The sequence below is a fragment of the Mycolicibacterium brisbanense genome, assembly GCF_001570425.1.
GTDB lineage: Bacteria > Actinomycetota > Actinomycetes > Mycobacteriales > Mycobacteriaceae > Mycobacterium > Mycobacterium brisbanense.
In genome coordinates this window covers 171,625-229,295 of sequence record NZ_BCSX01000021.1, presented here as the reverse complement: position 1 = coordinate 229,295, position 57,671 = coordinate 171,625, and the positions used below count along the sequence as shown (strand labels likewise).

The following is a 57,671-nucleotide window of genomic DNA, read 5'->3' as shown; positions in this document are numbered from 1 at the left end:
CCCTGCCGCAACCTCTTCTCTGAACCGGGATATCAACAGCAGGTTGTAGTCCGAGCCCACGGCCAGCAGCAGGATCACCGCCAACGCCAGCACAACCCAGTACAGGGGGATACCGAGGATGTCCTGCCACACCAGTACCGACAGCCCGAAGGACGCGCCCAGTGACAGCGCCACGGTACCGACGATGACCAGCGCGGCGACCAGGCTGCGGGTGATCAGCATCATGATGAGCAGGATCAGGCTCAGTGCCGAGATACCGGCGATCATCAGGTCGTACTTCGCCATGTCCTGAATGTCTTTGTAGGTTGCGGCGGTTCCGCCGATGTAGATGTGCGACCCCGCCAGCGGCGTGCCCTTCACGGCTTCTGCCGCGGCGTGCCGGATCGCGGCGATATGCGAGATCCCTTGCGGGGTCGCGGGGTCGACGTCGTGAGTGATGATCATGCGGGCGGCCTTGCCGTCCGGTGAGAGGAACAGCTTCAGGCCACGCTGGAATTCGGGGTTGGTGAACGCCTCCGGCGGCAGGTAGAAGGAATCGTCGGTCTTCGCGGCGTCGAAGGCCTGGCCCAGCGCGGTGGCGTTCTGCAGCGCCGCCGCGGTCTGGTCATAGATCCCCGACTGCGTGGCGTAGTTCGTCATCGTCAGGTCGCGGTTGGTCTGTTGGCTGGCGATCTGCGGCGGGATCAACGCCAGCAGCTTCGGCTGCAGCTGGTCCAATTTGTCGAGGCTTGCGGTGACATTCCCCAATTCGTCGGTGAGCGCGTCTATCCCGTCGAGCGCGTCGAAGATCGACCGCAGGGCGGCGCACATGGGGATGTCGAAACAGTGTGGCTCCCAATAGAAGTAGTTGCGCAGCGGTCTGAAGAAGTCGTCGAAGTTGGCGATCTTGTCGCGCAGATCCTGTGTCACGGCAACGGTTCGGTGGAACGCTTCGACCTGGTCGTGGGTGGCGGCCGCGCTCTGCTGCTGCAGGGCGTACTGCTGGCGCAGGATGCCGATGGTCTTGTCGATCTCACCGACCTGCTTGAGCAGATCGCGCGCGCGGTCCTGCTGATACTTGAGATTCTGGATCTGCCCGGCGCTCTGGGCACTGATCTGGAACGGTATCGAGCTGTGGTCCAGCGGCGTGCCCAAGGGGCGGGTGATGGACTGGACCTGCGCGACGCCGGGGGTGTGGAACACGGCCTTGGCGACGCGTTCCAGCAGGATCATGTCGGCCGGATCCCGCAGGTCGTGGTCGGACTCGATCATCAGCAGTTCGGGATTGAGCCGGGCTTTCGAGAAGTGACGTTCGGCCGCCGTGTAGCCGACGTTGGAGGGGGCGCTCGCAGGCATGTAGGAGCCGACGTCGTAGCTGGTCTTGTAACCCGGCAGGGCCAGGAGACCGATCAGGGCGACCCCGATCGTCACCACCAGAATGGGCCCGGGCCAGCGCACGATGGCCGTACCGACCCGTCGCCATCCGCGCGTGCGCGTGCTGCGCTTGGGTTCGAGCAGCCCGACCTGGCTGCTCAGGGTCAGCACCGCCGGTGCCAGGGTGAGCGCCGCGACGAGAGCGACGAGGACGCCGATCGCAGCCGGAATACCGAGGCTTTGAAAATAGGGCAGGCGCGTGAAACTCAGGCAGAAGACTGCGCCGGCGACCGTCAGGCCCGAGCCGAGGATGACGTGGGCCGTGCCGCTGTACATGTTGAAATAGGCGGTCTCGCGGTCCTCCCCGGCGCTGCGCCCCTCGTGATAGCGACCGAGGAGGAATATGGCGTAGTCCGTGCCTGCGGCGATCACCAGCAGCGTCAGCAGATTGGTGGAATACGTTGAGAGCCCGATGATTCCGGTATCCGCAAGGAAGGCCACGATGCCGCGGGCGGCGGCCATCTCGATGAGCACGGTGATCAGCACCAGGATCATGGTGACCACCGAGCGGTAGACCAGCAGCAGCATGATGGCGATCACCAGGATGGTCAGCAGGGTGACCTTGGTGGTGCCCTCGTTGCCCACTTCGAATTGGTCGGCGACCTGGGGCGCGGCACCGGTGACATACGCCTTGACGCCAGGTGGTGCCGGTGTGTGATCGACGATGTCGCGGACAGCGTTGACCGATTCCAGGGACAACGCCTCGCCTTGGTTGCCTGCCAGGAATACCTGAACGTAAGCAGCCTTGCCGTCGGGGCTCTGTGAGCCCGCCGCTGTCAGCGGATCGCCCCAGAAATCCTGGATGTGCTGGACGTGCTTGTGGTCCTGCGATATTCGCTGAACCAGGTCGTCGTAGTAGGCGTGGGCGTCGGCACCGAGAGGCTGGTCGCCTTCCAGCACGATCATCGCCGCGCTGTCGGAATCGAACTCGCCGAAGACCTGGCCGATGCGTTTGAACGCTTGCAGCGACGGCGCGTCGGGCGAACTCAGCGCGACGTTGTGGGCCTCGCCGACCACTTCCAATTGCGGCACCAGCACATTGGTGATCGCCGCGACGGCCAGCCAGAACAACACGATCGGCACCGAGAGCCGGCGGATCGTTTTGGCCACGGTCTGCCCGCTCATCCGGATTTGTCCAGGCAGTAGGTGTAGGCGTTCACGGTGTTGACCGCTCTCTCGTCCTTGACCACATCGTCGATGGTGATGCGGCAGCCGATCGAATCGCTGTCGCCCTGGGCCTGGACGTTGACGAACACCGCGGGATCGGTAGTGGTGGTGTCGTAGGTCCACGGCAGTGGGGCATCGTCGACACGCTGCGGCTGAGCATGGACATCCAGGTAGTTGATCGACGCCACGGTTCCCGGCGGGCCGAAGACCTCAAGCACCACATGCTTGGGGTTGAACGGAACGATCTCGCTCGAAAGGTCGCTCGGGGTTCCCGTGTGCAAACCGCCGAAGGCGCCGTGCAATCGATACACGCAGAATGCGGCCACGGCGACGACTGCGAGTGCTACCACCAGCATCCAACCCCGCTTGAGCGAGCTGCCAATCGAAAGTGTCCGCACCCGTTCGCCTTTCGATAACCGGGACGCGATGGCTGGGGGTGGAGGGTCCTTTCCGCGCGGTGGGAAACGACCGCTCTGAACGGTACGGTACGGTACAGGACTGCCGTGGGCAAGGGGTTTGAGCGGCGAATCCGGGCGAGCGCGGTCCTACTCGACGGGGCGGGTGAGGCTCGGGATCATGACGTTGTCGACGAGCGCCTGCACGGTCTCCGGCGTCGGCGGCCGGTTCGGGATGATCGACCGGAAGATGAGGTAGCCCGGCATCAGATCCCACAGTTCGTCGCTGATCACCGATTCGCTGATCTCACCGCGCGCGACCGCCTCGCGCAGGATCAGCTCGAGCATGGCTTTGCGCTGATCGAGGAACTGGTGCTGCATCGCGTCGCTCAGCGCGGGATCGCGGGACACCTCGGCGAGCACCGCCCGGATGGTGGTGCCGTGCTGGTGGGCTTGCTCGCAGATCACCTGACCCACGCGCAGCAGGTCGCCGCGCAACGAGCCGGTCTCGGGCGGGACGGCCACCTGGCGGATGCCCTCGATGAAGGCGGCCAGTACCAATTCGCCTTTCGAGGGCCACCGCCGGTACACCGTCGCCTTGCTCGCGCGGGCGGTTGCGGCCACCGCATCCACGGTGAGTCGGTCGTAGCCGTGCTCCTGCAGCAGCCGCAACGTGATGGCGAGCAGCTCTGCTTCGCGCGGCGACCATGGCGAGGATTCCGCGGTGAGGTCGACGGTCCGGGGCACAGCGCCCACCATAGATCGACCGGCACAGTACGGTCCAGGACCGTACTGTTCGGGAACGGGTCAATGGCCGAGATGGATCTGGACGCCTTGCGCGCGCAGCTGGCCGAAGCTGTAGCTGAACTCGCCACGATGACCGACCGAGACGACGTAACGGTCCTGACCCTCGGTGACGGGAAAACTGAACGAGAAGGTGCAGTTTGCGCTGTCCCCCTTACCCGGTCCCAGCGCCGTGGTGGCCAGGATCTCGCCCTTGCCGTTCTTGACGATGACCTGTGTGTCGCGACCGACGTCGGAGTACCCGTTGGCCCCCTGGCACGACGCGCCGTCAGACGCGATCGCATCCACACCCGCGCTGTCGGTGACGACGAAAATGCCTGACACCGTTGCGGTATCGAGCATGTGAAAGCCCTGGGTGAACTGTGGGCAGAACGAGTCGACGGCAATCTTGTCGGCGGGAACCCCTTGTTGCGGTCCGCCGTCTTCGAGCTGGCGACACACCTGATGGCCGTGCGCGACGGCATTGGCATCGGAATTGAACTGGTTGAACAAACCCGCTTCCTTGAGCGCCGAGAGGTACCCGGTTTCCGGCGGGGGAGGCGGACGCCGAGCAGCCATCAACAGCACCCAGGCGACCACCGCCACCATGACGAGGATGACGGTCGCTGCGCCTGTCCCCAGCCACGTCGAGCGGATGCTCGAGCGGGAGGCGGGCAACTCGACGTAATCCGGCAGCATCCGGCCGCCGTCGGGGTCCGACGACTGGGCGCGGCCGTCGCGGACACGGTTCGTGGGATGCCCCGCGGCGTAGTACCGGCCTTCGTGGCGCGCTGTCGGATCGGGCCGCCACCCCGTCGGCGACGTGGACTCCTGTACTCGACCGCAGCGGTCGCACGTGCCGCTGCGGTCGACTTCAGCACCGCAGAACGGGCAGTTCATCGGATCCGCAATTCATCATCACTACTGTTATATGTCGGTTGGATCCGATTCGAATCCGGGCGCGGCAGATTCGCGCGGGAACTGTGACCCACATCGGCAAATCCCGACCAGCCGGCGAAGAACTCGCGGATCATTGTTGGGATCGGTAGCTGCGGCGACGCTCTGTACTGGATGCACAGGCAAAGCCGCTGTCGCGGCGCCCGACGAAAGGATCTGACGATGAATCGAGTTGCACGGCTCGCGGCGACAGTAGCCGTGGCGGGTGCGATGACGGCCGCCGGCCTGGCGCTCGATGCAGGCACCGCCGAGGCCGACCCGTTTCCCGCCGAGCCGCACAGCTGGTGCCCGGGGCAGGCGTTGCCGTTCAACAACATTCAGTGGGACATGGGTACCTGCCACACGTGGTACATCGTCCCGTTCGGCCAGGGCAACGTGCGGATGGTCGACCTGAAGGGCAACCCGCTCGACAGCTTCATATCCGCCGACGGACCGGCCCCGATGCTCACACCTCCGCCACCGCCGCCTCCGCAGCCGCCGCACCCGTTCTGCACCCCGCGTGGCTCGTTGATCATCATCCCGCCGATCTGCGACGAGATCGGCTACTGAGTCGTCGCGCGCCTGTCGAAGACCAACTCCTGTGCGGTGGCGAGGCCGGTGGCGATAGCCCCGGTCAACACCGCATCTTCGCCGAGCTGGCCGGCGATGATCTCGGGTATCACCGGACTGGTTGCGGCCAGTGCCGTGCGGATGGGTGTCGCGAGCAGGTCCGCGTTGCTGCCGATCCCGCCGGCGAGGATGATCAGCGACGGATCCAGGATCGCGATGATCGCCGACACCACGAACGCGAGCCGGAGCGTCTCTTGCGCAACGACTTCGAGGGCTGCCGGGTCACCTGAGCGGGCCAGCTCGAAAACAGCCTTGGCACTTCGGAGGTCGGTCAGGCCGGCGGCGTGGGCGGCGGCGACCACGGCCTGCCCCGCCACGGCGGCCTCTGCCGACGCCGGTCCGGGCGCGCCGTTCACCATGAACGCCAGATCTGAAATCTCCCCGGCCGCGCCGCGGGTGCCGCGGTAGATCTGACCGTCGAGTACGAACCCCATGCCCAGGCCGGTTCCGATGGTCAGGCACGCGAACGTGTCCACACCGACGGCAGCGCCCGCCGCATGCTCGCCTGCCGCGCACAGATTGGCGTCGTTCTCGACCATCACGATCGAACCGCTCTGATTCAGGCCTGCGATGAGTTCATGCAGCAGGCCGCGCCGCTCCCAGCCCGGGAGGTTCGGAGCGCGACGCACCGTCCCGTCTTCCAGGTCAGGTACGCCCGGAGTGCCGACGACGGTGACGACGACGTCGTCGTCGGCGAGTCCGGCGGCCCCCACACATCGCTTCGCGGTGGCAAGCACCGTGCGCAGCAGCGCCGAGCCCGAACGGCACCTGTTGGGTTCGTCGACGCGGGCGACGATGCGTCCCGCCAGGTCTGCGACCGCGACGCGGATCTGCTGTCTGCCGATGTCGATACCGACGACATGCCCTGCATCCGAGACGATTTCGTACACCACTGCTGCGCGTCCGGGTTTCGACGGGCTCATCCCGGCTGGCCGCACGAGGCCCTGTGTCTCGAGGTCCGCCAATGCCTGTCCAACGGTCGGCTTCGACAGTCCGGTGGCGGCGGCCAACTGCGGCCGGCTCGCCTCGCCGTGCTCGCTGAGGCGGTGGAGAACCAGGCGTTGATTCAGTGCCCGCATATGTGCGGGTGTGCCGATCTCACGTCCGCTGTTGCTCGTCACGTGCAGATTCTCCATCCCGTGTGGCGACGGTCCAATTTGGGATCTTCCCTCGACCGATTCCGTGTGTTAAGAAACTTTACTAACACTTAGCGCGGAGGTTGGCAGTGACTTCGAATCCCGGTTATCACGTGAATGCTCCGGCCTCCCCGGCGCCCGGACTGGAGCGCAGGATCGGCCCGCTTCAGGCGACGGCGATCAACATGACGCAGATGTGCGGCATCGGGCCGTTCGTCACCATCCCGGCCATGGTGGCGACAATGGGTGGCCCACAGGCGATGTTCGGTTGGCTGATCGGCGCCGTGCTGGCCGTGGCAGACGGTTTGATCTGGGCCGAGTTGGGCGCGGCGATGCCCGGAGCCGGTGGAACGTACATCTATCTGCGTGAGGCGTTTCAATACCGGACCGGCCGACTCATGCCGTTCCTGTTCGTCTGGAGCGCCGTGCTGTTCATCCCGCTGATCATGTCGACCGGGGTGATCGGGCTCGTCCAATACCTCGGTTATCTGGTTCCGGGTGTCGTCGCCGACGGCGGCCTCACCGTACTCGGTCACGTCATCGGTGCGGTCATCACGCTCATCGTGGGTGCCGCGCTGTTTCGCCGTATCGGAGAGATCGGGAAGCTCACCACCGGACTGTTCGTGGTCATGCTCTTGGCGGTGCTCGCCACGATCGTCGCAGCGTTCAGTCATTTCGACCACACACAGGCATTTGCGTTCACCCCGGGGGCATTTCAGGCCGGTGGAGCGTTCTGGGCAGGACTCGGGGCGGGGCTCATCATCGCGATCTACGACTACCTCGGATACAACACGAGTGCGTATCTCGGCGGGGAGGTCATCAACCCCGGCCGGACGATTCCGCAATCGATCATCGTCTCGATCCTGGGTATCGCGGGTCTTTACCTGCTGATGCAGATCGGTGTGCTGGGCTCGGTCCCGCTCGAGGAATTGAAAAGCGCGACGTCCGTGGCATCGACTGTGCTGGAGAACGCTTGGGGTAGTACCGCGGCGCAGGTGGTGACGGGACTGATCGTCATCGCGGCCATCGGTTCGGTGTACGCCGGGCTGCTCGGCGGATCCCGGGTGCCGTTCGAGGCCGCTCGTGACCACGTGTTCCTGCCGGTGTTCGGGCGGGTGCATCCGAAACTGCGGCTGCCGACCGCCGGCGTCGTGACCATGACGGCCATAACCCTTGTGGGAACGCTGTTCTCGCTCACCGTGGTCATCAATGCCGCTGTCGCCACGCTGGTCATCATTCAGTCCCTGGCCCAGGTCGCCGCCATCGTGGTACTGCGCCGCAGGCAGCCCGACCTGAAACGCCCTTACCGGCAATGGCTTTACCCGGTGCCGACCCTGATCGCCCTCGTCGGGTGGGTGTACATCTACGTCTCGTCGACGTGGCAGTCGATCGGATTGTCCATCGGCTGGATGATCCTCGGGGCCATCGGCTTCCTGATCTATGCCCGCACCGAGAAGACGTGGCCGTTCGGCCCCAAGCTCATTCACGAGGGGTTCGCGTCGACATCCGACTGAGCGTGCGCGATCACCGAGATTCACATAGGGGACAAACCAGCCGCGGTTTCTGTCCCTGATGTGAATCTGGGTGCGGTTGCGTGTGGATTCTGTCTAGATGGTGGTGTCTCTTAAGCCCGGTAGACGGTCTTTCCGCCGACCACGGTCTCGACTGCTCGCAGCGTCCCGATGTCCTCGGCGGTGAAGATGTCGCGGTCGAGGACCACCAGGTCGGCCAGCATGCCCGCGGCGATCCGGCCGGTCCGATCCTGCCCGTTGGCATAGGCCGATCCCGAGGTGTAGGCGTCGATCGCCGACCGCAGCGAGATCCCTTCCTGCGCTTGCAGCGGGGTGTCGAACACACCGTCGCCGATGGCATGTGGATCGGCATGCGTGCCGGTGCGGTGCACCGCGGTATGGATGGCCCACAACGGATTCGGATCGGTCACCGGCCAGTCGCTACCCATGGCGAGAGTGGCGCCGTGACGCTGAATGGATGCGAAGGGGAAGTGCCACGGTTCACGTTCTGCGCCGAGCAGCGGTAGCTTGCGCTCAACGATCTCCTTGTCGCGGCGCGCCCACAGGGCCTGGATGTTGGCGATGACGCCGAGCCGGCCGAACCGTGGAATATCTTGTGGATCGACCACATCCAGGTGGGCGATCTGATGCCGGGCATCGAACTGCGGGTGGCGGGCGATGGCGTGCTCTAGGGCGTCGAGGCATTCACGCACTGCCCGGTCGCCGACGGCGTGCATATGGATGCCGAACCGCTCGCCGGCCAGCATGGCCGTCACCTTCTGCAGGTCTTCGGGGTCGATGAAGGACTGGCCACTGGGGATGTCGTGACCGGCCACGGCACGGTACGGGGCCAGCATGGCGGCCGTGCAGTTCTCGCAGATGCCGTCCTGCATGACCTTGACCATGGTCGCGGTGAACCGGGAATGGCCGGTGAGACCGCGTCGCGCGCACAGGCCGTCAAGCTGCTCGGCACCCTGCTCGGCTTCCCACCACAGGGCGCCGACCACTCGCGCGGTCAACTCACCGGCCGCGTCGGCGTCGACATACGTCGCGAAATTATCCTTGAGTCCGAAGAATTCGGCCCCCACGGCGGCGTCCTGCCAACCTGTGACACCTACCGAGTGCAAGCGGCGTTGCGCCTCGAGCAGTGCCTGACGCATGAACTCCGGTGTCACTTCGGGGATCAGGGCGTTGACGGCGTCACCGCCGCGATCCAGCAGCACCCCGGTCGGTGAGCCATTGTGGTCTCGGACGATTCGTCCACCGGCGGGTTCGGCTGTGGCCGCGGTGATCCCGGCCAGCTCCAGCGCGCGGGTATTGACCCAGGCGCCGTGATAGTCATGGCTGGTCAGAATGACGGGCCGATCGGACACGACGGTATCGAGATCGTGCCGGGTCGGAAACCCGTCGGGAAAGGCGTCGCCGTACCACCCGGCCCCGGCGATGACGGGCTCGGATGGATGGCGTGCGGCGTACTCGGCGATGGCGGCCAGATAGGTCTGGCGGTCGTGCGCCAGGCCGGAAAGGTCGCAGCGCAGCGCCGCCATGCCGGCCGCGACCGGATGTGCATGCGCGTCCACGAAGCCCGGTAGCAGGCTCGCACCTCCGAGATCGGTTACCTCCGTGTGCTTTCCGATCATGTCGCGGTCGACGCCGCGGCCCACGCCGACAATGGTGTCGCCCTGGACCGCCACGGTGTCGGCGGGATCGGCCCCGCCGGGCTGGAACACGGCGGCGTTGGTGAAGATGCGATCGGCGAACATGGTCAGGCTCTCACTGGTTGACGGTCGGCGAGCATCATGGCGCTGGCGTGCTCGGCCACCGCCATGATGGTGCCCACCGGGTTGACCGACGGGATCGTGGGGAATATCGACGCATCGACCACGCGCAGACCGTCGATGCCGCGGACCCGCAGCCGGGAGTCGCACACCGCCATGGGATCGTCGTCGGCGCCCATCCGGCACGTGCCGGATACGTGGTACACCGTCTGGTGCGTCGCCCGCAGTGCTTCGGACAGTTCGTCGTCGGACTGCTTATCCGGGCCCGGGAACACCTCGCGGACAAGCCAATCCGACATCGGCGCGGTGGCGGCGATACGGCGCGCCAGCCGGATCCCGGCGACCAGGACAGCCTCATCGTGACCCTCGGGATCGGTGAAGTACCGGTAGTCGATCGAGGGAAGGTCGGCCGGGTCAGGCGATGTGATCCAGACCCGTCCCCGGCTGCTCGGTTTCGCGACGTTGGGTGCGATCGAGACGATGCGCTCGGGCATCTCGACGCCGTACGTGACGGCATGGTCGGCGACCGCCTCGACGGGGAAGTGCATCAGCACCTCGGGCCGCGCGGGGCTGTCCTCCGACAACCGCACCGCGGCCCCGGCATCCCAGCCGGTGGCGCAGGTGTCAGGCACCTCGGCAGCGGCCTCCCAGACGATGAGGCCCTCGGCATGGTCCATCAGGTTTTCGCCGACTCCGGCAGATTCGACGACGGTGCTGACGCCGGCAGCGGCGAGCACCTCCGTGGGGCCGATTCCTGAGAGCTGCAGCAGCTTTGGTGAATCGATGGCGCCGCAACACAGGATGACCTCGCGCTCGGCCCGGAATTCGCGCTGGTTGCCGTCCGCGTCACGGGTGAGCACCCCGACGGCCCTGCCGTCTTCGATGATCACGCGTTCGGCGTGCTGGCCGTGCTCGACCACGAGGTTGTCGCGCGCGGCGATGGCGTCGTGCAGGTAGTGCACCGAGGTCGAGGAGCGCAGGTGGCCGGCCGGGGTATAGCCGATCTCGAAGAACCCAGCCCCGACGCCGGTGGCGGCGAAGTCGGGATCGGAGTTCCAGGCCCGGCGGGCGGGCAGGTCCAGCGCCCGCCGGGCGGAGTCCACCACATCGCTGACGTACGGGTTGCGGTCCTTCTCGGCGACCGGTTGCACCGGTGCCAGGATGCGATCGAACGCGGCGTGCACGGACGCGGTGTCCCACCCGGTGACGCCCATCGCGGCCCATTCGTCGAGATCGGCAGGCAGTGGGCGCCAGGTGATCATCGTGTTCGCCGTCGAGCAGCCACCGAGGATCTGCATCCTGGCCTGCCGGATACCGGAGTTGCCGCGCTCCTGCGCAACACTGCGGTAGTCGAGGTCGTATTCGCTTTCCAGCATCTGGGCCCACCGCCGGATGTCGCGGGCCCGTGGCTCGTCTTTGTCGGAGGGACCGGCCTCTAGGACGGTCACGGTGATCGAGGGATCTTCCGAGAGCCGCGATGCCACAATGCATCCCGCGGTGCCGCCGCCGACGATCAGGTAGTCGCTCATGCTCACGCCGCCGCCGGCTGCGCGGCCAGTGCGGACACCTTCGGCCGCATCAGCACGTAGTACAGCGGGCAGATGACGGCCAGCCCGACGATCCACGAGATATCCACGCTACCGAGAGCTTTGGCCGCGAATCCGGTGAACAACGTCGTCGACAGAAACGGGATCTGCACGGCGATGCCGATGAAGTAGCACGCGATCGCGATCCAATTGAACTTGCCGTACCGCCCGCCATCGCGCTCGAACAGCGAGTCGATGTCGTAGACGCCGTGGCGCAGCAGGTAGTAGTCGACGAGATTGACTGCGGTCCACGGGATCAGCACGCACAGCAGCAGCGCCAGGAAGTTGGCGTAGTTGGCCAGGAAGTCGTCGGCGCTGACCAGGGCCGGGATGATCGCGATGACGAACAACACGATCGCGGTCACGGCGCGGCTACCGGCACCGGGACGCCACCGCGGGAACAGGTTCTGCCCCACGGTGATCGTCGACAGTGCACCGCAGTAGAGATTCATGGCGTTGGTGGCGGTGATGCCGATCGCGAAGATCGCGAACACGCCCGTGCTCACGCCGCGGGTCAGCGTCGAGAGTCCTTCGAGGGTCTCGTCGCCCGGCAGTGCGGCACCGACGAGCACGCCGAGGAGCATGGGCAGGACCGAGCCCAGCACGCAACCGGCGTAGGTGCCCCAGAACGCGGCACGCTGGCCGGTGTCCTTGGGCATGTACCGGGTGTAGTCGGAAACATAGGGCGCATAAGCGATTTGCCACAGCGCGGCAACCGACAAGGTCGCCATGAAGCCGGCCCAGCTGAATCCGCTGGTGTGCCAGGTGTCCCCGGGCACGCCGTTGACCCCGACCATCCAGATGAACGCCACGACCAGCGCCCCGCCGGCGACCACCGACAGGAACGCGGTCACGCGGTGGATGAGCCGGTAGCCGACGATCGTGGCCACCACGCTGATCAGCCCGATGATCGTGATGGACCAGTTGGTGGGCAGCCCGGTCACCTTGGCCAACGCCTGCCCGCCGAGCACCGCGTTGGACGCGAAGAAGCCCAGGTACATGAAGACCACCAGGACCACGACGAGAAGGCTTCCGTACGAGCCGAACTGGGCCCGGGTCTGCAACATCTGGGGCACGCCCATCTGTGGCCCCTGAGCGGCGTGCAGCGCCATCACCACACCGCCGATGACGTTGCCCAGGATGATCGCCACGGCGCCGGCCCACAGCGGCAGGCCGAACACCGTGGTCGCGAGAGCGCCGGTGATGATGGTCAGCAACATGATGTTGGAGCCGAACCAGACGGTGAACAGGTCACGGGCGCGGCCGTGGCGTTCGTCGACCGGGACGTGTTCGATGGTCCGCTGCTCCACGGGTGCGGACACCGGCGCTTTGTCGTTCATGGGGCTCCCTATCTACAGCGCGATCCAGGTGGTTTTCAGGCCGGTGTACTTGTCGAGCGCGTGGAGGGACAGATCGCGACCGAAACCGGACTGCTTGAATCCCCCGAAGGGGGTCTGGGGGCTCAGCGCGTCGACCGTGTTCACCGAGACGGTGCCGGCGCGCAGGGCCGCGGCTACGCGGTGAGCGCGGGACAGGTCACGGGTCCACACCGAGGCTGCCAAGCCGTAGATGGTGTCGTTGGCCGTCGCGATGGCCTGCGCCTCGTCGGAGAACGTCTGCACGGCCAGCACCGGGCCGAAGACCTCCTCGGTGACCAGCTCGGCCGTCGGCGTGAGGTTCGCGACGATGGTCGGCGCGACGAAACAACCACGCCCGTCGACAGTTTCGCGGGTCCCGCCGGTGACGATCTCGCCGTCTGCGCGGGCGCGGTCGATGAATCCCATGACGCGCTGGGTGTGCTGCTCGTCGACGAGGGCACCCAGGGTCGACGCCGGATCCAGTGGATTGCCCGGCCGTATCTCGGCCGTGCGCTTCACGAGTTCGGCGAGGAACTCGTCGGCGATCGATTCCTGCAGCAGCAGACGGGAATTCGACGAGCACACCGCGCCCTGGTTGTAGAACGCGCCGAAGATCGCCTTGTCCACGGCGGCGTCCAGGTCGGCATCGGCGAACACCACGTTGGGGCTCTTGCCGCCGCACTCCAGCCAGACCTGCTTGGCATTGGAATCCGCGGCGTAGCGCAGGAACCGCTTGCCGGTTTCGGTCGACCCGGTGAACGCGATGACATCGACATCCGGATGCCGGCCCAGCGCTTCCCCAGCGGTGGGGCCGAGGCCCGGAACGACGTTGAACACGCCTTCGGGCACACCGGCTTCCACAGCGAGTTCGGCAAGCCGCACCGACGAGAGCGGAGCTTGCTCGGCGGGCTTGAGCACCACGGAGTTCCCGGCCGCCAGAGCGGGGGCCACCTTCCACACCGCGAGGTCCAATGGGAAGTTCCACGGGGTGACGGCGCCGACGACGCCGAGCGGCTCTCGGGTGACCAGCGCAAGGTTGCCCGGTTCGGTGGGCGCGATCTCGCCGGCCTGCTTGTCGAGCGCCTCGCCGTAGAACGCGAAAAGCTCTGCAGCCGAGGGCACGTCGACAGTGTGAGCTTCGGCTACCAGCTTGCCCATGTCCATCGAATCCAGCAGCGCCAGCTCTTGGCTGTGTGCAGCGATCAACTCGGAGAGCTGCCGCAGCACACGCTTGCGGTGCGACGCCGACGTCCGTGACCAGACACCCGAGTCGAACGCGGCGCGCCCCGAGGCGACGGCCGCGTCGACGTCCTCGGTGTCACCCGACGCCACCGCCGCGATCAGGTCCCCGGTCGCGGGGTTGATCGAGTCGAACGTCTCCCCGGATACCGCGGGCCGGTACTTGCCGTCGATGAAAACCTCTGTACGCGGCGCGATCTCACCCGCGAGGCGGGTCCAGTCGTCGAGTGTGGTCATGTGCAAACCTCTCAGGGGACGTAGATGGCGAACTGCTTGACCAGCGGCTCGGTGACGCGGTATTCGCCCCGCCAGCCTTTGGTGAGGGTGAAGGAGTCGCCGGGGCCGAAGGTGTGGGCGACACCGTCGTCACCGGTCAGCGTGATCGAACCTTCCAGGACGCGCGTGTACTCGTCGCCCGGGTAGCTCTCGATGAACTCGGCGTAGGGCTCGGCACGCCACGACCCGACGGTGAACTTCTCGTCGGAGCTGGCGAGATGCACTGCCTCGGTTTCGGCCGGGTTGCCCTCGCGCAGGGTTTCGGCGGTGACGTAGCTGCTGGGCGTCATGACTGCGACGGCGTCGGGGCCGGCGGGGATCAGGGCGGGCATGGTGCTCCTTATGCGTTGACCGGTTGGACCGGCGTGATGGGTAGATACATGACAGGTTCGACAGCGAGTTCGGCGGTTTCGCGCAGATACGGCACTGGGCTCAGCGACTGCGGTTCGTCGAGTTCCTCGGCGTAACGGTGGCCCGACCAGACGGCGGCGGCGATGGTGGCGGGTGCCCACACGTCACCGATGGCGCGCACACTCCGCAGATCGGCGTCGGCCCACTGGCTTTCGCGGCTCAACAGCTCCTGGTAGAGACCGTCGTGGGGGAGCCGCGCGGTCACCATGACCACCGAGTCGGCAGCAACCGCGCCCTCGTCGCCCGTGTACACGCACGCCGTCTGGACACCGTCGGCGGTGACGGCGGTGACCGCGGTGTTGGTGCGCACGTCGATGCCGGCCCGGATCACCCGCTTGCGGATCCGCGCGACCTCCAGGGTGTTGGTGGTCCACTGCGACACGTGGGCGGCAGGGGTGATCAGCGTGACGGCGAGGCCCTCCTTGGCGAGCAGCTCGGCGATCACGCCGCCCATGTAGTAGTGGTCGTCGTCGAACACCACGACCCGCTGACCGCGCGGACGGGTGCCTGCCATGATGTCGTCGGGGCTCAAAACGTCGGCGCCTTCGGCGATGTCGAGTGGCTTGGTGTGCCAGCGGCCGACGCCGTCGCTGCGCCAGCCCGCGCCGGTGGCGATCACGACGTGGTTGAAGTCGTTGTCGATGATGTCGTCGGCGGTCATCTCGCTCTGCATGAAGACCTCGACGTTGTCGAGCTTGGCGATCTGGTTCTCGCGGTAGTCGACGACGCGGATCCATGCGGAAAGGCTCGGCAGCTTGGATTCTCGGGCCACGCGTCCGCCGAGGGTGCGGGTGGCCTCGGCCAGGCTTACGGTGTAACCGCGATTGCCCAGAGAGCGGGCAGCTTCCAAGCCGGCGGGCCCGGCGCCGACCACGAGAACGGTGGCGTCGCTGGCCTTCGGGCGGATCTTCTCGGGGTGCCAGCCGCGGCGGAATTCCTCACCCATGGTGGGGTTCTGGGTGCAGCGGATGGGCGCCATGGTGAAGTCGCCCGACACGCAGATGTTGCAGCCGATGCACTCACGGATGTCTTCGAGGTTGCCGGACTCGATCTTGCTGGGCAGGAACGGATCGGCGATGGACGGCCGCGCCGCGCCGATCAGGTCGAGCACACCGCTCTTCACCTGGTGCACCATCATGTCCGGTGAGGTGAAACGACCAACGCCCACAACGGGTTTGGTGGTGAGTGCCTTGAGCCCGCGGACATAGGGCTCCTGCTCGGCCTCGGGGCCGAAGCGCGACGTGACCGAGTCGTCCTCCCAGCTGCCCAGCACGAAGTCCCACAGGTCGGGGTGCTCGCCGAGCATGCCGATGACGTCTTCGATCTCGGCGCGCGTGATGCCCTCGTCGCCGAGCAGCTCGTCGACCGAGATGCGGCACGCCACGGCGGCCTTGCCGTCGCACATCTCGCGGGTGTCCTCGAGGATTTCGCGCAGCAGGCGGGCCCGGTTCTCGATGCTGCCGCCGTATTCGTCGGTGCGGTTGTTGTAGCGCCGGGACAGGAAGTGGTGCAGGCCGCCGATGGCGTGGCCTGCGTAGACGTAGATGATGTCGTATTCGGCCTGCAGAGAGCGGCGCACCGCCTCGCGATGCCAGAACCGCATGTCCGCGATGTCGGATTTGGTCATCTCGCGGGCCTGCACCGGGTCGTAGTTCCACGACACCACGGGCAGGTTCTGCGGGCCCAGCGGGGCTTCCCGGCTGATGAGGTTCGGCGAGTTCAGTCCGTTGTGCGCCAGCTCGATGCCGGCCAGGGCGCCGCCCTCGTGGATCTTCTCCGCGATGCGGGCCACGGCGGGCAGATCCTGGTCGTCCCACAGCCGCAGTTCGATGAACGGGCCGATGTCGGAGGTCGGGTGGATCTCGACCTGCTCGGTGCACACCACGGCCCAGCCGCCCTCGGCCTTGATGCGCCGCATGTACGCCTCACCCGACGGGTCGCGGTAGCCCATGCCGTTGCAATGAGGTACCTGGTAGAAGCGGTTGCGCGCGGTGACCGGGCCGATCTGAACGGGTTCGAACAGGATGTCGTACCGGGGGTCTCGCATGGAGCTACTCCTAGAGTTCGTGTAGGCGGCGCGATGCGACGGGAGCTGTGCCGTGAGCTGGGTCACGCCGGTATTAGCCATCGTTGTGCCGCGCATAACCGAGGTCAACTAGTGGTTTCAGCGGTTTTGCATCTGTTTTATTGATGAAGTTCGCTGCGCGCTCGGCTGTCGGGTGCTGGGTGACCGCCTGGCAATGACCGCGACCCGCGGGCGTAACGCAGCGGCGGGAAATCCGACCGAACATCACCGCAGCGTTACGTGCGTGGAGCGCGGTCACGCGGCCGCGGTACGGCTGTGCCCTTGCCCACACCTGCATCGGAATTTCCGATCCGGATTCACTGAAAACGATGTTTTACAGCTGTGTCGGCGAGGAGTCAGTGTGGGGGCCATCACATCGAGAAAAGGATGATCGTGGAAACCGAACCAAGACTTGCATCAGGGGGCGATCGGGAGACCGCCCAGGCTGATCGGGAGGTCAAGCACCTCAAGAAGACGCTGGGCCGGCTCGACATCGTGTTCCTGATCGTCGCCGCGGTGGTGTCGATCGAAACGCTGGGCCAGGTATCCGGATTCGGTGCGGAGACCTTCACCTGGGCGCTCATGCTGGCGGTGTTCTTCCTGGTGCCATACGGGCTGGTGTTCGCCGAGACCGGCGGTGCGTTCACCGGGGAGGGCGGCGTGTACATCTGGTGCCGCAAGGCTTTCGGGCGCCCGGTGGCGGCCATCGCGTCGCTGCTGACGTGGGTCACCCAGCCCGTATGGGTCGGTGGCTCGATGGCCTTCATCGCCTCGGAGACCTGGAGCACGTACGTCACGCCGTTCGAACACGGCACGCCCACCGACTACGCGTTCAAGCTGGTGTTCATCTGGCTCACCGTGCTCGCCGCGATCATCAGCCTCAAGCACGGCAAGTGGATTCCGAACATCGGCGCCATCCTCAAGATCGCTTTCCTGGTCATCTTCCTGGCGACCACCGCGATCTACGCCGCGCAGCACGGCGTGGCGGGCCTGTCTGTCGGTGATTTCAGCCCGACTGTGGCGGGCATGCTTGGCGTGACGCCGTTGCTGCTGTTCTCCTACCTGGGTTTCGAGTCGGGCAACAGCGCGGCAGGGGAGATGAAGAACCCCGCGCGGGACGTACCGATCTCGATCGCCCGGTCCGCGGGTATCGCCGCGGCCGCCTATCTGCTGCCGATCTTCGCCATCCTGGTGGTGCTGCCGAAAGACGACATCACCGGCATCGGCGGGTTGATGGAAGCCGTCGCGAAGGTGTTCAGCGTGTACGGCGCGGCCGCGCCGGCGATGCTCACGGTCACCGGTGTCATCTTCGCCGCCATCCTGATGACCCAGGGCTCGGCCTGGATGATCATCAGCGATCGCATGCAGGCCATGGCCGCCGCCGACGGCGCGTTCTTCGGCGGGTTTTTCGGCCGGTTCCATCCTCAATTGGGCACGCCGGTGCGGGTGAACCTGCTCTCCGGCGTCGTGGCCACGGTGTTCTGTTTGGTCGCGATGCAGGTGACCGGGTCGTCGGCCTCGATTTTCGGTGTGGTGCTGAGTATTTCGATCTCCACCTTCCTGCTCAGCTATGTCATCTCGATCCCGGCGGCCGTGCGGTTGCGCACGCGGTTTCCTGAGGTGGCCCGGCCGTTCCGGGTGCCGACCGGCGATATGGGGTTCCGCGTGCTGGGCGGACTGTGCTTCGTGTGGGTCGCCCTCGGATCGTGGGTGGCCGTGTTCCCCGGCACGCTGGAGAGCTTGTTCGGGATCGACTACGACTTCGAGAAGACGTGGGGAGTCAGCCAGCTGACCTTCGAGGTGTTCACGCTGGGCACCCTGGCGGTCCTGGGCATTCTCGGCGCGGTCGGTTACCTGCGGGCCCGGGGCGTGCGCGCCGAGCGACCCAACGGCGCGTCGCTCGAAGAGCCGGACGAGGTACTGACGTAACCCCTCACCGCGGCCTGCCGCTTATTTACTAGACAGATCTACCTAGTAAATGAGAGCATGGCCGCCATGACGAAACGTGGTCGCCCCGGTGGGCAAGCGCGACGGCGGCTGCTCGACGCGGCGGCGCGCCGGTTCTACGCCGACGGCATCGCGGCAACCGGCATCGACGTCGTCACCGCCGACGCGGGCGTGGCAAAAATGAGCCTGTACAACAACTTTGCATCCAAGGCGGAGTTGGTGGCGAGCTATCTCGAAGAGCGGCACGCAGAATGGCTCGCGCTGTACGCGCAACGCCGCGCCCACGCCGTGACCGCCGAAGACCGGGTGCTGGCGGTGTTCGATGCCTACACCGACCACGCCGAAATGGCGTATGAACACGGCTTCCGGGGGTGTGGGCTGCTCAACGCGGCCGCCGAATTGCCGGTCGGCGACCCGGGCCGAGAGGCCGTGCGGCGCCACAAGGAAGAAGTGGAACAGATCCTGCGCACGGAGCTCGCCGCCATCTGCGGCGAACATGCCGCCGATGGCGTCGCCGAGCACATGTCGTTCCTCCTGGAGGGATCGATCGCACGTGCCGGATTGGAGGGCCGATCCGACCGGATCGGGCACGCCCGCACCCTGGCCGCCGCATTGATGGCGGCACTGTGACACCGCGGACCACGGGCATGGTGGCCATCGTCGTCGCATCGTTGCTCTGGGGAACCACCGGTACGGCATCGGCGCTCGCGCCGGCTGTCAGCGCCATCACGGTCGGGGCCGGGGCGATGGGCATCGGCGGTCTGCTGCAGATCGCTTTCAGCCGGCGCGCGTTGTTTCGGGACCGGACAACGCTTTTGGCGCGGTACCGGCTGGTGATGTTCGGGGGCGTGTGTGTCGCCTTGTATCCGTTGGCGTTCTACAGCTCGATGCGCATCGGCGGCGTCGCGTTGGGCTGCGTGGTATCGCTGGCGTCGGCGCCATTGGCGTCGGCGGTGATCGAGCGCCTCTGTGACGGGCGGGCGCTCACGCGGCAGTGGGCAGTCGCCTGCGGGTTCGGCATCGCCGGTAGCGCGTTGCTGAGCCTGTCGCGCCATTCCGGCGCGGGAAGCGGCGCGCACTCGGCCGTCCTGGGCGTTGTGCTCGGGTTGGCGGCGGGCGGCTCGTACGCCGGCTACGCCTGGGCCATGCGTCGGCTCATGGACGACGGGACGAGCCGCGGGGCCTCGGCCGCAGCGGTTCTGGGGCTCGGCGGAATTCTGCTGATGCCGGTGTTCGCGGCGACCGCGGGCCGCGCCGTCGTGACGTACCCGGGCATCGTTGTGATCGCCTACCTGGCGGTGTTGCCGATGTTCTTGGGATACGTCCTCTTCAGTTACGGGCTGGCCCGGGTCGGCGCAACCTCGGCGACCACCATCACCCTCGTCGAACCCGCCGCGGCGACCGTGCTTTCCATGGTGATCCTGCATGAAACGGTCGGCACCGTCGGCTGGCTCGGTGTCGCGCTCATCGCGGCGGCCCTCGTCGTGCTGGCCTTGCCCGGCGTCTCGGCGCTGCCCGGGCGCGCCGCGAATAGACTCGGCGGACAACCCCACGACGCTGTAGGGAGTCCCCGATGCGCCGACGTCCCGACGTCACGCTGACCCAGCTGCGGTACTTCGTCAAGGCCGCCACGTATTCATCGATGACCAAGGCCGCCGACGAATTGCACATCGCGCAGTCGGCGGTGTCGGCCGCGATCAGCCAGCTTGAGCAGCAGATCGGCACACAGTTGTTCATCCGGCACCGGGCTCGGGGCCTGGCGTTGACCGCCGCGGGGGAGGAGATGCTGCGTGACACCCGCGCGCTGCTGGCGCATCTCGACGAGGTGCTCGACAACGCCAGCGGTCGGGTCGACCAGGTGCATGGGACAGTGCGGCTGGCCTGCTTCGTGACACTGACGCCGTTCGTGCTGCCCCGGCTGCTGTCCGACCTCGGTGCCCGCCATCCAGAGCTGGAGGTCGAGGTCGTCGAAACGTCGGCCGATGCGATCCGCACGGTGCTCCGCAACGGCACCGCAGAGCTCGCGCTGACCTATGACCTTGCGCTCGGAACCGGCGTGGACATCGAATCTCTCGGTGTCGCAGCACCGTACGTGGCGCTGCCTGCCGATCACCGGCTGGCCAAACGGAAATCGATCCGCTTGACAGAATTGGCCGACGAGCCGATGGTCTTGCTCGATCTCCCCGACAGCCGTGACTATTTCGAGTCGATACTTGCCAAAGCCGGTGTGACGCCGAGGATTCGATATCGGTCGGCCAGCTACGAAGCGGTGCGCGGTTTGGTGGCACGCGGACACGGGTTTTCGATCCTCAACCAGATCCCCGCGCACCGCGGAACCTATGACGGCGGCGCGGTGAGTACCGTCGCCATCCGCGACGACCTGCCCGGGCTGCCCATCGTGCTCGCCAGGCTGCAGTCGGTTCGCAGCACTGCGCGCGCACGTGCCGTTGCCGAGGCCGCGCGTGCCATCTTCGCCGATCGCCGCGCCGCGGACGACGCGGAGAGCAGTCAGACGCCGGTCACACCGATTTGAGATTGCGGGCCATCCGCCGGCCGGGTGGCCACGAACCACAGACAGAACCGTCTCTGGGGAGGTGTCGTGGGAATCGTGCACAGCAGCGTGGTGGACTCGCCTCGCGAAGAGGTGTTCGCCTGGCATGAGCGTCCCGGCGCGATACACAGACTGATGCCGCCGTGGCAGCCGTTGCACGTCATCTCGGAGGCCACATCGCTGGCCGATGGCCGCGCGGTGCTGGGCTTGCCCGGCGGGCTGCGGTGGGCTGCGCAGCATCAACCCGGGTCGTACGACCCGCCGGCCCGGTTCGTCGACGCACGTGTCGGCGACGGTTGGCGGTCGCTGCCCGCGGCTCTGGTCGGATCGTGGCGGCACGAGCACCGCTTCGAGGCCGTCGACGCTGGGCGCACACGCGTCACCGATCATGTCACCACCGCGGTTCCGGGGACTCTGCTGCGACCGACGTTCCTCTACCGGCACAGCCAGCTCGCAGAGGACCTGGCCGCCCATCGGTGGTCCCGTGAGCACGGCCGACGGCCGGGCACTGTCGCGGTGACCGGGTCGAGTGGCTTGGTGGGGACCGCGCTGACGGCGTTTCTCTCGACCGGTGGCTACCGCGTGATCCGCCTGGTCCGCGGCCAACCGCGTGGTGACGCCGAACGCCGTTGGCAGCCCGACTCGCCCCACCCCCGCCTGCTCGACGATGTCGATGCCGTCGTGCACCTGGCGGGCAGCTCCATCGCCGGCCGGTTCACCGACGCACACAAGCGCTCGGTGCGGGAGAGCCGAATCGACCCGACGCGCCGGCTGGCGCAGTGCGCCGCGTCCGCGACCAACGGACCGTCGACGTTCGTGTGCGCATCGGCGATCGGCTTCTACGGATACGACCGCGGTGATGTCGAGCTGGACGAAGCCGCGACACAGGGCGGTGGGTTCCTCTCCGATGTGGTCGCCGACTGGGAAGCCGCCACGGCACCGGCAACCGCGGCAGGGTTGCGGGTGGTCACCGTGCGTACCGGCATCGTGCAGACCCCTCGTGGCGGAACGCTGCGGTTGATGCGGCCGTTGTTCGCAGCGGGCCTGGGTGGCCGGTTGGGGAGTGGCAGGCAGTGGTTGTCGTGGATCGACATCGATGATCTCGTCGACGTCTATCACCGTGCGCTGGTCGATCCCGCGCTGACGGGCCCGGTGAATGCGGTTGCCCCACAGCCGGTTCGCAATGCCGAGTACACCGCCACCCTGGCGCACGCTCTGCATCGGCCGGCCGTGTTGCCGGTGCCCGATCTGGGGCCGGCCCTGCTGCTCGGCGAGCAGGGCGCACGTGAGCTGGCCGCGGCAAGCCAACGGGTGGTGCCGCGCCGGTTACTCGAGGCCGGTCACCGCTTTCGCAGACCGGCCCTCGAGCAGTGCCTGCGCTATCAACTCGGGAGCATCACCGCCGCCTGATGGGCGATGCCACCGCACTACCCGGACCAGCCGCACAACGTGAGGAGTGCACGTGATCAGGATGCAGCGACAAGTGGCCGCCGACTGCCCACCGGACGTCGCCTTCGCCTACCTTGCGGATTTCACCACGACCGAGCAGTGGGACCCCGGCACCGTCCGTACCGAACGCATCGACGGTGACGGCGGCGTAGGAACCCGCTACGCCAACACTTCCCGCTTCGCAGGGCGCACCAGCGATCTCGTCTATCTGGTGACTGCTCTCACTCCGGGCGAGCGCATCGAGCTGCGGGGCGAAAACACCTCGGTCGTCGCCCATGACACCGTCATCGTCGCTCCGCGGCCGAACGGGTGCCTGGTGACGTACCAGGTGGCGTTCGCCTTCAAGGGGTGGCTGCGCTGGACCGAACCACTGCTGCGCATCGCGGTCGCCGGCCTGCTCGACAAGGGTGCGCAAGGTCTCGAGCGCGAGCTGGCGCGGCTGCACGCGACCGACGGCAGCTGATTACCGAAAATGCTTGGGTCTCTACGTTTCCACGCTCATGCTTCAACAGCAATCGCGATTTCGTTGCGGCGCAGACACGCCAGCGTCCACGGCGGATCATAGAACCAGGCGCTGGGCTCGCCGACTGGCGCGAAACCATAGTCGCGCAGGGTTTCTCGAAGTTGGCGGGTCTTCTCGGCAATTCTCGACGGCCCGCGGTCGCCGCTGAAGCGCAGCACCGCAACGGTTTCCGGTGCCAGCTCGACCAGCGCGACGTGCTCATCGTCAGGGGTCGGCAACGATTGCAGTGTGGATCCGGTCGGCAGGTAGAACCGGATGACCCAGCTTCGCTGCTCACTGCCCTGCTGCCCGACGGGCATGGTCATGGCGATCGCTTCGCGCTGCTGGTTGGCGCCGAAGATGTAGCGCGCCAGGCGCCGGAAACCGGCGCTGCGGGCCGCTTCCTCGTTCGCGTGTATGCGTGTCTCGGCTGCGATACGGGGGCCGTAGTGACGGATCTGCACGCCGGGAACCAACGAGCGCGCGGTATGCGGCGGCTCCTCGACACCGAGCCGGATGCCGACCGTCGACCCGGCGATCTCCAATACGCGGGTCGCAGCCGTCTGCAACTGAGTCAACATGGTCAGTCCTTCCTTTCCGTGGTTTCACGAGAGCCCGATCGCCTCGGCGCAGTACCGCCACACCCGCTCGAGTTCGGTCTCGGTGTAGTGGGTCGTGGGCAGATAGTGGGTAGGCCGGATGCGGCGGTCATGCCAGAACTGTCCCGAGGGCGGCGTCGGCATCGTCGCGGTGAGCCATACCGCGGTGTCCGCGGCCTGCTCAGGGGTGCGCAGGATGGGACGGAACAGGCGGCGAAACCCTGGCAACGCCTCCGCGATACCCGGTGTGTCGGCCCAGCCCGGATGCATGGCGGCCACCGTCACCGACTGGCGAGTCCAGCGCTTGGCCAGCAGCGGCAACAGGGCGACCTGGATGCGCTTGCTGCGGGCGTAGGCGGTGGCGCCGTGGTAGCCCTGGGTTCGGTATTCGATGTCGTCGGCATCCAGCGACTGGGTGTACATCCCGCCCGACGAGACGAACACAACCCTGGGGTCTGGCGCGGCCGCCAGCAGCGGCAGCAGAAGTTCGGTCAGCAGAACAGGGCCGAGCACGTGGGTGGCGAGGCACAATTCGTGTCCGTCGGCACTGTCGGTCCGCTGCGCGGGCAGCACGCCGGCGTTGTGGATCACCGCGTCGATCCGATGGTGGCGCCGGCCCAAGTCAGCGGCGAACGCCCGGATGTCATCGAATGCGGACACATCGCACCGTTCGACGACGAGGTCAGCTGAGGGATCGACTGCCAAGAGTTCGTGCCGGGCGGCCTCGCCCCGGGAGCGGTCACGAACAGTCATGAGGACGGTGGCGCCGTGCGCGGCGAGTTCGGCGGCAATTGCCCGTCCGATGCCCGAGTTCGCACCGGTGACCAGAACAGTGGCGCCGGCCAGCGTCTCGCGTGGGCGATCGGGCACCCGCCAGAACCGTTGTCGAACCGCGATGCCCACCCGTGAATATCCAAGGGCGATCGTCCGGTCGAGCACGTCATCAATCAGGGCAGCGGTGGTCATCGCCAGTGATTCGCTGCGTGCACCGGTCCGGATGGGTCATCCGGCGCGAAATCAGGTCAGCGGAATGGTGACGACCGGGCTGCTTGTCGGCTGGGTCGAACCGGTGCCGGGTTCGACCGTGACCGCGACCGCGGTGGCCGAGTTCAACGCCGGGATGACCTCGCCGCCAGGGGGCGGCATGGTTTCGGCACTCATGGTGCCTGCCGATCTCGTCGGGCCCGAGGCCGGGATGAACCACATCTGATAGACGTGGCCCTGCGGGGGTGGCGGCACGTTCGACATCGCCACGACGACGGCGTTGGCCTGGGCCGACGCGCTCAGCGTGATGGTGCCGCCCGCCACCTCGGCCGTGGTGGTTCGGGTGTCGGGATAGGCGAGGACCTGAGCGACCGACGGTACGGTGGGCGCCTGGTGGATGGACCGTAGTGCGACGGTGCCGCCGACAGCGATCACGACGACGGCGGCCGCAGCCACGAGCACGCGGGTGATCAACCGGCGCCTGCGGGCCCGGTGCCGAGCGAGATCGTCGTGCGCGCTGCGTCCCGGTTGTTGCCCGATCGCGTGCAGCAAGGACTCGCGAACGTGAGCCGGCGGGGCGAGCGCATCGCCGGCGGTGACCAGGGCCATCGTCTCCTGAGTGTCGGCGACGATCCGGGCAAACGCGTCGGCGGTAGGTGCGCCCGCGGCGGCCAGCCGGTGCTCGATCTCGGCGCGTTCGTCCTCGGACACGGCACCCAGCGCGTACGGGTAGGCGAGGTCGAGGAGCTCGTCGTCGGTGTGGTTGTCAGCCATCGAAACTCACCCCCAGACAGTTCTTCAGCCGGATCAGTCCGTCACGGATGCGGGTCTTGATGGCCGGGAGTCCGGAGCCGAGCAGGTCGGCGACCTCACGGTAGGTGTGGCCGCCGTAGTACGCCAGCGCGATGGCTTCCCGTTGGGTGTCGGTCAAGGTCTCGAGGCACTCGACGACGTGCTGCTCGTCCAGCCGTTGGCCGACCTCGTCGGCGACGACGTCGTGTTCCCGACCGAGATTGCTGGCACCGTATGCGTGGTTGCGGTCGCTGGCCGATTGTTCGGAGCGCACCCGGTCGACGCTGCGGCGCTGGGTCAAGGTCAGCAGCCAGCCGATCGGGCTGGCCAGATCCGGGTTGTAGTCACGAGCCGCCGAGGTCCACACCTGCAGGTAGACCTCTTGGGTGACCTCCTCGGCCAGCGCCGGGTTGCGGACGATCCGGGAGGACAGGCCGAACACCCGTGCGCAGGTCATGTCGTAGAACTCGGCGAAGGCATCGCGATCTCCAGCCGCAATCGCACCGAGGCGGCGAGTGAGCTCGGTTGCGTCGGCGGCCCGCGCGGCGGAAGCGGATTCGGCCGCGCGGTCACCCGTGCCGCGGTCACGACCGCGGGGTAGGTCCATGTCGGGATCTTTGCACAGACCGCGCCGCGGAGGTGCACCGTGTCACCGTCGAGTGCCACGATGACCGTCACTGCCGGAGCGATCGAGCACAAATTGGTGGACGTCGAGGTATCCGGATGCGAAGCCGGCCTGCGAGTACGCCAGGTAGAACCGCCACATGCGCCGGAACGTCTCGTCGAAACCCAGGGCCTCGGCGCCGGGCGCGTGGGAGGTGAACCGTTGCAGCCACAGTCGCAACGTGTGTGCGTAATGCGATCCGAACGAATATCGATCGACCACGCGAAGGCTGGTGCGGCTTGCGACGGTCTGCTCGAGCAGGTCCACCGATGGCAGGAACCCGCCGGGAAAAATGTACTTGTGCACCCACGTGTAGGTGTTGCGGGTCGCGCGCATCCGATGATCCGGCATCGTGATGGCTTGCAACGCGATTCGGCCGCCCTCGGCGAGTAGCTTGTCGAGGGTGCGTAGGTAGGTGGTCAGGTAGCGGTGCCCGACGGCCTCGATCATTTCCACCGAGACGATCGCGTCGTACCGGCCCTGCACGTCGCGGTAGTCGCACAACTCGACGGTCGCCCGGCTCGACAACCCGGCGGCGGCGATGCGGCGGCGAGCCAGGAGTTGTTGTTCACGTGACAGCGTGATCGTGTGTACCCTGGCGCCTCGTTGTGCCGCCCGGATCGCCAATTCTCCCCAGCCCGTTCCGATTTCGAGGATCCGAGAGCCCTCCGTCACGCCGGCGACGTCGAGAAGGCGGTCGATCTTGCGGTGCTGTGCCTCGGCGAGGTCCTGCCATGTGGGTGCGGTGTCGAGGCCGGCGAACAAGGCTGACGAGTACGTCATGGATTCGTCGAGAAACAAGCTGAAGAACTCGTTCGACAGATCGTAGTGGTGGGCGATGTTCGCCCGGGCGTCGGCACGCGTGCCGTACTGGCTGCGGGGCACTCGCGGCAGGCACACCCGGCGCAACCCGTGCAGTGGCGCAGGCACGAGGGTGTCGATGCGGGCGGCCAGTGCCGTCAGCACCGCCGCGAGATCCGGGGAGGACCAGTCGCCGGCCATGTAGGCCTCCCCGAACCCGATCAGGCCGTCTGCGGCCAGACGGGCGAAGAAGCGTTCGGGGCGGTGCACCACCATGCGCGGCGTCGAGTCCGCCGAGGCAGGCGCGGCGAGTGTCGTGTCCGAATAGTCCACGCGGAAAGGCAGATCGCGGGTCGCGCGTCGAAACAGTGCTTCCGCGATGGGCGCACCGAGCCGCGCGCGCAGGCCACGGGGTACTCGGTCGATATCGCGCCAGCGCGTCGGCCCCTGCAGGGCGGGGGTGATGTCGGTCTCGAGGGTCATCCAATCCTCTCCTGAGGTCGATCGACGAGGGGCAGACCGCGCGCCCAGAGGCGCATGCCCTGCCACCGGATACGCAGTGCCACCAACAGCGGAGCCAGGGGAACGGCCACGAGGGCCCGCGCCACGGTGGCGGTGTCGGCCGCGTGGACCCGACCGGTCATCGTGGCGGTGAAAACGGTGGAACCGGCCGGGTCGCTCAAGTGGACCGCGACTCGCAGCTGCCGGTCCGGCTCGGGAACATGCAGGCGGTATTCGCCGGTCACGGCGTTGAACGGGGAAACGTAGAAATCCTTGGCCACGACGGCGTTTCCGTGCGGATCCGGGCGGACCAGGTACCGGTAGCGACCGCCGTAGGTGTTGTGCACCTCGGCCACGACGCAGACCAGTGAACCGTCGCGGTCGTGGCACCAGTACACCGTCAGCGGATTGAACACATAGCCGAGAACGCGGGCGTTGGTGAGCATCAGCACCCGGCCCCCTCGCAGGGATATGCCATGCTCTGCCAGGTACGTATCGATGTTGGCCCGCAGCCCGTCCTGTGGCGGCCCGGCGTGGTCGGCGGATTTGAACTGGGCGAACGGCCGCAGGGGGAGCGGCAGCCGGGGCAACTCGTCGAGGTCTACGAGCCAGCTGTAACTGCGGTAGCTGAATTCGTGATGGATGGGCCACCGGCGGACGTGCCGGATGCGAGTTCGGACGATCCGCGACGACCTCACACCGCGCTCCCGAGCGGCCGGCGCAGCTGTGGCAGCGGACCGGACCAGCTGCCGTTGAGTCGTTGTGCGGCAACAACACCCGAGTGAGCGCCGTCCTCGTGGAAGCCCCATCCGTGATATGCGCCCGCGAAGGCTATCCGGTGGTCGCCCAACTCGGGCAGATGTCGTTGTGCTGCCACGAAATTCGGCGTGTACTGCGGGTGTTCGTACACCATGGCCGCGTGCACCGCCGCGGGATCGACCCTGCCGTCATCGCCGAGGGTCACCAGGAACCGTCGATCACCCGCCGCATCGAGGCGCTGCAGGCGGGTGAGGTCGTAGCTGACCAGGACCCGGTCCGGTGCGGAGTCGCAGGACGGTAGCCGGTAGTTCCACGATGCGCGCGCTCTGTGACGCGTCGGCAACACCGACGTATCGGTATGCAGCACAGTGTGATTCACGGAGTAGGTCAACGCACCGAGAATCTGCGCCTCGGCACGGGTGGGCTGGTCGAGCATCGCCAGGGCCTGGTCGGGATGCGTGGCGATGACGGCGGCATCGAAGTGGTCGACCCGGTCCGCGTCGTCGCGCACCGTCACTCCCGATGCGGTGCGATAGACCGCCCGCACCGGGACGCCACAGCGCACAGCGTGCAGCCGGGCGGTGACCGCGTTGACATACTGCGCCGAGCCGCCGGTCACGGTCCGCCATGTCGGTGATCCGAACACCGTGAGCATTCCGTGGTGATCGAGAAAACGCAAAAGGTATCCGAGCGGATAGTCGAGTGCGACGTTCGGCGGACACGACCACACCGCCGCAACGAGCGGAACCATGAAATGCGCAGTGAAATAACGAGAAAACCGAGCAGAGGACAGGAAAGCGCCGAGGGTGCGGCCGCCGCCGTCCTCCAGTGCGAGTTCGGCGCGGGCTAGTCGGTGGAAGCGCGTCACCTCCGCGAGCATCCGCAGATAGCGAAGCCGAACCAGCGAGGAAGGTTGCGCGAACAGTCCGAGCGGTCCCCGGGCACCGGCGTACTGCAGACCGCATCCGTCACACCGGACGGACATCGACATGTCCGATTCCTGGGATTGCACGCCGAGTTCGTCGAACAGCTTGAGCAGGGTCGGATAGGTGCGGTCGTTGAAGACGATGAATCCGGAGTCGACGGCGACCGTGGGTAGATCGTCGCGGCCGGTGGGCACTCGGTGCGTGTGGGCGTGCCCGCCGCAGCGCGGTTCCGCCTCGAACAGCGTGACCTCGGCGTCTCGGGCGAGCACCCACGCTGCGGTCAACCCGGACACGCCACTGCCGATGACAGCGATCCGCCTGACGAGCGATGTCTCCTCTTGTCGATTCACACCAGAGGTTCGTCGCTGTCACGCACCTGGATGGGTGCGCTGACGAGCGGAGCGGTCAGAGCGCTTCGGCTGCCTTGGGATCGTTTGGCCGGCAGAGGTTCTCGGGGCTCAGGATGCGGGCCAGGGTCTCCTCGTCCAGCAGCGCTGAGCGCCGTACCAGCTCCGGGATGGACGCGCCGGTGGCGATGGCCTCGGTGACGAGCGCGGTGGCGGCCTCGTAGCCGAGCACAGGATTGAGCGCCGTGGCGATGCTGGCCGACCGCAGCACGGTGTCACGCATGTGCTCGACATTGGCGGTGATGCCCTGGATGCATCGCGCACCGAGGACGTCGACGGCGGCGGTGAGGTGGTTCAGCGACGACAGCAGGGCCCGCGCGATGATGGGCTCGAAGGCGTTGAGTTGCAGCTGCCCGGCCTCGGCGGCCATGGTGACCGTGAGGTCGTTGCCGATGACCTCGAACGCCACCTGGTTGACGACTTCCGGGATCACCGGGTTGACCTTGCCCGGCATGATGCTCGAACCGGCTTGCACGGCAGGCAGGTTGATCTCGCCCAGCCCGGCCCGTGGCCCTGAGGACAGCAGCCGCAGATCGTTGCAGATCTTCGACAGCTTCACCGCGGCCCGCTTGGTGACTCCGGAGAGCTGCACGAAGGCCCCGACATCCGAGGTCGCTTCGACCAGGTTCCCGGCGGTGCTCAGCGGCAGACCGGTCAGCGCCCGCAGCCGTTCACACACCAGCGCCGCGTACTGGGGGTGCGTGTTGAGGCCCGTACCGATGGCCGTGCCGCCCAGGTTGATCTCGGCGATCAGTGCCAACGCCTCTTCGAGCCGGTCGGCATCCTCGCCGATGGTGATGGCGTACGCACCGAACTCCTGGCCGAGCGTCATCGGTACGGCGTCCTGCAACTGCGTGCGACCGAGCTTGAGCATGTCGGCGAATTCGATGGATTTGGCGGTGCAGTGCTCGGCGAGCCCGCGTAGCGCCCGCTCCAGGGAGCGGGCGGCCATCCCGAGTGCGACCTTGACGGCGGTGGGGTAGACGTCGTTGGTGCTCTGCCCCAGGTTGACGTGCTCGAGCGGATGCAGGTAGCGGTACTCGCCGCGTTGGTGACCGAGAATCTCCAGGGCGCGGTTGGCGATCACCTCGTTGGCGTTCATGTTGGTCGACGTCCCGGCGCCGCCCTGGATCTGGTCGACGACGAACTGGTCGTGCAGGGCCCCGCCGCGGATTTCGGCGCACGCCGCGATGATAGCTTCGGCGATTTCGTCGTCGAGCTGCCCGAGCTGCTGATTGGCCTGTGCCGCAGCCTGTTTCACCGCAGCCAGCGCCACCACCAGATCGGGGTTGCGGGAGATGGGCACGCCGCTGATGGGAAAGTTCTCCAGCGCGCGGGCGGTGTGCACGCCGTAGTAGACGTCGGCGGGGACGTCCTTGTCGCCGAGTAGGTCGTGCTCAGTGCGGGTCGGGGTGTGCATGGTTCATCTTCCAACGAGCAGCCGGTGCCGGATGGCGGTTTGGACCGCGGCGTCGACGACGGTGCCCGCCAGGGCGAGCGCGCCCTGCGCGATGGCGGTTTCGGCTGCGGGGGTGATGGTGGCGGCGGCGAACTCGGGTTGATGGTTGACCGCGGGCAGTGAGTCGATGCCGATGTAGGGGTGGATGGCCGGCAGGGTCTGCGAGACGTTACCCATGTCGGTCGACGCCCGCGCCATCATCGTGTCCGGGCCCGTTGCGAAGTGCCTGCCCGCCGCGGTCGCGCGGCGCTCGTAGCAGGCGAGCAGATCGTCGTCGGTCCGGAACTCCGCGTACGGCTTGGATTCCGGTGTCACCGTGAGTTCGGCACCCGAGGCCAGGGCGCCGGCTTCGAAGCAGCGCATCACCCTGGGTTCGACTTCGGCCAGCTGGGCGAGTGTCTCGGCCCGCACATACCAGCGGCCCTCGGTGTGTTCGGCGATCGCGTTCGGGGCCTCCCCGCCCCGGGTCATCATGCCGTGCACCCGTACCGATGACGGCAACTGCTGGCGCAGCAGGCCGATCGCCACCTGGGCGATGGTGAACGCGTCGGCCGCGTTGATGCCACGTTCGGGGTACGCCGCCGCATGCGACGACTTGCCGTGGTAGGAGATGTGGCTGTGCGACACGGCAAATGGCTGGGCCCGCGCCACGTCGACCGGGCCCGGGTGCACCATCGCCGCGGCGTGCAGTCCGTCGAAGCCGTTGCGTTCCAGCAGTTCGATCTTGCCGCCGCCGCCTTCTTCGGCCGGGGTGCCGATCACCGACAGGGTCAGGCCCAGATCGTCGACGGCCGGCGCCAGGGCCAGTGCCGCCCCGACGGTGATCGCGGAGATCAGGTTGTGCCCGCACGCATGACCGAGCCCGGGCAGTGCGTCGTATTCGGCGCACAGGGCGATGTGCAGGTCGCCGCTGCCGATCCGCGCCGCGAACGCGGTGTCCAGGCCACAGTACTTCTCGGTGACGTCAAACCCGTTGTCCGCCAACGGCCCGGCGACGCGTCCGGCCGAGCGGACCTCTTCCCAGGCGATTTCGGGATGGTCGTAGAGGTCGCGGGACAGCTCGATCAGCCGCGGGTGGGCTGCGGCCACACCCGCGGCGACGACGGCGTCGACGGTGGTCACTGGTCCCCCGGGACTCCGTAGGACGGTGCCTGCGTCGGGTCGACGCCGCGTACCCGGTAATCGTTTTTCTGCGGCTGCCACAGCGTCCACAACGCGGCCAGATCCCCGATGGGATCGTCGGCGTGGTCAACCCGGAGGTCGGTCACCGGCCACGGAACATCTTCCACCACAAGCATTCCGGCGGAGTGCACGGGCCCTGCTTCGCCACCGGCCGCGAGTGCGGCACGCAGGCCGTCGAGCAGTCTTTCCTCGAAGGCCGCGGCGGTGCTGCCGGAATAGCCGTTGAGCAGTTCGGCGATCACCTTGGTGTCGGCGAGCAGGTTGCCCGCCGCCACGGCCTGATCACCCTCGAGGTGGGTGTGCACGCCGAGGCTGTTGGGGCCGGAGTGCACGGCGGTGTTGCCCTTGGCATCGACGACGGTCAGCTGACGGTAATCGGGAAATTTCTCTTGTGCCAGTGCGGCTTTGAGCGCTGCGTCGGCATCGTGGCCATCGGCGAGCGAATCGAGCACGTGGGGGCCGAGTGCGGGGTTGGTGACGTTCTGCGACGCGACCACCCCGACGCCGGCCCGGACGTGGGCGCAGCGCGATGCCACCGCGGGGCTCGACGACGAGATCACGATGCCGAAGGCGCCGGTGCCAGGATCGCGGGCGACAAGGGAGAACGTCATTTCGCCTCCCCGGAGATCACCGCGGTGGCGTCGATCTCGACGAGCCACTCGGGCCGGGCGAGAGCTTCGACCACCAGGCCCGTCGACACCGGGAACACGCCCTTGAGCCAGCGGCCCATGACCCGGTACACGGTTTCGCGATAGCGGATGTCGGTGAGGTACACGGTGACCTTGACTATGTCGCGCAGTGAGCTGCCCGCCTCGTCGAGCAGCATCGCGATGTTGCTCATCGCTTTCTCGGTCTGTGCTTCGACGTCGCCGATGCCGACCGATTCCCGGGTCTCGAGATCCTGGCCGATCTGGCCACGCAGGTACACCACCCCACCGGCGACGACGGCCTGGCACAGGTCGTTGTCGAGGTTCTGTTCGGGATAGGTGTCCTTGGTGTTGAAGGGCCGGATCCGGGTGTGGGTCGGTGTTGTGGTGTCGGTCATGACCACTGTCCTCTTTCCTCTTCAGGTCTGGTCGGCGGCTTTGTAGGCGAGGTAGCTGCGCTGGATCGCGATCTGGTCGGCGAGGTACTTGGCGTCGTGCCAGACACCCCAGATGAAGCTCGAACCGCGGCGGGACTGCCACGGAAGTCCCAGGAAGTACACGCCGGGTTCCGCGGAGACGCCGCGCTGGTGTCTGGGTTTGCCGTTCTCGTCGAACGCGTCGACTTGCAGCCAGCCGTAGTCGAACGCGAAGCCGACGGCCCAGATGATCGATGTGATGCCTGCGGCGGCGAAGTCCAGCTCGAGGGTGGGATGGGTCATGCAGTCCGGGTCGGGACCGAGAATCCGGGCCTGCGGTTCCTCGGGCAGGTCAAGACCGTTGCGTGCCACGTAGGCGTCGGCCTCGTCGAGCATCGACAGGTAGTTTGCGTCGCCGGCTTCGATGTTGTCCCGCAGATCGGGGGCGAAGCGCATGACACCGTTTTCGAACGCGCCGGCCATCCCGAGAAGCGTGATGCCGTTTGCGGCCAGCGACCGGAAATCGACGGTGTGCCCGCCGTGCGCGCCGCTGACGGCGATGGTCACGTGCTCGGCGCCCCGTGGCGGAGCCGCCATGTCCCACTTGCCGAGAACGCCGAGCCACCAGCAGAAGTCGCGGTTGCGGTAGCTGCGTGGCGGCCGGTCGTGCGGCCCGACGGCGAGGTAGACCTGCCGGCCCGACTGCTGCAGCTCGTCGGCGATCTGCACACCTGACGATCCGGCGCCGATAACCAACACAGCGCCGTCCGGCAGCTGCTGCGGATTGTGATAGGAGCTCGAGTGAATCTGATGGATGCCTGCGCTCTGCGGAACGACCGGCGGGATGACCGGCTTCTGGAAGGCACCGGTGGCCGCCACGACGTAGCGGGCCTCGATGGTGCCGTCCGAGGTCTGGGCCGTGAAGCCGGGCCTGCCGTCGTTCTTCCGCACCGACGTCACCTCGACGCCGGTACGGATCGGGGCGTCGATCTTCTCGGCGTAGGAGACAAGGTAGTCGGCCACCTGCTCCTTGCCCGCGAACCCGTCGGGGTCGATGTCGAACTCCTGGCCGGGGAAGCGGTCATGCCAGGCGGGCCCGTTGGCCACCAGGGAGTCCCACCGCCACGACCGCCAGCGTTCGGCCACCCGGTCACGCTCGACGACGAGGTGCGGAACGCCCTGCAAGCCGAGGTGCTCGCTCATCGCGATACCGGCTTGACCCGCGCCGACGACGAGAACCTCGGTCTCTTGGCTCGACATCCCAACCTCCACTGCTCGGACAGAATCGCTCGTTGGAAACCATGATTCAGCCGCGTGCTGTATCTGTACAGCGCATATATTCGATCCAATTCATCTGAAAAACCGATCCGTGGTGAAGCGGCGCGATCCGTGCGCGGGTAACGGTTCACCCGCCCGTCACCACCCGTTCGACGTGGCGCACAGCGCCGGGGCGCGGTTTGGACCACCATCTTCAGATGTGGGCACGAGACGTTTGACAGCACCCGGCGAGACTCCCGATACCGGGGTCCCGACGGCGTTGGCCGCCAGCATGACGATGGCCGAGCAATACGACTGGCATCAGGACTATCTTCGCAGGCACCGGGTGTCGCGACGGAACTTTCTGCGCGGGTCGGCAGCACTGGCGGCCGTCGCCGGCCTGGGTGTTTCCCCGTTCGGTCATCGCGCGTACGCCGCCGACGCCCCGCTGACGGTCGCCAACCGCCGGATGGGCTACGGCTCGGACGCCGCGAGCCAACTACGGTTCGCCGCGCAGCTCTCGCGCAGTCCGGGCGGCGTCAAGGTCTTCGTCGACCACGGTCCCACTCCGGCGCTCGGAGCGACGACCGAGGCCGAAGTCCGCAATCTCGTGACCCAGATCCCGGACAGTCGTGGTGGTGTGCTTGCCGCCGAGCAGTTCTACGCCCACGTGCCGGTCGACGGGCTGCCGGGACGGGCGCCGCACTTCTACCAGTGGCGTACCGAAGACGGCTTCGTCAGCGACGTGCTGTCCGCATCGACCGCGATGCCCAGTTCGCGCGATGCGCTGGTGCCCTTCAGGTTCACCATGCTCGGCGACCAGGGCACCGACGACACACCGGCATTGCCGCCGGGCCTCAAGCCCGGCGACTACGACGACCAGTACTACAAGCCCGACAACGATCCGACGGTGTCTCACACCGCCAACGTGCTGAACCAGGTCATCGCATCGCGGCCGGATTTCCATGTGCTGGCAGGGGATATCGCCTACGCCGATCCCTCCGGCGCGGGTAAACCGGGGACCTTCGTGCCGTCGGGTGGAGGCAACCCGCCGTCGGGATTCGACAAGTTCAATCCCTTCGTGTGGGACGTCTACTTCGGGTCGATCGAGCGCAGCGCCGCCACGACACCGTGGATGTTCGCCACCGGCAACCACGACATGGAAGCCAGCTACCCGGTCCACGGCTACGCCGGGCACCTGGCCCGGCTCGACTTTCCGGGCAACGGCCCCAAGGCCTGTCCTTCGGTGTACTCGTTCGTGTACGGCAACGTCGCCGTGCTGTCACTGGACGCCAACGACGTCAGCTACGAGATCAAGGCGAACACCGGCTATTCGGGCGGTGCCCAGAACAGCTGGGTGGAACGCACATTGGCCGCGCACCGAGCCGATCCCAACATCGACTTCATCGTCTGCTTCTTCCATCACTGCGCCTATTCGACGACGGATTCGCACGCCAGCGACGGCGGAGTCCGCGCCGCCTGGGTCGCCTTGTTCGACCGCTACCGCGTGGATCTGGTGCTGCAGGGCCACAACCACGTGTTCGAGCGGACCGACCCGATTCGCGGCGGCCGCCCGACGCGGGCCGCCGAGGACAACGCTGTCGTCTATCCCGACACCGACGGGACGGTGTACTACACGGTCGGCTCGGGCGGGCGGCCGCGCTACAACTTCCAGCCCGGCGAGGCGGAGAGCTATCGCGGGCACGCGATAGCCGACACCTACGTCCCCAACAGCTACGTCTGGGATGCCAACGGAGACAAGCAACCCGAGGGTGTCGCGTGGTCACGTGTGCGGTTCCGCAACTACGCGTTCATCCGCGTCGACGTCCGGCCCGGGACGTTCGTCAGCGAGATGGACGTGGTCGCGGTCGACGAATACGGCAACGAACTCGACAAACTGACCTACCGCAGGCAGCCGTCGTAGCCTCGGGCCTATGACGAAACTGACCCCACCCTCGGCAAGCGGCATCGCGAGATTCGGTCGGGCAGCGTGGTTCTTCGGCAATGCCTACGAGGCCGTCGTCGGTGTGCCCCAGCTGATCGCCGGCGCGAGCCACCGCAGCCCCGGAATCATCGGGTCCGGCAGCCCGGCGCCGTACTACGCGCCCATCACCCCGGCCGCCATGGGCGGAACGTCGGTGGTGCTGCGCCGCGGATGGCAGGGCGGGGCCGATCACCGAACCGTCGTGGCCGCGGCCGCATCGCTGGCGGGCGCGCTCGGCCTGAGCACACTACCTCATTCGGGGCATCAACATCCCACTGCTCAAAGGCGAGATCGCTCCGGAGGTGCAATCGCACCTGATTGCGCGCTGGCATCGGCTCAACCTGGTGCGCCTCGGTTTGCTCATGGTCACCGAGGCGCTGGTTCGCCGGATCGAACCCGCTGCCTCCGCGCGTTAGAGCCCGGCCAACTGCGGCAGCGTCAGGTGCGCGATCAGGAAGTAGATGAGCAGGCCGGTGCCGTCGACGATGGTGGCGATCATCGGTGCCGAGCTTCCCGGTAGCTCGGCGTCCTCGGTGACCTTGAGGTCGAGGATTCGGCGGTGCCCGCTGGACCGGATCTTGCCGCGCATTGGTTGACCTGCTCACGGGACAGCTCCTCGGCCGCCGCGGAACTCTCGGCGGAGTCTATGACGTCGAGGCTGGCGGTCTGATAGCTAGAGGAAAGTCGTTCCGACTTTTCGCCCAGGGGTGTTGGAAGTCATCTCCGTGTCATCGAGGACTATCGAGCCCGATACGATGACGTACTTGACGCCTTCGGCAAGCAACCGAGGGCGTTCGTAGGTCGCTGGCGCGCGTACCGTCTGTGCGTCGAAGACTGTGATGTCCGCGATCATCCCGTCAGCTATCAATCCCCGGCCGGTGAGTCCTAGCCGTTGGGCTGGATACGACGTCATTTTTCTGATTGCCTCGGGGAGGGTCAGAAGGTTCTCCTCTCGGACGAAATCACCAAGTACGCGTGGGAAGGACCCGTACACCCTCGGGCTTGGAGCCAATGCGGTTGTCACAGCATCACTCGCGATCATTCCGAGCGGATGGCATACAAAGCGCCACAGTGTCATTGGGTCAGCGCTGGTGCGTGTAAACGATGCTGTCGGATTTTCGGCAACTAGGTCGCAGATGGCTTCGGCAGGGCTGACGCCGAGCGCCGCGACGATTTCCGATAGGTACCTGCCCTCGAATGCGGTGTGGCCGGTGGCGGTTAGGCCGCCGATCCGGATGTCGGAGTACGGCTTACTAACGTCGTATTGTGCGGTGGCTCCCTCGTCGAGTTCTGCGGCCAGGCGTAGGCGTACATCGGGGTCGTGCAGTCGGGAACAAGTAGCCGAATAGCCGTCGCGCTGTATCCATTCCGGCAGAAGGAGCGCGAGCCTGCTGCCTCCCCACTGGTAGGGGTAACTATCAAATGTAACGTCTATGCCTTCTGCCCTGGCGTTATCAATAAGGTCCAGAAGACCTTTGGCGCCGCCACCATCGGGCCGAGCGACGCGCGAGAAATGGGTGATATGGACGGGAACACCCGATTCTCGTCCGATCTGCAAGGCTTCTATGAAGGGGTCGAGATACTGGTCGCCCTTTCGGTACCGCACGTGCGTGTGGTAGACGCCACCCATCTCCGTGACGACGCGAGCAAGCTCGATGAGTTCCTGGGTGTCAGCGTGACAACCAGGTGGATAGTCGAGCCCTGTCGACATGCCCAGGGCGCCATCGTGCATGGCACTGCGCAGAATTGCTTGCATGTTTCGGATTTCGCGCCGACTTGCTGGCTGATTGCCCCAGCCGACAGCTGAAACACGCAGGGCTGTATTGCCTACAAAGGTGCCCACGTTGACTACCGAGCGGCGGTCGAATCTGTCGAGATACTCGCCGACAGTCCTCCACGTGTACTCGATTCCGGGATATCCGCCGATTCCCGCATTCTGGGCGACAAACGACTTCAAACTGTCCAAGTCATTGAAGGGTGCATAAGATAATCCGTCCACTCCGAGGATCTCGGTGGTCACGCCTTGTCGAATTTTGAAGTCGGGATTTGGCGTGTCAAGCAGGAGCAGATCTGAGTGGGAGTGGATGTCGATGAACCCGGGCGCGATAGTAAGACCACTTGCGTCGATAGTTCTGTCGGCCTTTATGTGTTCAGTCGAGCCGCGCACAATTCTCATGTGGCCGTCCCTGACGTAGACCGCTGCCCGGTATCCGGGATTCCCGGTTCCATCTACGATCAAGCCCGAGTGGATCAGCAAGGTCGGACTGCTCGGCATGTGACTCCAATCACTGTGTGGGTGTCTGAGCTGTCAGTTGCAGTTGACTGATGGTGAATCTCGAAGTACTGCTGCGATTTCCGTTGAGAAGTTGCTGCCGGTGAAAATCGTGCCGACGCGCCCACTGCGAAGCTCAGGATTCTCAATTAATGCTGCAATCCCGACGGCAGCCGCCGGCTCCAGTAACAGGCCTGCCAGGTCGCGGATCAACATCAGCGCCCTCAGGATGCTGGACTCACTCACTTTCACCACGAGGTCGACGGTTTCCTTCATCCAGTCCAGTGCGGCCGGGACCGGTACACGAATCGCGATGCCATCGGCAATAGTCGATACGGGAGCACAGACTTGGGCGCCTTGCTCCCAACTCAGCGCCATGGACGGAGCCGATCCCGCGACAACACCAATCACTCGAGTCTTCGGCGAGTGGGCTTTGAACCAGGCTCCTACACCAGATACCAATGCGCCGTTGCCAACCGGAACGAGGAGCGTGTCAAGGTTCTCCCCAGCTAATTCGTAGCCGATGGTGCCTGCGCCCTCGCTGATCGCGGGATCCCGGCCATCCTCCACGAAGCGCGCACCGCTGTGTCGTTCCGCAAACTCCCGCGCGGCGTCCTTGGCTGCGTCGAAGTCGTGACCTTCAAGGGAGATCCGCGCCCCCAGTGCACGCATGCGGTCAATCTTGCGGGGATTGGCATTCTCGGCTGCAAACACTCGAACGTCGATTCCCCGTGCTGCTCCGGCCCAAGCGATCGCCTGTCCGAAGTTCCCGGCTGACGCAGTGACCACTGGTTGATTGGATTCGACCGATTTCATGAAGAAATCTGCGCCCCTGCCCTTGAAAGAACGGAGAACGTTCACGCTCTCGATCTTGATGAGGATGTCGGTCCCGAAATGCCTGGACAAGGAGGGATCCACATACTGGGGGGTTTGCCTAATGCATGAATCAATGGAGTGTGCGGCTTGTTCGATGTTGGCAAGATCAATCGAAGGAGTCATTCGCACATCGTATACGATCGACGAACTGAATGCCTAGGCGCTCCCACGGCTGACGACATTGCGACCACGGCGATACCGTTACTGGTCAACCGCTTCTTATGCGCCGCTGCGAGATTAGCGACGTTGTGCCACGGTCGGCAGGGACCTTTGAGCGCTCGCACTCGCACTGTCATGGAAGGGCCGAATCGCGTTGGGGAGCAGGTGGACAGGGCTGGGCGCCTATCGATCGAGATAGAGTCAGGTAGAGAAACATCCTGACTCCAATGTCCATCGCTGCGTCGTCGAAATCGAACTTGGGGTGGTGATGAGGTATCGAAGCGGCTCCTTGCGGCGTTCCCCCGACGAGAAAGAACAATCCTGGAACTTCCTTCTGGTACCAGGCGAAATCTTCTCCCGCCGTTGACATTCTGAGTTCTGGTGAGGGCTGGGTCAGATCGAGCGCGCTTAAGGCCTGTCGCCCGATCTCCGCAAGTTCAGGGTGATTCTCCACTGGCGGCGATCCCGCTATCTTCCGCACGCAGGCCGACCCCCCGTGCGCCGCCGCGATGGAACTGGCGAGCGTCTGTAGCCGTGCGAATATGTACTCGCGCGTTCTCTCATCGAACGCGCGCACTGTGCCGCGTAATGCGACACTGGCGGGGATGACGTTGTACTCAGTTCCGCCATCGATACCCGTAATCGAGATTACCGCTGAGTCTAGCGCGCTGATTTCGCGGGAGACAATGTGCTGTACATTCGAGACTATTTGCGCTGCCATGCAGATGGCGTCGGCTGACTCGTGGGGCATCGCGCCGTGGCCGCCGGTGCCTCGGACGGTAATGTCAAAATAGTCGCAGGAGGCCATTATTGGCCCCGCGCACACGTCGACGACACCCAGAGGAAAAGGCGTCCATACATGGTGCCCGATAATCATATCGGCGCCATCCAATACACCAGCGGCAATGATCTCGGGAGCCCCACTTGGTAGTGGTTCTTCTGCATGTTGGAAGAGGAAGCGAATCTCGCCACACAGGTCGGCGCAGTTATTAGAAAGGATGCCGGCAAGGGTAAGAACGACAGCCATGTGGCCATCGTGGCCGCAGGCATGCATGCTGCCATTCGTTGAGGCAAAAGACAGACCTGTTTCTTCAGCGATCGCTAAAGCGTCCATGTCCGCGCGGACGATTACGGTGGGACCCGCCCGTCCGGTACGCAGCGAGCCCAAGACGCTGGTTGTCGTCGGCCTGCATACCTCTAAACCAAGGGTACTGAGATAACGTTCGACGTACGCCGCGGTTTGGAACTCTCGGTAGGCCAGCTCGGGTATTTGGTGAAGAACGCGACGATGCCTTCTCACCTCTGCCATTTGCGATTGGCCGTAGAGGTCGGCTATGCGGCGAGCCAATGAAACTGACATAGTCATAATCTTCAGATGTTCCGCAAGTCGTCGTGACGCCGGTCGCGCAATGACCATGCGACGACGAATGAAATGAAACTCAAAGCCGTCAGGTAAACAGCAAACATAATGCCTGAACCGTTCTTGCTCAGTAATTCTAAGACGTACGGAGCGGTTCCACCAATGAGTGCAACAGCAACGGCATAAGGAAAGCCGAGTCCGGCTGCTCGAACCTCGGTAGGGAACATTTCCGACATGAGTGTTGGTGCTATCGATCCATAGAATGCGAAAATGAGCAGGCCCAAAGTCTGTATGGCGAACACCACGGCCGCACTGGGTGTAAACAAAAGGAACAGCGGTATCGCAGCTACCGTTGCGATTCCGTAGAACAGCAACGCCGACAATCGCCGTCCGAACCGGTCGGAGAATGCGCCAAAGAAGGGAAGTGCGATGCAAAATACTGCTTCAGCGATCAGAGTTGCGATATCGATCGCCCGGGATCCGCCCTCGTTCTGAACTTTGGCATAGCTGGGTAGATAAATGCCGAAGGTGTAGAACCAGGCTGTCGCCCCGGCGGTGATGCCGAAGACCTGCAGTGAGGCTCTCGGATGTAGTCGAATAGCGTCGAGGAGCCTAGGCTTTGCGATTTTCTCGCTATCCATGAAGACTTCCGACTCGGCGATGGATCTCCGCACCACGAAGCCGATGATCCCCAGGATTGCGCCGAGAATGAAGGGGATCCGCCACCCCCACGCGTGAATGTCGCCTGGTTGCAGCAACGATCTCAGTGCGAACGACGTAGCGACAGCCATCATTGTCCCGAGCGTGTCGGTGATGTAGTAGAAAGAAGAGTAGGTGCCCCGTTTCCCCGGGGGAGCGATCTCGGCCAGATATGTTGTGCCAGCACCAAATTCACCACCAGTCGACAGTCCCTGCATGACCCGCGCAACTACAAGCAGAAGTGGTGCCAGGACGCCTGCAGTCTCAGATGTCGGCGCTATGCCGATAATGAGAGAGCCGAGCGCCATCAAACTTATGGCCACAGCGAGTGATACGCGTCGCCCATATTGATCCGCGACCGCGGACAGCAGTAGCCCGCCAAGCGGGCGGAAGAAGAACCCAACCGCGAAGACTGCAAGCGTCTCCAATAGTGCAGTGACTCCAGCGGATTGGGGGAAAAACGCTTGCGCGAGGAGAGGAGAGAAGACAGCATAAATCGTCCAGTCATACCATTCCAGCGCGTTGCCGATCCCTATAGCAGCCAGGGATCTCCTGGCGGTCGACTGTTGTGTGTGTGATGTGCTGGCCGACGTTGACATTGAGGTCTCCTGGTCGCAGGTCTGGATACTTCGGCGGGCTGAGCGATGCACAAACGCAGCATGCGGCGCGATCCCGCGGTCTCACCGTTCGCCCGGCCGCCATGGTGAAGGCCAGAGCGTTCCTGTCGCGGGCATGTACGGAAGTGCGGCGGCAATGACAAGCTTGCCGATAAACGGTGAGTGCTCATCGTATACGATGACCGCTAGGTCGTAAAGATTAGTCGTTCGCTGTCTTAAGAGTGGTCTACCACCAGGCAGTGACGGTTCGTGGTTCGTCGAAGGGATATCCTGAGCGCGAACCTCGCTGGTGCATCAGGCCGCGCAGCGTGTCAGCTCAACCAATCCAAAAGCTGCTCCTGGCCATTGCGCCAGTGCTGGTCCAGTATCCGGGCTGCCTGGTCCGGCGAGCGATCTTCTAGCGCAGCGATGATCTGTCCGTGTTGGTCGTCCGCGTTATCTCGTGATGGCATTTCCCGCATAAATGTCAGCTCGTAGCGGGACAAGTTGATTCGCAGTTGCCCGATCATTTCGACGAGGTGCTCATTGCCACCGGCGGCAACCAGCGTGCGATGAAACTTGGTGTCGAGTCGCCATCGCTCGATCCCGTCGCTGCAGCGCACGATCGCTGCAGCGGTGGATCGGAGTTCCTTCAGCATTGCCTTGCTGGGATTTGTTATTGACCGAGCGGCAAGGCCCTCCAGCGCCGCGAGGATGGGATACAACTCGACTACGTCGCGCCGATCGAGGGGTCGAACGGTGAAGCCTCGGGCCAATGATGATTGGAGTACACCTTCTGCCTGCAGGCGTAGCAGCGCCTCTCGAACCGGGGTTCGAGAAACCGCTAACATCCGGCTGAGGCTAGCTTCAGTCAACACCGAGCCCGGTGGATACTCGCCAGAACACAGCAACTCGATGATCCGGTCATAGACCGCCTCGCGCAGTGGTTCCGCACGCGCGATCGGCTCTGAATCAGGAAGTCTCATTCAAAGTCACCGACTACCTCAATCTCACAGCACATCGTCATTTGCTGGCTATCGTATACAGCCGCTCACCGCCTTCGACATCGCGCCGACCTGCCTGCTGCGTTCGGCAGGGCCCGCCGAACGCAGCCACTCCTGTATCGCCTCCGGCGAGTCCAGCGCACTGGCGCGCAACGGCAGGGTGCTCAGGACACCCAGATCGACACCGGATCGCGTCATGGCACTCCTCCGCTGAGCATCGGTCGTGATCCCGCTAATGCACGGCGACGTCACTATAGGCTGCGGTGGTCGGCGCAATCAGCTCAAACGGGATGAGCGCGCGCCCGCGAACCACTTTCACAGTGTGACGGCAGGTTGGAGGGAGAAGTCATGAAGATCGGTATCGTCATCGGGTCGATTCGCGAGGGCCGCAACGGCAAGGCCGTCGGCGACTGGGTCGCCAAAAGTGCCGCGCAGCGCGCCGATGCGGATTTCGAGGTCCTGGATCTCAAGGAGTTCGACGTTCCCTTGCTGACCTCGGCGACCGTACCGGCAACGGCGCAGAAGCAATACGATTCGCCGAATGTCACGCGTTGGAGTCAGGCGATCGACTCGTGTGACGGCTTCATCTTCGTCACCCCCGAGTACAACCACGGGGTCCCCGGTGCGCTGAAGAACGCCGTCGACAGCCTCGGCTCCGAATGGTTCCAGAAGACCATCGCGTTCGTGTCCTACGGTGCCGACGGCGGTGTCCGCGCCGTCGAGCACTGGCGGCAGATCGTTGCGAACTTCCAGATGCTCGATGTCCGCGCACAGGTGGCACTGTCCCTGTTCCAGGACTTCGGTGCTGACGGGTTCGCGCCGCTGGAACGACGCGACGGCGAATTGAGCGTCCTGTTCGACCAGCTGATCACCTTGACCGGCAAGGTGATTGCGTAACTGACCGCCCCTTACGCGGGTGTGCAGACAACGGCCAGCGCGTCGTTGACCGCGTCGACCCCGTCACCGCCGAGCCGCTCGGCGAGGCGGCCGCGCAGCTCATCGCGGGCCGACGCGGTGAGGGTCAGGTGGTTGGAATACGTGAACACCAGATTCAGCCAGTCCTCGGTGGTGTAGTGCAACTGCTCGACGACACTGCGGGTATCCACGGTGAAGCCGCCGTCTTCGATGAGCGCGGTCACCTCGGCCAGGCGGGTGGCGTCGACGATCGAACTCCGGGCCTCACCGAGATAGTCGCTGTAGATGTCGTCCATATCGGCCCACGTCGGCGACTTCGGCACGATCCGGTTGGACAACAGCACGAGACGCCCACCGGGATTGAGGATGCCGCGCACCTTGGCCAGCGCGGGCCGGGGCTGGACCCAGTGAAACGACTGGGCGAACACCACCAAGTCGAATGTCCGGGCCTGCGGCTGCCAGTCCTCGAACGTGGCGAGCTCGGCGGTAACCCCTTTGGCGGCGGCGACGGCGGCCATGCGCTGATCGGGCTCGACGGCGAGAACCGTCGCGCCGGCCTGCATCAACTGGACCGATGAAATGCCGGTGCCCGCACCGACATCCAGTGTCGCCAGCCCGGGAGCGGTGATCAGATCGGCGATGAGCGCCTGCGGATACCGCGGCCGGTACCGGTCGTAATCGTCGGACGCCGCGCCGAATGATTCGGCCCGCCTGCGGTCAGCGTGCAGTTCCTCCATGTCGTCCAGCATGCCGGTTGTCTGCTGCGCGCCGGAGACCGCGTCCCGTAAACGCGACAAGCTGTCAGGAATCGAAGCCGTACGACGACCAGTTGCGCAGCACGCGTTCCCGTACCGCGTCGGGGAACGCATTGTCGAAATTTGCGGTGCTGCCCGAGGTGACACCGGCCAGCTGGGTCGGCTGCAGGCAACTGACGATTGCCTTGCCGCCGCGGCCCGCGGCGCGGTCGTCGGCGCTGAGGTACGGAACCAGTGGGATCCCCGGTGCGTCGTCGAAGCGGTACGTGCCGGTGGCCGGATGGTGCCGGGTTGCCAAAGCCCAAGCCACATCGGTGATATCGGTGACGTCGAGATCGTTGGCAACCAGCAGGATCTTCGGAACCAGCCACCCGACATGCGACGAGAAGAGCACGCCCGCAACGGCATCCACGAGTTCGGACTGGGTCGTAGGGTTACGCCGTAGCTCGTCCAGATCCACCGACAGCACGATCCAGCACGTGGCGGCCTCGTAGCTGCACCACGCCATGTCGATCGGAAGACCGTTCGAGCGCAACACATCCAGTGCGACCGCCGAGATCATGGTGCCCCAGATGGTGTGGTTCTCCTCGGGCGGAACGCCCGCCACACAGAACGGCAGGATCGGGTCATTGCGGTGAGTGATCGCTTCGACATGAAACACCGGTTGCTCGCGGGGATCGTCGAACTGATAGCCGTGGTACTCGCCCATCGGGCCTTCTGGGGCGGTCTCGTCCGGGCTGATGTACCCCTCGAGCACGATCTCGGCGTTGGCAGGCACGTAGAGGTCGTTGGTCTGTGCTCGGACCACGTCCACCGGGCGGCCCGCCAACGCGCCGACGTAGCCGTCTTCGTTGATGTGCTCGGGCAACGGCATACCGGCCGCCACCAGCGATGCCGGCGGAGCGCCGGCGACGAACGCCCACGGCGTGGGCCGGCCGCGCTCCTGCCACATGCGGTGGATCATGCCGAGATGCTGCTGGGGCATGGCCGGGCCGACGAGGGTGTTGCGGCTGTGCAGCATCGACCGCGAGATCGACCAGCTCGTCCACGACCCGTCCGGGGTTTGGACGATGTGGTATCCGTACGTCCCGAAATAGCGGCCGCCGTCCTGCTGGTGCAGCAACGGGACGGGGAACTGCTCCAGGTCGACGTCCGCTCCGGTCCGGATGTTCTCCTGGACCGCACCCTTGTCGACCACACGCGGGGCGATGGGCTCGGCGTGCATAGCGCGGACCAGATGCTCCACGATGTCCCGCGCGGTCGCGGTGGGCGCCAGGCCGATATGCGCTGCGACCCGGCCGAATTCGGTGCCCGGCCCAGACAACCCAGCGGGCGCCCCGAGTAGCCGGAATCCCGGTGCCGCACCGGTCAGGTTCTCGAAAAGGGGTGCAGGACTGCGGGTGTCATAGACCCGCCGAGTGATCGCGGCAGCCTCGAGGTGCGGGCTCACCTCGGTGCCGATCCGCACCGCGTCTTTTCGTTCGAGAAGCGTGGAGACGAAGTCCCGGAAATCCAGTGCTGGATCGCACAATGTCACTCGGCGTCCTCCGATCGGTTCGCGACGGCCAGCCGGTCCCTCGGTGATGTTTGGCCCACCCATCTGCCGGGATGTGGCATGTCGAGACCGAACTGATCGAGCACACGCGCCACGATGTAGTCCACGACATCCTCGATGGTCCGCGGGTTGTTGTAGAACGCGGGCACGGGCGGAAAGATGGTGGCGCCCATACGTGTCAGCTCCAGCATGTTCTCCAGGTGGACCGCCGACAGGGGCGCTTCCCGGGCGACCAGCACCAGTCGGCGACGCTCTTTGAGCGTGACGTCGCCGGCGCGCCCGATGAGCCCGTCGCCGTAGCCCGTGCGCAGCGCTGCGAGGGTCTTCATGCTGCAGGGGGCGATGACCATGCCGTCGACGCGGTAGGACCCGCTGGCAATGGCTGCGCCCTGATCGTCCGGCTTGTAGACAGTGTCGGCCATCGCCTCGACCGTCTTGACCGCCAGGCCGGTTTCCTGGGCGAGCGTGGTGCGGGCCCACCTGCTGATCACGAGGTGGGTTTCGACCTGCAGTTCGCGCAGCGCCTCGAGGAGCCGGACGCCGATCGGTGCCCCGGTCGCCCCGGTCATTGCGACGACGAGCTTCACCGTCCGCGTACCTCCCGAATCAGGGCTGTATTGCCACAGCGTCCGCCGGAGGCGGACGTCGTGCCCATGTTTCCAGATGGATTGCAACGATCCGGCAGGATCGCGGTGGCAACTACCGGGTGGTGTTCAGGCGCGAGAGAGCGGCGATGGTGAGGGCCTCGACTCCGGTCGACAGTGTGGGCTCGAGGACGGGTGCGAACAACGGCGAGTGGTTGGTGGGTACCGGCCGCCCGCTCTGTGCCGATTCGTCGTAGGTCTCCTGCGGATAGCCGCCCCAGAACCAGAACGCCGTCGGCGCACCCGCGGCGGTGCCGAATTGGCCGACATCCTCGCTTCCTGCCAGCGGCTGGGGATTCTCGATGACCCGCTCCGCGCCGAAGTGATCACGGAACACCGCGGCCAGTTGCTGCATGACGGGGTCATCGACGACCGTCACGGGGAAGCTGTGCGTGGTGGTCAGGGCGGGCTCCTTGCTGGCCCCGGACGCGGTCGCCTCGGCCTGGGCGATGCGGCTGATGGAGGCCAGGGTCTTGCTGCGCACGGTCTCGTCGAAGGTGCGGACGTTGATCCCGAGTTCGGCGTCATCGGGAATGATGTTGTCTTTCGCGCCGGCGTGCAGGTAGCCGACCGTGACGACGGCCGGGTCGAACGGCGACAGCTCCCGCGACACGATCGTCTGCAGCCGCTGCACGACGTTGGCGGCCATCACCACCGGATCGACGGTCGATTCGGGTTGGGAGCCGTGCCCGCCATGGCCGAACAGCTGCAGCTTCAGAGAGTCGGCAGCTGCCATGGCCACCCCGGTCTTGTAGGCGATGAACCCCGCGGGTATCGGCCCGACGTGCTGGCCGAGGACGACATCGGGAGTAGGGAAGCGGTCCAGGATGCCGTCGGCGATCATCGCCGCGGCTCCGCCACCGATCTCCTCGGCCGGTTGGAACACCGCGACCACGGTGCCCGACCAGTGCTGCTTGGTCTCGGTCAGCAACTGCAGCGTGCCGACGAGTGCAGTGGTGTGCATATCGTGCCCGCATGCGTGCATGACCGGGACGTCCTTGCCGTCCGGGTTGGTGGCCCGGGCCGTGCTCGCATACGGCAGGCCGGTCTGTTCTTGCACCGGTAGGGCGTCGAAATCCGCCCGCAGCCACACGACCTGCCCGGGCCCGTTGCGCAGCACGGCCACGACACCGGTGCCGCCCCGCCGACGCCTGAGGTCACCTCGAGGCCGAGCGGCGCGATCGCCTCCTGGACCTTCGCCGCCGTGCGGTGCTCCTGGAAGGACAGCTCGGGGTGCGCGTGCAAGTCGCGATAGAAATCGGCGAGGCCCGCTCCCAGCCGGTCGGCCCAGTCTTTCGGCAAATCGATCGTCATGTCGTCCTCCCGGTCGGTGCCCGACCATCGTAGGCCCCCAACCTGTGCGCCGACAGCGTGAATCGAGCCAACCGCCTACCGAAACACCATGCCCGGTAACCGGTTTCAGTGCTTCGCTCGATGGGCCACGATTGGCTGCGCGCGGCTCAGCCCGTCACGTCGCAGATCACGACGGGTATTTCACGAGCCGTCCGCTTCTGATAGTTCGCGTAACCCTGGTACGACGCGACGATCTTCGGCCACAGCTCGGCCCTCTCGTCGGGGGTGGCGGTGCGGGCGTGCACCTTTCGACGCTCCCCGTTGATCACCAACTCGGCATCAGGGTGGGCTTGCAGATTCCGGTACCAGTCAGGGTGGCGGTCGTCGCCGCCCTTCGAGGCCACGAGTACCACCCGCTTGCTGTCGTGCACCGGCGTCGTCAGATAGCAGGACCGTGGCTGACCGGACTTGCGCCCAACTGTGTGGAGTTCGACCAACGGCATTCCGAACGGTTGGGCCAGCAACCGTCTCCCGCTGACCGTGAGGACAAACCGGTGTGCGAGGTTCATCAGTTTGGCACCGCTGTCCTTGAGCGTATTGGTGTTCATCACGTGTTCTCATTCTGATAGAGGGCGCGTCTGAACCGAGCGTAGGTCGTGAGCCGCGCGGTCGCTTCCCATCGACATCCCGCCTGGCTTGCAGCTTCTGCACAGTGAATTATCAGAGATCGCAGGCTATTTGGATACCCGACCGGATGCCCGAGGTGCGCGTACGGTCACATCGGGGGTTCCTCGTGCAGATGGGAGATGGCGATGGAACATCGTCACCAGAATCGTCGCCGCGTCGTCGTCGCCGGCGGCGGCGTGCTTGTGGTGCTGGGCATGTTCACCGCGGCGTGCGGCGGGAAACAGGCACCGTCGGGTCCCACGACAACGACAACGACGACGACAACCACGACCACCACCACGCCTGCGCCGCCGCCCACGGGAGCTCCCGCGTCACCGACCGAGAAGAGCATCACTCCCGGCGGTGGAAACCTGTTCACGCCGACCGTGCTGGCACCGCCTGCACCGACCGAACCGCCTGGTGTACATCGCAATCACTGAACCTCAGCCGGCCATGGTGAGGCCGCCGCTGACACTGAGCACCTGGCCGGTGATGTAGTTCGCGCGGTCGGACGCGAAGAACAGCACGGCGTCGGCGATCTCCGCCGGAGTCGCCGGCCGTCGGAACGGGATGGCGCGGATCAGTCCGTCGCGCACTTTCTCCGGCAGTGACGCGAAGAGCGGCGTGTCGGTTGGGCCTGGGCACACGCAGTTGACGTTGATGCGATAGCGCGCCATCTCGCGGGCCAGTGACTTGGTGAAGGCGATCAGCCCGCCCTTGGTCCCGGCGTAGACGGTCTCGCCCAGGGACCCCACGCGTCCTGCGTCACTGGCGATGTTGACGATCTTTGCCGTCGCCTCCGCCGTCAGAATCGGTTCGAGGAAGGCGCGGGTGAGCCGGACCGGGCCGAGGAAATTCACCGCGACGAGCGACTCCCACAGGGCATCGTCGTTGGACATGAAGGGCTGTCTCCGGTCGAAGCCGGCCGCGTTGACGATGATCTGCGGGACGTCCCCGGCCACGACGGCATCCCGCAAGGCGGTGATCGCGGCGGCGTCGGCGAGGTCGACCACATGGGCGGTGGCGGTCGTGCCGATGGCGGCGACCGTGTCGGACAAGCCTTGTGGATCACGGTCGACGGCGACGACCCTCGCGCCCGCGGCGCCGAGCTCGACGGCGATTGCCCGGCCGATTCCCGACGCCGCGCCGGTGACGACGGCGGTCTTGTTGTCGAGTCGCATGTTGTCTCCTCCAGAAAAATCAACCGTGCGGTCGATTATTGACCTATCTGGTCGAACTGTCCTAGCTTTGGGGGGCACCGGGATGTGCCAGGCCTCGCCGACCCACACGAGACGGAGACGACATGAACCTCGACGACTACCGGCAACTGACACTGAGCCGCCGGGACAACGGGGTCTTGCTCATCACCATCGACCGACCGGAGAAATACAACGCGGCCGATGAAGAGATGCACGCCGAGCTGGCCCGCATCTGGCGCGACGTCTCCACCGACCACGACACCCGCGTCGCTGTGATCACCGGTGCGGGCAAGGCGTTCAGCGCGGGCGGTGACTTGGCCATGGTGGAGCGGATGGCCGGTGACTACCAACGGGTTTCGCACATGCTCGGTGAGATGAGCGATCTGGTCTACAACATGATCAACTGCGACAAACCGATCGTGTCGGCCATCAACGGCGTGGCAGTCGGGGCGGGCGCGGTAGCGGCATTGCTCGCCGACATCGCGATCGTCGCCGAGGATGCCCGGATCGGCGATGGTCACGTCAAACTCGGTGTGGCCGCGGGCGATCACGCCGCCATCATCTGGCCGCTGCTGGCAGGGATGGCCAAGGCCAAGTACTACCTGATGACGGGGGAGATGATCACCGGCATCGAAGCCGAACGCATCGGTCTGGTGGCCAAAGCCCTTCCCCGCGAGGAGGTCCTGGATGAGGCCTTGCGGATCGCCGACGGGCTCGCCGCAGGCGCCCAGCAGGCCATCCGACTGACCAAGCGGTCGCTGAACAACTGGCTGCGCCAAGCCGGGCCGATCTTCGACCAATCGGCGGCCTACGAAATGCTCACCTTTCTCGGGCCCGACGTGGTCGAGGGATACACCGCGCTGCGCGAGAAGCGGGCTCCGCGGTTCCCTTCCGCCGAGTCCTGAGCCACGAGCGCGGCTCAGTCGAAGATGCGCAACGCGCGGTCCACGACCGCGGCCCGTAATTCAGCCCGGTCGTCGTCATGGGCTCCCGGCCGGATCCACACCGAGGACTGGTTGAGGATTCCGTGCAGGCATTGCAAGGCGACATTGATGTTGGGACAGGTGAATTCGCCGCTCGCGATGCCCTGCTCGGCGACCTTGCGGAACACGGCGTCGTGCCTGCGGCGCATGTCCTTCATCGGTTCCTCGAAGACCTTCGGCCAGCTGCCCGGCCACGAGAACACCGTCGCCACCTCGGGCGCGGTCTCGGTCAGGATCAGGATCTGCTCATCGATGAGCGCTGCCAGATGGTCCCGGGCGGACACCTCTCCGAGGGTCTCTTCACGTGCGGTCAGGCGGTGCAGCACCTCCTGCGTGAGCGACTCCAGCGCCGCGGCGACCAGCTCGTCCTTTGACGAGAAGTAGTGGTACAGCGTCGCTTTCGCGATATCAGTCTGCTCGGCGACCCCTTCCAGGCTCATCCCCTGGTAACCGGACTCCGTCAGGATCCGGGTGGCTGTCCTGACGATCTCAGCCTTGCGGCGGTCACGTCGCCGGGCCACACGGCTGGACCCGGTCGCGGGTTCAGCATCCATACGGCCATCGCTCCCTCGGCACTGCGCGCGGTTGGTCGACGCCATCGTAGCGAAGACCCTCCCGCGCGTTCGGTAAACCGACCGAGTGGCCGAACAGCCGACCCAGATCCCGAAAAGCTCGCCCGGCTCAGCGGTGCGTGGCCTGCTCCGCGGTCACGGAAGTCCCCGCTCCGAGGTGGCCGGCAGCGTACTGGGCCGCCTGATCGGTCATCCCGTTGTCGGCGTACTGGTTGTGCGCGCCGTTGTCGCTGCCGGTCGGCGAGCACACCGGATCCTCGGGGATACACAGGTCGAGGGTCTTGGGTGCGTACTGGGCGCCGACCTTGATCGGCGGGGCGCCGGTGTAGATCATCTGCAGGAAGCCGCTGGACGGCTTGCCGAAGAGCGCGACCGCGGCGACGTGGTCGACGACCGATGCCGGCATCGGCCCGGTGAGCCCCGGCGGCAGGGCGAAGCCTGCCGGGACGGCATCGGCGGTGATGTACGCCGCGACGGCGGCGCCTTGCGAGTAGCCACCGAGCACCATCTTGGTGTTCGGGCACACGTTGGCGGTGTCGCGGACCTTGTTACTGGCGTCGACCACACCGTCGGCGGCAGTCGCGAAGTCAAGAGACGCCGGATAGTTCACCGCATAGACATCGACGGACTTGCCGGGGACCTTCGCGCGGAGGGAATCGACGAACGCCTCACCGACACGGCCGACGCCGGGAGGCTCGAACGTGCCTCTGGCGAACACCACCTGCACATCAGGACATGACTCCGCGGATGCCTGCCCGGCCACGGCGAGCGACCCCGCCGCCGCGAACGGTGCGACCGCAGCGGCAACCAACCAGCGATTGATTCGGTTCATGCGACAACCCCCAACCCTCGACACACAGACTCGCGGAAGCGCCGTTGGCCCCACAATTCACGCCAAGCAGATACCCAGCATTCTCTCACTCGAACCCGATCGCCGGTGTGATGTGGAACACGGACCGGTCAGTCCATTCTGCCGGCGTCCACCAGGCGCAGTACCGCGGTCCCTGCTTCGTCGGACTCTTCGAGGTCCACCTCGACGTCGAACCCCCAGTCCCGGTCGCCCGCCGGGTCGTCGAGGATCTGCCGTACCCGCCACACGCCGGGCTGCCGGTCGAAGATCAGCATCGCGGGGCCGCGCGCATCGGCGCCGGTGCCGAGGTCGGAATGCTCGGCGAAGTACTCCAGACCGACCTCTTCCCATCGCTGCGCGGACCAGCCGGCGTCGCCGTCGAGCTCGCCGAGTTCGTCCCAGCGTCTCCTGGCGAACAACTCGACCCGGCGGAACAACGCGTTGCGGACCATCGCGGTGAAGGCACGTTCGTTGCCGGTCAGTGGGCGCGGCCGGGTCGGCGTCGCGACGGGCACGTCATGGGGCTGATCGGGATCGGTGAGCTGCTCCCATTCATCGAGCAGGCTCGAATCGACCTGGCGGACAAGCTCGCCGATCCACTCGACGATGTCGATGACCTCGTCGGTACGGGCCGCGGCGGGAACACCGGATCGCAGGGCTTTGAACGCGTCGGACAGATAGCGCAGCACAGCACCTTCCGACCGTGTCAGTCCGTAGGCGCTGACGAACTCCCGGAACGTCATGGCGCGCTCCCACATCTCCCGCACGATCGACTTGGGAGACAGCCGGCCGTCCGCGGCCCACGGGTTGGTGCGTAGGTAGACGTCGAAGGCATGGTTGAGCAGTTCTTCGAGCGGCTTGGGATAGCTGACCTCATCGAGCAGCTCGATGCGCTCCTCGTATTCGATGCCGTCGGCCTTCATCTGCGCGACGGCCTCGCCCCTGGCCTTGTTCAACTGTGCTGCCAGAATCTGGCGCGGATCCTCCAGCGTCGCCTCTATCACCGAAACCACGTCCAGCGCATAGGTTTCCGATTCGGGATCGAGCAGGTCGATCGCGGCGAGCGCGAACGTCGACAACGGCTGGTTCAGTGCGAAGTCCGGCGGTAGGTCAACGGTCAGCCGGTACCGCCGCCCGTCGGGCTCGGGTTCGTCGAGGCGCTCCAACACCCCGGCCTGTAACAGCGACCGGGCGATGCCGACGGCTTCGCGGATGTGCCGGAGTTGCCGCTTACGGGGCTCGTGGTTGTCGGTGAGCAACCGGCGCATCGCCACGAAGGGATCGCCGGGCCGATCCACGACATCGAGAATCATCGCCGTCGACACCCGCATGTTGCTCGTCAACGCCTCGGGCGCAGCAGAGACCAACCGGTTCATGGTGGCCTCGCTCCAGGGCACCATGCCCTCGGGAACCTTGCGGCGCACCAGCTTTCGGCGCTTCTTGGGATCGTCGGCAACCTTCGCGAACTGCTTGAGGTTCTCCACCTCATGGTCGGGCGCCTGAACGACGACGGTGCCGACGGTGTCGTAACCCGCGCGCCCGGCCCGGCCCGCGATCTGGTGGAACTCACGGGCACTGAGCAACCGGGTGCGGGTGCCGTCGTACTTCGACAGCGCCGAGAACACCACGGTCCGGATCGGCACGTTGATGCCGACGCCGAGGGTGTCGGTGCCGCAGATGACCTTCAGCAGACCGGCCTGAGCAAGCTGCTCCACCAGCCGTCGGTACTTCGGCAGCATCCCGGCGTGGTGCACACCGATGCCGTGCCGCACCAGCCGCGACAGCGTCGACCCGAACGCCGACGTGAAACGGAAGCCGCCGATGGCCTCGGCGATCGCGGCCTTCTCGTCCTTGGTGCTCACGTTGACACTCATCAGTGCCTGCGCGCGTTCCAGCGCCGAGGCCTGGGTGAAATGCACGACGTAGACCGGGGCCTGCTTGGTGTCGAGCAGATCCTGAATGGTCTCGTGCATCGGCGTCGTCGCATACGAGTAGAACAGCGGCACTGGTCGTTCGGCACCAGCGACCAGCGCCGTCGGACGCCCGGTGCGCCGGGTGAGGTCCTCGCGCAGGAACGTGACATCGCCGAGCGTGGCCGACATCAACAAGAACTGGGCACGCGGCAGTTCCAGCAGTGGCACCTGCCACGCCCAGCCGCGGTCGGGGTCGCCGTAGAAGTGGAACTCGTCCATCACCACCAGACCGATGTCGGCCTGCGCGCCTTCCCGCAGCGCGATGTTGGCGAGCACCTCCGCCGTGCACGCGATGATCGGCGCGTCGGAGTTGACGGCCGCGTCGCCGGTCAGCATGCCGACGTTCACCGCACCGAACACGTCGCACAGAGCGAAGAACTTCTCACTGACCAGGGCTTTGATGGGCGCTGTGTAGTAGCTGCGCTTGCCTGCCGCCAACGTCGCGTACAGCGCGCCCGTGGCCACCAGCGACTTGCCGGACCCGGTCGGGGTGGCCAGCACCACGTTGGCCCCGCTGACCAGTTCGATCAGCGCCTCTTCCTGCGCCGGATACAGCGCGGTGCCGTTGGCCTCGGCCCAGGCGGCGAAGTCGGTGAACAGCGTGTCGGGGTCAGCGCTTCGTGCGCGCAGTGCGGACAGATCGCCGGGGTCGTCGAGCAGGGCAGTGGGCATCGTGGTGACCAGCGTGCCTGACCCCTGCTCGACGCCGCGCGGCAGGTCCGGTCAGGCGTCGTCGAGCATGTCGTGGAGGAGCTGGCCGCCGTGAACAGCCGCCAGCAGTGAACCCTCCGCGGCCCGGTTGGCGATGAACAGCATCTCGTCACCAGCCTCCAGCACCTCGTCGGGGCGCGGCAGGATGACTTGCGAACTGCGAACCAAGCTCACCAACGCGGTGTTCGACGGAAGGTCCAACTGGTCGACGCGCCGGCCCACGAGCGGGTTGGCTTCGGGCAGGGTCAGTTTGGTCAGCTCGACACGGCCGCCACGCAGGCCCATCAGCCGCACCAGATGACCGATGTCGATGGCGCCCTCGATGCCGGCGACCAGTGCACCCGGCGTCGAGACGGCAACGTCGATGCCCCAACTCGGGCCGAACAACCATTGGTTGCTGACGTCGTTGATGCGGGCGACGACCCGGGGCACGCCGAACTCGGTTTTGGCGAGCAGGCCGATGACGAGATTGGCCTTGTCGTCGCCCGTCGCGGCGATCAGTACGTCGCAGGTCTGGATTCCGGCTTCCTCGAGTGCGGTGATCTCGCACGCGTCGGCCAGCAACCAGTCCGCCTCGGCGGCCGTGTCGGGCTCGTACTTGCGCCGCTCGCGTTCGATGAGCAAGACCTTGTGGCCGTAATCGAGCAACTCGCGCGCAACGGATCGCCCGACGTTGCCCGCGCCGGCGATCGCGATTCGCATCTTCCGTTCCGCCACCCGGTTATTTTTGCCTATACGCCGGGCCTCACCACACGCTTCGGTACTGATTTACTTTCACGTTGATGACCTTGCAACAGTTGTACCTGGCCTTGTTGGTCGGAGGCCTTGTGCTGCTCGCAAGCATCATCGGCACGCGCGTCGCGACGCGCGTGGGATTTCCCAGTCTGCTGCTGTTCCTTTTGGTGGGCGTCGTTCTCGGTGAGGACGGCATCGGGCTGCACTTCGACAACGTCGAACTCGCCAGGAATGTCTGCACGGCCGCCCTCGCCGTGATCCTCGTCGAGGGTGGTTTGACCACCCGCTACGCCGACATCCGCAAGGTGCTGGCGCCAGCGGCGTCACTGGCGACGATCGGGGTGTTGATCAGCACGGTCGTCACCGCGGTCGGTGCCCACGTGCTGCTGCGCATGGATTGGCAGCTGTCGCTCCTGCTCGGGGCGATCGTGGCCTCCACCGACGCGGCCGCGGTGTTCTCGGTGCTGCGGGTATTGCCGCTACCGCGGCGCCTCGCGGGTCTGCTTGAGGCCGAATCCGGGTTCAACGACGCACCGGCGGTCATCCTCGTGCTGATGTTCAGCGTGGTGCCGTTCGTCCTCGAACCAGAGGGAGCGCTCACCGAAATCGCCTACGAGCTGGTGGTGGGTGTCGCGCTAGGCCTGACTGTCGGGCTTCTCGGGGCGATCGCGTTGCGGCGCATCGCCCTGCCGGCGTCCGGGCTGTACCCGATCGCGACCTTCGGCCTGGGGCTCGTCGCGTTCGCGGCCGGCGGTAGCGCGCATGCGAGCGGCTTCATCGCGGCGTACCTGGCGGCGGTCGTGCTCGCCAATTCGGGGTTGCCTCACCGATCGGCGACGCGGTCCTTCGCCGAGGGGGTCGGCTGGCTGGCGCAGATCGGCCTGTTCGTCCTGCTCGGGCTGTTGGTCAACCCGCATGAACTGACCGACGACGTGATCCCGGCGATCGTCGTCGGCCTGGTGCTGCTGTTGGTGGCCCGCCCGCTGTCGGTGTTGGGAGCGCTGATCGGCTTCCGTATCCCGTTGCGGGAGCAGCTGTTCCTGTCGTGGGCCGGGCTGCGCGGTGCGGTGCCGATCGTGCTGGCCACCTTCCCGATCGTCGTGGGCGTGGCCGACAGCCACCGCCTGCTCAACATCGTCTTCGTTCTGGTGGTGATCTTCACCCTGGTCCAGGCCCCGAGCCTGCACTTCGTCGCTAACCGGCTGGGGCTGGTGACCGCCGAGTCCACCCGGGAGATTCAGGTCGAAGCGGCGCCGCTCGACGTCCTCGACGCGGAACTGCTCACCATGACGGTGCAGCCGTCGTCGCGTCTGCACAACGTCACGATCCTCGAACTGCGCCTG

At 65.9% G+C, this 57,671-nt stretch carries 51 protein-coding genes and 2 pseudogenes (2 of these 53 only partly in view); 13 read left to right on the top strand and 40 right to left on the bottom strand.

Annotation, left to right across the window (positions count from 1 at the left end):
• The 4 genes from RMCB_RS10995 to RMCB_RS10980 form a co-directional block, all read right to left on the bottom strand.
• On the bottom strand, positions 1–2,538 hold the 5' portion of the coding sequence (locus RMCB_RS10995) for an MMPL/RND family transporter (protein WP_062828799.1). Its footprint begins 318 nt before the window's first position; only the first 2,538 of its 2,856 coding nucleotides appear in the window; it begins with the start codon at positions 2,536–2,538; its stop codon lies off the left edge, out of view.
• On the bottom strand, positions 2,535–2,978 hold the full coding sequence (locus RMCB_RS10990; protein WP_201028270.1) for an MmpS family transport accessory protein: 444 nt from the start codon (positions 2,976–2,978) through the stop codon (positions 2,535–2,537). The genes RMCB_RS10995 and RMCB_RS10990 overlap by 4 nt, the downstream gene beginning before the upstream one ends.
• A gap of 147 nt (positions 2,979–3,125) precedes the next feature.
• On the bottom strand, positions 3,126–3,734 hold the full coding sequence (locus RMCB_RS10985) for a TetR/AcrR family transcriptional regulator (RefSeq protein ID WP_029370315.1): 609 nt from the start codon (positions 3,732–3,734) through the stop codon (positions 3,126–3,128).
• A gap of 48 nt (positions 3,735–3,782) precedes the next feature.
• Positions 3,783–4,658 (bottom strand): DUF732 domain-containing protein, encoded by an 876-nt coding sequence (locus RMCB_RS10980; RefSeq protein WP_062828797.1) that lies wholly within the window; start codon positions 4,656–4,658, stop codon positions 3,783–3,785.
• A gap of 219 nt (positions 4,659–4,877) precedes the next feature.
• Here RMCB_RS10980 and RMCB_RS10975 point away from each other — a divergent pair, with 219 nt between their 5' ends.
• On the top strand, positions 4,878–5,264 hold the full coding sequence (locus RMCB_RS10975) for a hypothetical protein (protein ID WP_063979598.1): 387 nt from the start codon (positions 4,878–4,880) through the stop codon (positions 5,262–5,264).
• Here the strand turns inward: RMCB_RS10975 and RMCB_RS10970 are convergent.
• Positions 5,258–6,445 carry an ROK family transcriptional regulator gene (locus tag RMCB_RS10970; protein ID WP_201028269.1) on the bottom strand — a complete coding sequence of 396 codons (1,188 nt, stop codon included), beginning with the start codon at positions 6,443–6,445 and terminating at the stop codon, positions 5,258–5,260. The two genes, RMCB_RS10975 and RMCB_RS10970, sit on opposite strands and share 7 nt — an antisense overlap.
• 104 nt (positions 6,446–6,549) lie before the next feature.
• On the opposite strand from RMCB_RS10970, the gene RMCB_RS10965 reads away from it, so the two are divergent.
• Positions 6,550–7,974, top strand: coding sequence for an APC family permease (locus tag RMCB_RS10965; RefSeq protein WP_206779457.1), 1,425 nt, complete (start codon positions 6,550–6,552; stop codon positions 7,972–7,974).
• Positions 7,975–8,084: 110 nt separating this feature from the next.
• Here the strand turns inward: RMCB_RS10965 and RMCB_RS10960 are convergent, their stop codons facing one another.
• The 6 genes from RMCB_RS10960 to RMCB_RS10935 are packed head-to-tail and all read right to left on the bottom strand — an operon-like array spanning position 8,085 to position 16,666.
• Positions 8,085–9,734: an amidohydrolase gene (locus RMCB_RS10960; RefSeq protein WP_062828793.1), complete on the bottom strand. Its 1,650-nt coding sequence runs from the start codon at positions 9,732–9,734 to the stop codon at positions 8,085–8,087.
• Positions 9,735–9,736: 2 nt separating this feature from the next.
• A complete protein-coding gene (locus RMCB_RS10955; RefSeq protein ID WP_062828792.1) occupies positions 9,737–11,278 on the bottom strand; it encodes a GMC family oxidoreductase in 1,542 nt (513 codons plus the stop codon).
• 2 nt (positions 11,279–11,280) lie between these two features.
• Positions 11,281–12,675 (bottom strand): purine-cytosine permease family protein, encoded by a 1,395-nt coding sequence (locus RMCB_RS10950; RefSeq protein WP_029370322.1) that lies wholly within the window; start codon positions 12,673–12,675, stop codon positions 11,281–11,283.
• A 12-nt stretch (positions 12,676–12,687) separates the two neighbouring features.
• Entirely contained in the window at positions 12,688–14,169 is a 1,482-nt protein-coding gene (locus tag RMCB_RS10945; protein ID WP_062828791.1) for an aldehyde dehydrogenase, read from the bottom strand.
• An 11-nt stretch (positions 14,170–14,180) separates the two neighbouring features.
• Positions 14,181–14,540 carry a cupin domain-containing protein gene (locus RMCB_RS10940; RefSeq protein ID WP_062828790.1) on the bottom strand — a complete coding sequence of 120 codons (360 nt, stop codon included), beginning with the start codon at positions 14,538–14,540 and terminating at the stop codon, positions 14,181–14,183.
• An 8-nt stretch (positions 14,541–14,548) separates the two neighbouring features.
• Positions 14,549–16,666, bottom strand: a complete 2,118-nt coding sequence (locus RMCB_RS10935) for an oxidoreductase (RefSeq protein ID WP_062828789.1) — start codon at positions 16,664–16,666, stop codon at positions 14,549–14,551.
• Positions 16,667–17,077: 411 nt separating this feature from the next.
• Between RMCB_RS10935 and RMCB_RS10930 the strand changes: the two genes are divergently transcribed.
• The 6 genes from RMCB_RS10930 to RMCB_RS10905 all read left to right on the top strand — a co-directional run bounded on the left by RMCB_RS10930 (position 17,078) and on the right by RMCB_RS10905 (position 23,094).
• On the top strand, positions 17,078–18,613 hold the full coding sequence (locus RMCB_RS10930; protein ID WP_234792069.1) for an APC family permease: 1,536 nt from the start codon (positions 17,078–17,080) through the stop codon (positions 18,611–18,613).
• A gap of 66 nt (positions 18,614–18,679) precedes the next feature.
• Positions 18,680–19,261, top strand: coding sequence for a TetR/AcrR family transcriptional regulator (locus tag RMCB_RS10925; protein WP_234792068.1), 582 nt, complete (start codon positions 18,680–18,682; stop codon positions 19,259–19,261).
• Positions 19,258–20,232, top strand: a complete 975-nt coding sequence (locus tag RMCB_RS10920) for a DMT family transporter (RefSeq protein WP_084388419.1) — start codon at positions 19,258–19,260, stop codon at positions 20,230–20,232. The genes RMCB_RS10925 and RMCB_RS10920 overlap by 4 nt, the downstream gene beginning before the upstream one ends.
• Positions 20,205–21,164: a LysR family transcriptional regulator gene (locus RMCB_RS10915; RefSeq protein WP_029370329.1), complete on the top strand. Its 960-nt coding sequence runs from the start codon at positions 20,205–20,207 to the stop codon at positions 21,162–21,164. Before RMCB_RS10920 ends, RMCB_RS10915 begins: the two co-directional genes overlap by 28 nt.
• 66 nt (positions 21,165–21,230) lie before the next feature.
• A complete protein-coding gene (locus RMCB_RS10910; protein WP_062828925.1) occupies positions 21,231–22,592 on the top strand; it encodes a TIGR01777 family oxidoreductase in 1,362 nt (453 codons plus the stop codon).
• A 61-nt stretch (positions 22,593–22,653) separates the two neighbouring features.
• Positions 22,654–23,094 carry an SRPBCC family protein gene (locus RMCB_RS10905; protein ID WP_165606280.1) on the top strand — a complete coding sequence of 147 codons (441 nt, stop codon included), beginning with the start codon at positions 22,654–22,656 and terminating at the stop codon, positions 23,092–23,094.
• Positions 23,095–23,129: 35 nt separating this feature from the next.
• Here RMCB_RS10905 and RMCB_RS10900 read toward each other — a convergent pair whose 3' ends face one another.
• Genes RMCB_RS10900 through RMCB_RS10845 form a run of 12 tightly spaced genes read right to left on the bottom strand, consistent with a single transcriptional unit; the run spans position 23,130 to position 34,530 of the window.
• On the bottom strand, positions 23,130–23,714 hold the full coding sequence (locus RMCB_RS10900; RefSeq protein WP_062828786.1) for an SOUL family heme-binding protein: 585 nt from the start codon (positions 23,712–23,714) through the stop codon (positions 23,130–23,132).
• Positions 23,715–23,738: 24 nt separating this feature from the next.
• A complete protein-coding gene (locus RMCB_RS10895; protein ID WP_062828785.1) occupies positions 23,739–24,698 on the bottom strand; it encodes an SDR family NAD(P)-dependent oxidoreductase in 960 nt (319 codons plus the stop codon).
• Between the two features lie 51 nt (positions 24,699–24,749).
• Positions 24,750–25,490 (bottom strand): anti-sigma factor, encoded by a 741-nt coding sequence (locus tag RMCB_RS10890; RefSeq protein ID WP_062828784.1) that lies wholly within the window; start codon positions 25,488–25,490, stop codon positions 24,750–24,752.
• Positions 25,483–26,115 (bottom strand): ECF RNA polymerase sigma factor SigK, encoded by a 633-nt coding sequence (sigK, locus tag RMCB_RS10885; RefSeq protein WP_062828783.1) that lies wholly within the window; start codon positions 26,113–26,115, stop codon positions 25,483–25,485. Before sigK ends, RMCB_RS10890 begins: the two co-directional genes overlap by 8 nt.
• Before the next feature lie 42 nt (positions 26,116–26,157).
• A complete protein-coding gene (locus RMCB_RS10880) occupies positions 26,158–27,456 on the bottom strand; it encodes an SAM-dependent methyltransferase (RefSeq protein WP_062828782.1) in 1,299 nt (432 codons plus the stop codon).
• On the bottom strand, positions 27,453–28,172 hold the full coding sequence (locus RMCB_RS10875) for a DUF1365 domain-containing protein (RefSeq protein ID WP_029370337.1): 720 nt from the start codon (positions 28,170–28,172) through the stop codon (positions 27,453–27,455). The genes RMCB_RS10880 and RMCB_RS10875 overlap by 4 nt, the downstream gene beginning before the upstream one ends.
• Positions 28,169–29,509 (bottom strand): NAD(P)/FAD-dependent oxidoreductase, encoded by a 1,341-nt coding sequence (locus RMCB_RS10870; protein ID WP_234792067.1) that lies wholly within the window; start codon positions 29,507–29,509, stop codon positions 28,169–28,171. The genes RMCB_RS10875 and RMCB_RS10870 overlap by 4 nt, the downstream gene beginning before the upstream one ends.
• 55 nt (positions 29,510–29,564) lie before the next feature.
• Entirely contained in the window at positions 29,565–30,986 is a 1,422-nt protein-coding gene (locus tag RMCB_RS10865; RefSeq protein ID WP_062828781.1) for an aspartate ammonia-lyase, read from the bottom strand.
• A gap of 3 nt (positions 30,987–30,989) precedes the next feature.
• Positions 30,990–32,147, bottom strand: coding sequence for a M20 family metallopeptidase (locus RMCB_RS10860; RefSeq protein WP_062828780.1), 1,158 nt, complete (start codon positions 32,145–32,147; stop codon positions 30,990–30,992).
• Complete coding sequence (locus tag RMCB_RS10855) at positions 32,144–32,818, bottom strand: DUF1028 domain-containing protein (RefSeq protein ID WP_029370341.1); 675 nt, start codon at positions 32,816–32,818, stop codon at positions 32,144–32,146. Before RMCB_RS10855 ends, RMCB_RS10860 begins: the two co-directional genes overlap by 4 nt.
• The gene (locus RMCB_RS10850) at positions 32,815–33,252 is read right to left on the bottom strand and encodes a RidA family protein (protein ID WP_029370342.1); all 438 of its coding nucleotides are present in this window, start codon (positions 33,250–33,252) and stop codon (positions 32,815–32,817) included. The genes RMCB_RS10855 and RMCB_RS10850 overlap by 4 nt, the downstream gene beginning before the upstream one ends.
• A 21-nt stretch (positions 33,253–33,273) precedes the next feature.
• The gene (locus tag RMCB_RS10845; protein WP_029370343.1) at positions 33,274–34,530 is read right to left on the bottom strand and encodes a flavin-containing monooxygenase; all 1,257 of its coding nucleotides are present in this window, start codon (positions 34,528–34,530) and stop codon (positions 33,274–33,276) included.
• A 289-nt stretch (positions 34,531–34,819) separates the two neighbouring features.
• Between RMCB_RS10845 and RMCB_RS10840 the strand changes: the two genes are divergently transcribed.
• On the top strand, positions 34,820–36,451 hold the full coding sequence (locus RMCB_RS10840) for a metallophosphoesterase (RefSeq protein WP_234792078.1): 1,632 nt from the start codon (positions 34,820–34,822) through the stop codon (positions 36,449–36,451).
• 472 nt (positions 36,452–36,923) lie between these two features.
• On the opposite strand, the pseudogene RMCB_RS36505 reads toward RMCB_RS10840, so the two are convergent.
• The 7 genes and pseudogenes from RMCB_RS36505 to RMCB_RS36020 all read right to left on the bottom strand — a co-directional run.
• Positions 36,924–37,019, bottom strand: a pseudogene (locus RMCB_RS36505) (hypothetical protein); the annotation flags it as partial.
• Positions 37,020–37,184: 165 nt separating this feature from the next.
• Positions 37,185–38,786, bottom strand: a complete 1,602-nt coding sequence (locus RMCB_RS10835; protein ID WP_062828778.1) for an N-acyl-D-amino-acid deacylase family protein — start codon at positions 38,784–38,786, stop codon at positions 37,185–37,187.
• Between the two features lie 33 nt (positions 38,787–38,819).
• Complete coding sequence (locus RMCB_RS10830) at positions 38,820–39,782, bottom strand: threonine ammonia-lyase (RefSeq protein ID WP_062828777.1); 963 nt, start codon at positions 39,780–39,782, stop codon at positions 38,820–38,822.
• A 169-nt stretch (positions 39,783–39,951) separates the two neighbouring features.
• Positions 39,952–41,178, bottom strand: coding sequence for an amidohydrolase (locus RMCB_RS10825; RefSeq protein WP_063979603.1), 1,227 nt, complete (start codon positions 41,176–41,178; stop codon positions 39,952–39,954).
• A gap of 11 nt (positions 41,179–41,189) precedes the next feature.
• Positions 41,190–42,476, bottom strand: coding sequence for an MFS transporter (locus tag RMCB_RS10820; RefSeq protein ID WP_062828775.1), 1,287 nt, complete (start codon positions 42,474–42,476; stop codon positions 41,190–41,192).
• A 329-nt stretch (positions 42,477–42,805) separates the two neighbouring features.
• On the bottom strand, positions 42,806–43,459 hold the full coding sequence (locus tag RMCB_RS10815) for a GntR family transcriptional regulator (RefSeq protein ID WP_062828774.1): 654 nt from the start codon (positions 43,457–43,459) through the stop codon (positions 42,806–42,808).
• 48 nt (positions 43,460–43,507) lie between these two features.
• A complete protein-coding gene (locus tag RMCB_RS36020; RefSeq protein ID WP_165606274.1) occupies positions 43,508–43,675 on the bottom strand; it encodes a hypothetical protein in 168 nt (55 codons plus the stop codon).
• Positions 43,676–43,825: 150 nt separating this feature from the next.
• Between RMCB_RS36020 and RMCB_RS10810 the strand changes: the two genes are divergently transcribed.
• Positions 43,826–44,374, top strand: coding sequence for an NADPH-dependent FMN reductase (locus RMCB_RS10810; protein WP_029370347.1), 549 nt, complete (start codon positions 43,826–43,828; stop codon positions 44,372–44,374).
• Positions 44,375–44,385: 11 nt separating this feature from the next.
• On the opposite strand, the gene RMCB_RS10805 is transcribed toward RMCB_RS10810, so the two are convergent.
• The 5 genes and pseudogenes from RMCB_RS10805 to RMCB_RS10785 all read right to left on the bottom strand — a co-directional run bounded on the left by RMCB_RS10805 (position 44,386) and on the right by RMCB_RS10785 (position 49,247).
• Positions 44,386–45,141: a class I SAM-dependent methyltransferase gene (locus RMCB_RS10805; protein WP_063979597.1), complete on the bottom strand. Its 756-nt coding sequence runs from the start codon at positions 45,139–45,141 to the stop codon at positions 44,386–44,388.
• 52 nt (positions 45,142–45,193) lie between these two features.
• A complete protein-coding gene (locus tag RMCB_RS10800) occupies positions 45,194–46,684 on the bottom strand; it encodes a UbiD family decarboxylase (RefSeq protein WP_062828773.1) in 1,491 nt (496 codons plus the stop codon).
• The gene (locus tag RMCB_RS10795) at positions 46,681–47,289 is read right to left on the bottom strand and encodes a UbiX family flavin prenyltransferase (protein ID WP_201028268.1); all 609 of its coding nucleotides are present in this window, start codon (positions 47,287–47,289) and stop codon (positions 46,681–46,683) included. Before RMCB_RS10795 ends, RMCB_RS10800 begins: the two co-directional genes overlap by 4 nt.
• Before the next feature lie 112 nt (positions 47,290–47,401).
• Positions 47,402–48,660: pseudogene (locus RMCB_RS10790) on the bottom strand (amidohydrolase).
• A gap of 146 nt (positions 48,661–48,806) precedes the next feature.
• A complete protein-coding gene (locus tag RMCB_RS10785) occupies positions 48,807–49,247 on the bottom strand; it encodes a nitroreductase family deazaflavin-dependent oxidoreductase (protein ID WP_062828771.1) in 441 nt (146 codons plus the stop codon).
• Positions 49,248–49,451: 204 nt separating this feature from the next.
• Between RMCB_RS10785 and RMCB_RS10780 the strand changes: the two genes are divergently transcribed.
• The gene (locus tag RMCB_RS10780) at positions 49,452–49,745 is read left to right on the top strand and encodes a hypothetical protein (RefSeq protein ID WP_062828921.1); all 294 of its coding nucleotides are present in this window, start codon (positions 49,452–49,454) and stop codon (positions 49,743–49,745) included.
• A gap of 3 nt (positions 49,746–49,748) precedes the next feature.
• Here RMCB_RS10780 and RMCB_RS10775 read toward each other — a convergent pair whose 3' ends face one another.
• The gene (locus RMCB_RS10775; protein WP_062828770.1) at positions 49,749–50,486 is read right to left on the bottom strand and encodes an SDR family NAD(P)-dependent oxidoreductase; all 738 of its coding nucleotides are present in this window, start codon (positions 50,484–50,486) and stop codon (positions 49,749–49,751) included.
• Between the two features lie 122 nt (positions 50,487–50,608).
• Between RMCB_RS10775 and RMCB_RS10770 the strand changes: the two genes are divergently transcribed.
• Positions 50,609–51,409 carry an enoyl-CoA hydratase/isomerase family protein gene (locus RMCB_RS10770; protein WP_062828769.1) on the top strand — a complete coding sequence of 267 codons (801 nt, stop codon included), beginning with the start codon at positions 50,609–50,611 and terminating at the stop codon, positions 51,407–51,409.
• A gap of 14 nt (positions 51,410–51,423) precedes the next feature.
• On the opposite strand, the gene RMCB_RS10765 is transcribed toward RMCB_RS10770, so the two are convergent.
• The 4 genes from RMCB_RS10765 to RMCB_RS10750 form a co-directional block, all read right to left on the bottom strand.
• Positions 51,424–52,041 carry a TetR/AcrR family transcriptional regulator gene (locus RMCB_RS10765; RefSeq protein ID WP_062828768.1) on the bottom strand — a complete coding sequence of 206 codons (618 nt, stop codon included), beginning with the start codon at positions 52,039–52,041 and terminating at the stop codon, positions 51,424–51,426.
• A 127-nt stretch (positions 52,042–52,168) separates the two neighbouring features.
• Complete coding sequence (locus RMCB_RS10760; RefSeq protein ID WP_029370356.1) at positions 52,169–52,891, bottom strand: cutinase family protein; 723 nt, start codon at positions 52,889–52,891, stop codon at positions 52,169–52,171.
• Between the two features lie 128 nt (positions 52,892–53,019).
• Entirely contained in the window at positions 53,020–55,554 is a 2,535-nt protein-coding gene (locus RMCB_RS10755; RefSeq protein ID WP_062828767.1) for a DEAD/DEAH box helicase, read from the bottom strand.
• A gap of 51 nt (positions 55,555–55,605) precedes the next feature.
• Positions 55,606–56,295, bottom strand: coding sequence for a potassium channel family protein (locus tag RMCB_RS10750; protein WP_029370358.1), 690 nt, complete (start codon positions 56,293–56,295; stop codon positions 55,606–55,608).
• Positions 56,296–56,375: 80 nt separating this feature from the next.
• Here RMCB_RS10750 and RMCB_RS10745 point away from each other — a divergent pair, with 80 nt between their 5' ends.
• Positions 56,376–57,671: the 5' portion of a potassium/proton antiporter gene (locus tag RMCB_RS10745; RefSeq protein WP_029370359.1), read on the top strand. Its footprint extends 201 nt past the window's final position; the window shows 1,296 of its 1,497 coding nt (coding positions 1–1,296); the start codon lies at positions 56,376–56,378; the stop codon falls past the right edge of the window.

Bases quoted from the DNA above. Each gene is read 5' to 3' on its own strand.
- RMCB_RS10985 (WP_029370315.1), bottom strand. From the start codon at position 3,734: ATGGTGGGCGCTGTGCCCCGGACCGTCGACCTCACCGCGGAATCCTCG.
- RMCB_RS10980 (WP_062828797.1), bottom strand. From the start codon at position 4,658: ATGAACTGCCCGTTCTGCGGTGCTGAAGTCGACCGCAGCGGCACGTGC.
- RMCB_RS10975 (WP_063979598.1), top strand. From the start codon at position 4,878: ATGAATCGAGTTGCACGGCTCGCGGCGACAGTAGCCGTGGCGGGTGCG.
- RMCB_RS10960 (WP_062828793.1), bottom strand. From the start codon at position 9,734: ATGTTCGCCGATCGCATCTTCACCAACGCCGCCGTGTTCCAGCCCGGC.
- RMCB_RS10955 (WP_062828792.1), bottom strand. From the start codon at position 11,278: ATGAGCGACTACCTGATCGTCGGCGGCGGCACCGCGGGATGCATTGTG.
- RMCB_RS10950 (WP_029370322.1), bottom strand. From the start codon at position 12,675: ATGAACGACAAAGCGCCGGTGTCCGCACCCGTGGAGCAGCGGACCATC.
- RMCB_RS10945 (WP_062828791.1), bottom strand. From the start codon at position 14,169: ATGACCACACTCGACGACTGGACCCGCCTCGCGGGTGAGATCGCGCCG.
- RMCB_RS10940 (WP_062828790.1), bottom strand. From the start codon at position 14,540: ATGCCCGCCCTGATCCCCGCCGGCCCCGACGCCGTCGCAGTCATGACG.
- RMCB_RS10935 (WP_062828789.1), bottom strand. From the start codon at position 16,666: ATGCGAGACCCCCGGTACGACATCCTGTTCGAACCCGTTCAGATCGGC.
- RMCB_RS10925 (WP_234792068.1), top strand. From the start codon at position 18,680: ATGACGAAACGTGGTCGCCCCGGTGGGCAAGCGCGACGGCGGCTGCTC.
- RMCB_RS10915 (WP_029370329.1), top strand. From the start codon at position 20,205: ATGCGCCGACGTCCCGACGTCACGCTGACCCAGCTGCGGTACTTCGTC.
- RMCB_RS10905 (WP_165606280.1), top strand. From the start codon at position 22,654: ATGCAGCGACAAGTGGCCGCCGACTGCCCACCGGACGTCGCCTTCGCC.
- RMCB_RS10900 (WP_062828786.1), bottom strand. From the start codon at position 23,714: ATGTTGACTCAGTTGCAGACGGCTGCGACCCGCGTATTGGAGATCGCC.
- RMCB_RS10895 (WP_062828785.1), bottom strand. From the start codon at position 24,698: ATGACCACCGCTGCCCTGATTGATGACGTGCTCGACCGGACGATCGCC.
- RMCB_RS10890 (WP_062828784.1), bottom strand. From the start codon at position 25,490: ATGGCTGACAACCACACCGACGACGAGCTCCTCGACCTCGCCTACCCG.
- sigK (WP_062828783.1), bottom strand. From the start codon at position 26,115: ATGGACCTACCCCGCGGTCGTGACCGCGGCACGGGTGACCGCGCGGCC.
- RMCB_RS10880 (WP_062828782.1), bottom strand. From the start codon at position 27,456: ATGACCCTCGAGACCGACATCACCCCCGCCCTGCAGGGGCCGACGCGC.
- RMCB_RS10865 (WP_062828781.1), bottom strand. From the start codon at position 30,986: ATGCACACCCCGACCCGCACTGAGCACGACCTACTCGGCGACAAGGAC.
- RMCB_RS10855 (WP_029370341.1), bottom strand. From the start codon at position 32,818: ATGACGTTCTCCCTTGTCGCCCGCGATCCTGGCACCGGCGCCTTCGGC.
- RMCB_RS10850 (WP_029370342.1), bottom strand. From the start codon at position 33,252: ATGACCGACACCACAACACCGACCCACACCCGGATCCGGCCCTTCAAC.
- RMCB_RS10845 (WP_029370343.1), bottom strand. From the start codon at position 34,530: ATGTCGAGCCAAGAGACCGAGGTTCTCGTCGTCGGCGCGGGTCAAGCC.
- RMCB_RS10840 (WP_234792078.1), top strand. From the start codon at position 34,820: ATGACGATGGCCGAGCAATACGACTGGCATCAGGACTATCTTCGCAGG.
- RMCB_RS10835 (WP_062828778.1), bottom strand. From the start codon at position 38,786: ATGCCGAGCAGTCCGACCTTGCTGATCCACTCGGGCTTGATCGTAGAT.
- RMCB_RS10830 (WP_062828777.1), bottom strand. From the start codon at position 39,782: ATGACTCCTTCGATTGATCTTGCCAACATCGAACAAGCCGCACACTCC.
- RMCB_RS10825 (WP_063979603.1), bottom strand. From the start codon at position 41,178: ATGTCAGTTTCATTGGCTCGCCGCATAGCCGACCTCTACGGCCAATCG.
- RMCB_RS10820 (WP_062828775.1), bottom strand. From the start codon at position 42,476: ATGTCAACGTCGGCCAGCACATCACACACACAACAGTCGACCGCCAGG.
- RMCB_RS10815 (WP_062828774.1), bottom strand. From the start codon at position 43,459: ATGAGACTTCCTGATTCAGAGCCGATCGCGCGTGCGGAACCACTGCGC.
- RMCB_RS36020 (WP_165606274.1), bottom strand. From the start codon at position 43,675: ATGACGCGATCCGGTGTCGATCTGGGTGTCCTGAGCACCCTGCCGTTG.
- RMCB_RS10810 (WP_029370347.1), top strand. From the start codon at position 43,826: ATGAAGATCGGTATCGTCATCGGGTCGATTCGCGAGGGCCGCAACGGC.
- RMCB_RS10805 (WP_063979597.1), bottom strand. From the start codon at position 45,141: ATGCTGGACGACATGGAGGAACTGCACGCTGACCGCAGGCGGGCCGAA.
- RMCB_RS10785 (WP_062828771.1), bottom strand. From the start codon at position 49,247: ATGAACACCAATACGCTCAAGGACAGCGGTGCCAAACTGATGAACCTC.
- RMCB_RS10780 (WP_062828921.1), top strand. From the start codon at position 49,452: ATGGAACATCGTCACCAGAATCGTCGCCGCGTCGTCGTCGCCGGCGGC.
- RMCB_RS10775 (WP_062828770.1), bottom strand. From the start codon at position 50,486: ATGCGACTCGACAACAAGACCGCCGTCGTCACCGGCGCGGCGTCGGGA.
- RMCB_RS10770 (WP_062828769.1), top strand. From the start codon at position 50,609: ATGAACCTCGACGACTACCGGCAACTGACACTGAGCCGCCGGGACAAC.
- RMCB_RS10765 (WP_062828768.1), bottom strand. From the start codon at position 52,041: ATGGATGCTGAACCCGCGACCGGGTCCAGCCGTGTGGCCCGGCGACGT.
- RMCB_RS10760 (WP_029370356.1), bottom strand. From the start codon at position 52,891: ATGAACCGAATCAATCGCTGGTTGGTTGCCGCTGCGGTCGCACCGTTC.
- RMCB_RS10755 (WP_062828767.1), bottom strand. From the start codon at position 55,554: ATGCCCACTGCCCTGCTCGACGACCCCGGCGATCTGTCCGCACTGCGC.
- RMCB_RS10750 (WP_029370358.1), bottom strand. From the start codon at position 56,295: ATGCGAATCGCGATCGCCGGCGCGGGCAACGTCGGGCGATCCGTTGCG.